General features: G+C 73.5%; 49 protein-coding genes and 1 pseudogene (1 of these 50 running past the window's edge). 30 read left to right on the top strand and 20 right to left on the bottom strand.

The window, feature by feature from the left end:
• A protein-coding gene (locus tag ACY1JF_RS12595) for an alpha/beta hydrolase (RefSeq protein ID WP_462705143.1) crosses the window boundary here: on the top strand, nucleotides 1–210 show its end. It extends 1,374 nt beyond the left edge of the window; only the last 210 of its 1,584 coding nucleotides appear in the window; the start codon falls outside the window, past its left edge; the stop codon is at nucleotides 208–210.
• Between the two features lie 85 nt (nucleotides 211–295).
• Here the strand turns inward: ACY1JF_RS12595 and katG are convergent, their stop codons facing one another.
• Together katG and ACY1JF_RS12585 are read right to left on the bottom strand one after the other, a co-directional pair.
• On the bottom strand, nucleotides 296–2,521 hold the full coding sequence (katG, locus tag ACY1JF_RS12590; RefSeq protein WP_462705142.1) for a catalase/peroxidase HPI: 2,226 nt from the start codon (nucleotides 2,519–2,521) through the stop codon (nucleotides 296–298).
• 37 nt (nucleotides 2,522–2,558) lie between these two features.
• Nucleotides 2,559–2,990 (bottom strand): Fur family transcriptional regulator, encoded by a 432-nt coding sequence (locus tag ACY1JF_RS12585; protein WP_462705141.1) that lies wholly within the window; start codon nucleotides 2,988–2,990, stop codon nucleotides 2,559–2,561.
• Nucleotides 2,991–3,182: 192 nt separating this feature from the next.
• Here ACY1JF_RS12585 and ACY1JF_RS12580 point away from each other — a divergent pair, with 192 nt between their 5' ends.
• Entirely contained in the window at nucleotides 3,183–3,605 is a 423-nt protein-coding gene (locus tag ACY1JF_RS12580) for a DUF350 domain-containing protein (RefSeq protein WP_215166278.1), read from the top strand.
• A 70-nt stretch (nucleotides 3,606–3,675) separates the two neighbouring features.
• Here ACY1JF_RS12580 and ACY1JF_RS12575 read toward each other — a convergent pair whose 3' ends face one another.
• The gene (locus ACY1JF_RS12575) at nucleotides 3,676–5,109 is read right to left on the bottom strand and encodes a WGR domain-containing protein (RefSeq protein WP_462705140.1); all 1,434 of its coding nucleotides are present in this window, start codon (nucleotides 5,107–5,109) and stop codon (nucleotides 3,676–3,678) included.
• A 174-nt stretch (nucleotides 5,110–5,283) separates the two neighbouring features.
• Between ACY1JF_RS12575 and ACY1JF_RS12570 the strand changes: the two genes are divergently transcribed.
• Entirely contained in the window at nucleotides 5,284–5,913 is a 630-nt protein-coding gene (locus ACY1JF_RS12570; protein ID WP_462705139.1) for a hypothetical protein, read from the top strand.
• A 63-nt stretch (nucleotides 5,914–5,976) separates the two neighbouring features.
• Nucleotides 5,977–6,237, top strand: coding sequence for a zinc-ribbon domain-containing protein (locus ACY1JF_RS12565; protein ID WP_462705138.1), 261 nt, complete (start codon nucleotides 5,977–5,979; stop codon nucleotides 6,235–6,237).
• Here the strand turns inward: ACY1JF_RS12565 and ACY1JF_RS12560 are convergent.
• Together ACY1JF_RS12560 and ACY1JF_RS12555 are read right to left on the bottom strand one after the other, a co-directional pair.
• A complete protein-coding gene (locus ACY1JF_RS12560) occupies nucleotides 6,221–7,168 on the bottom strand; it encodes a hypothetical protein (RefSeq protein ID WP_462705137.1) in 948 nt (315 codons plus the stop codon). The genes ACY1JF_RS12565 and ACY1JF_RS12560 overlap by 17 nt on opposite strands.
• A complete protein-coding gene (locus ACY1JF_RS12555) occupies nucleotides 7,165–8,430 on the bottom strand; it encodes a glycosyltransferase family 4 protein (protein ID WP_462705136.1) in 1,266 nt (421 codons plus the stop codon). Before ACY1JF_RS12555 ends, ACY1JF_RS12560 begins: the two co-directional genes overlap by 4 nt.
• Nucleotides 8,431–8,799: 369 nt before the next feature.
• Here ACY1JF_RS12555 and ACY1JF_RS12550 point away from each other — a divergent pair, with 369 nt between their 5' ends.
• The 9 genes from ACY1JF_RS12550 (at nucleotide 8,800) to ACY1JF_RS12510 (ending at nucleotide 19,721) form a co-directional block, all read left to right on the top strand.
• Complete coding sequence (locus tag ACY1JF_RS12550) at nucleotides 8,800–10,008, top strand: S8 family peptidase (RefSeq protein ID WP_462705135.1); 1,209 nt, start codon at nucleotides 8,800–8,802, stop codon at nucleotides 10,006–10,008.
• Nucleotides 10,009–10,533: 525 nt separating this feature from the next.
• Nucleotides 10,534–11,862: an ABC transporter substrate-binding protein gene (locus tag ACY1JF_RS12545; RefSeq protein ID WP_462705134.1), complete on the top strand. Its 1,329-nt coding sequence runs from the start codon at nucleotides 10,534–10,536 to the stop codon at nucleotides 11,860–11,862.
• Between the two features lie 14 nt (nucleotides 11,863–11,876).
• Nucleotides 11,877–12,830: a carbohydrate ABC transporter permease gene (locus ACY1JF_RS12540; RefSeq protein WP_462705133.1), complete on the top strand. Its 954-nt coding sequence runs from the start codon at nucleotides 11,877–11,879 to the stop codon at nucleotides 12,828–12,830.
• Complete coding sequence (locus tag ACY1JF_RS12535) at nucleotides 12,827–13,720, top strand: carbohydrate ABC transporter permease (RefSeq protein WP_462705132.1); 894 nt, start codon at nucleotides 12,827–12,829, stop codon at nucleotides 13,718–13,720. Before ACY1JF_RS12540 ends, ACY1JF_RS12535 begins: the two co-directional genes overlap by 4 nt.
• 19 nt (nucleotides 13,721–13,739) lie before the next feature.
• Nucleotides 13,740–14,729 carry a carbohydrate kinase family protein gene (locus tag ACY1JF_RS12530; protein WP_462705131.1) on the top strand — a complete coding sequence of 330 codons (990 nt, stop codon included), beginning with the start codon at nucleotides 13,740–13,742 and terminating at the stop codon, nucleotides 14,727–14,729.
• Nucleotides 14,726–16,051: an alpha-galactosidase gene (melA, locus tag ACY1JF_RS12525; protein ID WP_462705130.1), complete on the top strand. Its 1,326-nt coding sequence runs from the start codon at nucleotides 14,726–14,728 to the stop codon at nucleotides 16,049–16,051. The genes ACY1JF_RS12530 and melA overlap by 4 nt, the downstream gene beginning before the upstream one ends.
• Before the next feature lie 432 nt (nucleotides 16,052–16,483).
• Complete coding sequence (locus ACY1JF_RS12520) at nucleotides 16,484–17,224, top strand: class I SAM-dependent DNA methyltransferase (protein WP_462705129.1); 741 nt, start codon at nucleotides 16,484–16,486, stop codon at nucleotides 17,222–17,224.
• Nucleotides 17,225–17,741: 517 nt separating this feature from the next.
• Nucleotides 17,742–18,746: a M23 family metallopeptidase gene (locus ACY1JF_RS12515; RefSeq protein ID WP_462705128.1), complete on the top strand. Its 1,005-nt coding sequence runs from the start codon at nucleotides 17,742–17,744 to the stop codon at nucleotides 18,744–18,746.
• Between the two features lie 21 nt (nucleotides 18,747–18,767).
• The gene (locus ACY1JF_RS12510; protein WP_462705127.1) at nucleotides 18,768–19,721 is read left to right on the top strand and encodes a GlxA family transcriptional regulator; all 954 of its coding nucleotides are present in this window, start codon (nucleotides 18,768–18,770) and stop codon (nucleotides 19,719–19,721) included.
• Here ACY1JF_RS12510 and ACY1JF_RS12505 read toward each other — a convergent pair.
• From ACY1JF_RS12505 to ACY1JF_RS12495, 3 genes are all read right to left on the bottom strand, one after another.
• The gene (locus ACY1JF_RS12505) at nucleotides 19,704–20,813 is read right to left on the bottom strand and encodes a GNAT family N-acetyltransferase (protein WP_462705126.1); all 1,110 of its coding nucleotides are present in this window, start codon (nucleotides 20,811–20,813) and stop codon (nucleotides 19,704–19,706) included. The two genes, ACY1JF_RS12510 and ACY1JF_RS12505, sit on opposite strands and share 18 nt — an antisense overlap.
• A 114-nt stretch (nucleotides 20,814–20,927) precedes the next feature.
• On the bottom strand, nucleotides 20,928–21,323 hold the full coding sequence (locus ACY1JF_RS12500) for a hypothetical protein (protein WP_462705125.1): 396 nt from the start codon (nucleotides 21,321–21,323) through the stop codon (nucleotides 20,928–20,930).
• Between the two features lie 228 nt (nucleotides 21,324–21,551).
• On the bottom strand, nucleotides 21,552–22,274 hold the full coding sequence (locus ACY1JF_RS12495) for an FAD binding domain-containing protein (protein WP_462705124.1): 723 nt from the start codon (nucleotides 22,272–22,274) through the stop codon (nucleotides 21,552–21,554).
• Nucleotides 22,275–22,746: 472 nt separating this feature from the next.
• Here ACY1JF_RS12495 and ACY1JF_RS12490 point away from each other — a divergent pair, with 472 nt between their 5' ends.
• A complete protein-coding gene (locus tag ACY1JF_RS12490; protein WP_462705123.1) occupies nucleotides 22,747–23,610 on the top strand; it encodes a DMT family transporter in 864 nt (287 codons plus the stop codon).
• 202 nt (nucleotides 23,611–23,812) lie between these two features.
• Nucleotides 23,813–24,265 carry a hypothetical protein gene (locus ACY1JF_RS12485; RefSeq protein WP_462705122.1) on the top strand — a complete coding sequence of 151 codons (453 nt, stop codon included), beginning with the start codon at nucleotides 23,813–23,815 and terminating at the stop codon, nucleotides 24,263–24,265.
• Here ACY1JF_RS12485 and ACY1JF_RS12480 read toward each other — a convergent pair.
• The gene (locus ACY1JF_RS12480; protein ID WP_462705121.1) at nucleotides 24,247–26,658 is read right to left on the bottom strand and encodes a glycoside hydrolase family 65 protein; all 2,412 of its coding nucleotides are present in this window, start codon (nucleotides 26,656–26,658) and stop codon (nucleotides 24,247–24,249) included. The genes ACY1JF_RS12485 and ACY1JF_RS12480 overlap by 19 nt on opposite strands.
• Nucleotides 26,659–26,969: 311 nt before the next feature.
• Here ACY1JF_RS12480 and ACY1JF_RS12475 point away from each other — a divergent pair, with 311 nt between their 5' ends.
• From ACY1JF_RS12475 to ACY1JF_RS12465, 3 genes are all read left to right on the top strand, one after another.
• Nucleotides 26,970–27,644, top strand: a complete 675-nt coding sequence (locus tag ACY1JF_RS12475; protein WP_462705120.1) for a TetR/AcrR family transcriptional regulator — start codon at nucleotides 26,970–26,972, stop codon at nucleotides 27,642–27,644.
• Between the two features lie 198 nt (nucleotides 27,645–27,842).
• Entirely contained in the window at nucleotides 27,843–29,411 is a 1,569-nt protein-coding gene (locus ACY1JF_RS12470) for an MDR family MFS transporter (protein WP_462705283.1), read from the top strand.
• A 322-nt stretch (nucleotides 29,412–29,733) separates the two neighbouring features.
• Nucleotides 29,734–30,186 (top strand): flavodoxin family protein, encoded by a 453-nt coding sequence (locus ACY1JF_RS12465; RefSeq protein ID WP_462705119.1) that lies wholly within the window; start codon nucleotides 29,734–29,736, stop codon nucleotides 30,184–30,186.
• Here the strand turns inward: ACY1JF_RS12465 and ACY1JF_RS12460 are convergent, their stop codons facing one another.
• The gene (locus ACY1JF_RS12460; protein WP_462705118.1) at nucleotides 30,187–31,113 is read right to left on the bottom strand and encodes a M56 family metallopeptidase; all 927 of its coding nucleotides are present in this window, start codon (nucleotides 31,111–31,113) and stop codon (nucleotides 30,187–30,189) included.
• A gap of 6 nt (nucleotides 31,114–31,119) precedes the next feature.
• Nucleotides 31,120–31,503: a BlaI/MecI/CopY family transcriptional regulator gene (locus tag ACY1JF_RS12455; RefSeq protein WP_462705117.1), complete on the bottom strand. Its 384-nt coding sequence runs from the start codon at nucleotides 31,501–31,503 to the stop codon at nucleotides 31,120–31,122.
• Between the two features lie 185 nt (nucleotides 31,504–31,688).
• Between ACY1JF_RS12455 and ACY1JF_RS12450 the strand changes: the two genes are divergently transcribed.
• The gene (locus tag ACY1JF_RS12450) at nucleotides 31,689–32,990 is read left to right on the top strand and encodes a phytase (protein ID WP_462705116.1); all 1,302 of its coding nucleotides are present in this window, start codon (nucleotides 31,689–31,691) and stop codon (nucleotides 32,988–32,990) included.
• Nucleotides 32,991–33,021: 31 nt separating this feature from the next.
• Here ACY1JF_RS12450 and ACY1JF_RS12445 read toward each other — a convergent pair whose 3' ends face one another.
• Together ACY1JF_RS12445 and ACY1JF_RS12440 are read right to left on the bottom strand one after the other, a co-directional pair.
• Entirely contained in the window at nucleotides 33,022–34,692 is a 1,671-nt protein-coding gene (locus ACY1JF_RS12445; protein WP_462705115.1) for a hypothetical protein, read from the bottom strand.
• A 76-nt stretch (nucleotides 34,693–34,768) separates the two neighbouring features.
• A complete protein-coding gene (locus tag ACY1JF_RS12440; RefSeq protein WP_462705114.1) occupies nucleotides 34,769–35,461 on the bottom strand; it encodes a lytic polysaccharide monooxygenase auxiliary activity family 9 protein in 693 nt (230 codons plus the stop codon).
• A gap of 385 nt (nucleotides 35,462–35,846) precedes the next feature.
• Between ACY1JF_RS12440 and ACY1JF_RS12435 the strand changes: the two genes are divergently transcribed.
• Nucleotides 35,847–36,500 (top strand): class I SAM-dependent methyltransferase, encoded by a 654-nt coding sequence (locus tag ACY1JF_RS12435; protein ID WP_462705113.1) that lies wholly within the window; start codon nucleotides 35,847–35,849, stop codon nucleotides 36,498–36,500.
• 787 nt (nucleotides 36,501–37,287) lie between these two features.
• The gene (locus ACY1JF_RS12430) at nucleotides 37,288–37,683 is read left to right on the top strand and encodes a MarR family winged helix-turn-helix transcriptional regulator (protein WP_462705112.1); all 396 of its coding nucleotides are present in this window, start codon (nucleotides 37,288–37,290) and stop codon (nucleotides 37,681–37,683) included.
• 42 nt (nucleotides 37,684–37,725) lie between these two features.
• Here the strand turns inward: ACY1JF_RS12430 and ACY1JF_RS12425 are convergent, their stop codons facing one another.
• Nucleotides 37,726–38,646 carry a helix-turn-helix transcriptional regulator gene (locus ACY1JF_RS12425; protein WP_462705111.1) on the bottom strand — a complete coding sequence of 307 codons (921 nt, stop codon included), beginning with the start codon at nucleotides 38,644–38,646 and terminating at the stop codon, nucleotides 37,726–37,728.
• 185 nt (nucleotides 38,647–38,831) lie between these two features.
• On the opposite strand from ACY1JF_RS12425, the gene ACY1JF_RS12420 reads away from it, so the two are divergent.
• The 3 genes from ACY1JF_RS12420 to ACY1JF_RS12410 all read left to right on the top strand — a co-directional run bounded on the left by ACY1JF_RS12420 (nucleotide 38,832) and on the right by ACY1JF_RS12410 (nucleotide 41,613).
• Nucleotides 38,832–39,593 carry an SDR family oxidoreductase gene (locus tag ACY1JF_RS12420; RefSeq protein WP_462705110.1) on the top strand — a complete coding sequence of 254 codons (762 nt, stop codon included), beginning with the start codon at nucleotides 38,832–38,834 and terminating at the stop codon, nucleotides 39,591–39,593.
• A 294-nt stretch (nucleotides 39,594–39,887) separates the two neighbouring features.
• Nucleotides 39,888–40,694, top strand: a complete 807-nt coding sequence (locus ACY1JF_RS12415; protein WP_462705109.1) for an SDR family oxidoreductase — start codon at nucleotides 39,888–39,890, stop codon at nucleotides 40,692–40,694.
• A gap of 34 nt (nucleotides 40,695–40,728) precedes the next feature.
• Nucleotides 40,729–41,613 (top strand): helix-turn-helix transcriptional regulator, encoded by an 885-nt coding sequence (locus tag ACY1JF_RS12410; protein ID WP_462705108.1) that lies wholly within the window; start codon nucleotides 40,729–40,731, stop codon nucleotides 41,611–41,613.
• A gap of 48 nt (nucleotides 41,614–41,661) precedes the next feature.
• On the opposite strand, the pseudogene ACY1JF_RS12405 reads toward ACY1JF_RS12410, so the two are convergent.
• A pseudogene (locus ACY1JF_RS12405) lies at nucleotides 41,662–41,799 on the bottom strand (IS701 family transposase); the annotation flags it as partial.
• Between the two features lie 306 nt (nucleotides 41,800–42,105).
• Between ACY1JF_RS12405 and ACY1JF_RS12400 the strand changes: the two are divergent.
• Entirely contained in the window at nucleotides 42,106–44,370 is a 2,265-nt protein-coding gene (locus ACY1JF_RS12400; RefSeq protein WP_462705107.1) for a catalase, read from the top strand.
• 684 nt (nucleotides 44,371–45,054) lie between these two features.
• On the opposite strand, the gene ACY1JF_RS12395 is transcribed toward ACY1JF_RS12400, so the two are convergent.
• A complete protein-coding gene (locus tag ACY1JF_RS12395) occupies nucleotides 45,055–45,348 on the bottom strand; it encodes a hypothetical protein (protein WP_462705106.1) in 294 nt (97 codons plus the stop codon).
• A gap of 159 nt (nucleotides 45,349–45,507) precedes the next feature.
• On the opposite strand from ACY1JF_RS12395, the gene ACY1JF_RS12390 reads away from it, so the two are divergent.
• The gene (locus tag ACY1JF_RS12390; RefSeq protein ID WP_462705105.1) at nucleotides 45,508–45,849 is read left to right on the top strand and encodes an STAS domain-containing protein; all 342 of its coding nucleotides are present in this window, start codon (nucleotides 45,508–45,510) and stop codon (nucleotides 45,847–45,849) included.
• 16 nt (nucleotides 45,850–45,865) lie between these two features.
• Here the strand turns inward: ACY1JF_RS12390 and ACY1JF_RS12385 are convergent, their stop codons facing one another.
• Complete coding sequence (locus tag ACY1JF_RS12385; protein ID WP_462705104.1) at nucleotides 45,866–46,216, bottom strand: ATP-binding protein; 351 nt, start codon at nucleotides 46,214–46,216, stop codon at nucleotides 45,866–45,868.
• A 474-nt stretch (nucleotides 46,217–46,690) separates the two neighbouring features.
• Between ACY1JF_RS12385 and ACY1JF_RS12380 the strand changes: the two genes are divergently transcribed.
• Nucleotides 46,691–47,872: a glycoside hydrolase family 64 protein gene (locus ACY1JF_RS12380; protein WP_462705282.1), complete on the top strand. Its 1,182-nt coding sequence runs from the start codon at nucleotides 46,691–46,693 to the stop codon at nucleotides 47,870–47,872.
• A 58-nt stretch (nucleotides 47,873–47,930) separates the two neighbouring features.
• Here the strand turns inward: ACY1JF_RS12380 and ACY1JF_RS12375 are convergent, their stop codons facing one another.
• A complete protein-coding gene (locus tag ACY1JF_RS12375) occupies nucleotides 47,931–49,265 on the bottom strand; it encodes an endo-1,4-beta-xylanase (protein WP_462705103.1) in 1,335 nt (444 codons plus the stop codon).
• A gap of 323 nt (nucleotides 49,266–49,588) precedes the next feature.
• On the opposite strand from ACY1JF_RS12375, the gene ACY1JF_RS12370 reads away from it, so the two are divergent.
• Nucleotides 49,589–52,288, top strand: a complete 2,700-nt coding sequence (locus tag ACY1JF_RS12370; protein ID WP_462705102.1) for a SpoIIE family protein phosphatase — start codon at nucleotides 49,589–49,591, stop codon at nucleotides 52,286–52,288.
• A gap of 144 nt (nucleotides 52,289–52,432) precedes the next feature.
• Here the strand turns inward: ACY1JF_RS12370 and ACY1JF_RS12365 are convergent, their stop codons facing one another.
• Nucleotides 52,433–52,606 (bottom strand): CsbD family protein, encoded by a 174-nt coding sequence (locus ACY1JF_RS12365; RefSeq protein ID WP_462705101.1) that lies wholly within the window; start codon nucleotides 52,604–52,606, stop codon nucleotides 52,433–52,435.
• A 173-nt stretch (nucleotides 52,607–52,779) separates the two neighbouring features.
• On the opposite strand from ACY1JF_RS12365, the gene ACY1JF_RS12360 reads away from it, so the two are divergent.
• Nucleotides 52,780–52,926: a hypothetical protein gene (locus ACY1JF_RS12360; protein WP_462705100.1), complete on the top strand. Its 147-nt coding sequence runs from the start codon at nucleotides 52,780–52,782 to the stop codon at nucleotides 52,924–52,926.
• Nucleotides 52,927–52,952: 26 nt separating this feature from the next.
• On the opposite strand, the gene ACY1JF_RS12355 is transcribed toward ACY1JF_RS12360, so the two are convergent.
• Nucleotides 52,953–54,353, bottom strand: coding sequence for an MFS transporter (locus tag ACY1JF_RS12355; protein ID WP_462705281.1), 1,401 nt, complete (start codon nucleotides 54,351–54,353; stop codon nucleotides 52,953–52,955).
• 253 nt (nucleotides 54,354–54,606) lie between these two features.
• Here ACY1JF_RS12355 and ACY1JF_RS12350 point away from each other — a divergent pair, with 253 nt between their 5' ends.
• Nucleotides 54,607–55,971, top strand: coding sequence for an FAD-dependent oxidoreductase (locus ACY1JF_RS12350; protein ID WP_462705099.1), 1,365 nt, complete (start codon nucleotides 54,607–54,609; stop codon nucleotides 55,969–55,971).
• Nucleotides 55,972–56,204 lie beyond the last annotated feature (233 nt).

The following is a 56,204-nucleotide window of genomic DNA, read 5'->3' as shown; positions in this document are numbered from 1 at the left end:
GTGGTCCTGACCCGGGCCGGGCTGGAGCTGCCCGAGATCGCCGCCACCGTCGAGGAGTTCCTCACCGCGGCCCGGGCGGACGGGGCCGACGTCGAGGTGATCGACGTACCGCACGGACACCATGGGTTCGAGACCCTCGACCCGACCGAGGAGTCACGCGCGGCGGTGCGGCGCGCGATGCGGGCGGTGCTCGGGCATCTGACCGGGTGACGGGCGCCCCGCCGCGGCGGGGCGCCCCCGGTCTTTCTCCGGAACCAGGCCGGTCCAACCGGGATCAGACCAGGTCCAACCGGGATCAGACCAGGTCGAACCGGTCCAGGTTCATGACCTTGACCCACGCGGCGACGAAGTCGCGCACGAACTTCTCCTTGGCGTCGTCGCTCGCGTACACCTCGGCGAGCGCGCGCAGTTCGGAGTTGGAGCCGAAGACGAGGTCGGCGCGGCTGCCCGCCCACCTGACCTCGCCGGTGGCGGCGTCCCGGCCCTCGAAGGTGGTCTGGTCCTCGGACGTCGCCCTCCACGTCGTGCCCAGGTCGAGCAGGTTGACGAAGAAGTCGTTGGTCAGGGCCCCGGGGGTCGTGGTGAGGACGCCGAGCTGGGACTGCCGGTGGCTGACGCCGAGCACGCGCAGACCGCCGACGAGGACCGTCATCTCCGGGGCGCTGAGCGTCAGCAGGTTGGCCCGGTCGAGCAGCAGGTACTCGGCGGGCAGCCGGTTGCCCTTGCCCAGGTAGTTGCGGAACCCGTCGGCGGCCGGCTCCAGCGCGGCGAACGACTCCGCGTCCGTCTCCTCCTGCGAGGCGTCCACCCGGCCCGGGGCGAAGGGGACCTCGACCTGGAAGCCGGCCTCCTTGGCGGCCCGTTCGACGGCGGCCGAGCCGCCGAGGACGATCAGGTCGGCCAGCGACACCTGCCGGGTGCCGCCCGCGTTGAAGTCCCGCCGGACGCTCTCCAGGGTGCTCAGCACGGTGGCGAGCCGGTCGGGCTCGTTGACCTCCCAGGTGCGCTGCGGCTCCAGGCGGATGCGGGCGCCGTTGGCGCCGCCGCGCTTGTCGCTGCCGCGGAAGGTGGACGCCGACGCCCACGCGGTGAAGACCAGGTCGGAGACGGTCAGGCCGCAGTCGAGGAGCTTCGTCTTGAGGACCTCGACGTCGGCGGCGCCGATCGGCTCGCCCTCGGCCTCGGGCAGCGGGTCCTGCCACAGCAGCGTCTCCTGGGGGACCTCGGGGCCGAGGAAGAGCGACTTGGGGCCCATGTCGCGGTGGGTCAGCTTGTACCAGGCGCGGGCGAAGGCGGCCTGGAACTCCTCGGGGTTCTCGTAAAACCGGCGGGAGATGGGCCCGTAGACCGGGTCGAAGCGGAGCGCCAGGTCGGTGGTGAGCATGTTCGGCGCGATCCTCTTGGCGGCGTCGTGGGCGTGCGGGACCGTGCCCTCGCCCGCACCGTCCTTCGGCTTCCACTGGTGGGCGCCGGCCGGGCTGCGGGTCAGCTCCCACTCGTAGCCGAAGAGGTTGTCGAAGAAGCCGTTGCTCCACCGGGTGGGCGTCGAGGTCCAGGTCACTTCGAGGCCGGAGGTGATGGTGTCCGCGCCCTTGCCGGTGCCGTGGGTGCTGCGCCAGCCCAGGCCCTGCTCCTCCATGGAGGCGGCCTCGGGGTCGGCGCCGACGGCGTCCGCGGGCCCGGCGCCGTGGGTCTTGCCGAAGGTGTGGCCGCCGGCGATCAACGCGACGGTCTCCTCGTCGTTCATCGCCATCCGGCCGAACGTCTCACGGATGTCGCGGGCCGCGGCCAGTGGGTCCGGGGTGCCGTTGGGCCCCTCGGGGTTGACGTATATCAGGCCCATCTGGACGGCGCCCAGCGGGTTCTCCAGCTCGCGGTCGCCGGTGTAGCGCCGGTCGTCGAGCCAGGTGGTCTCGGGGCCCCAGTACACGTCCTCCTCGGGCTCCCAGACGTCCTCGCGTCCGCCGCCGAAGCCGAAGGTCTTGACGCCCATCGACTCCAGGGCGACGTTGCCCGCCAGGATCAGCAGGTCGGCCCAGGACAGGCTCTGGCCGTACTTCTTCTTCACCGGCCACAGCAGACGGCGGGCCTTGTCCAGGTTGGCGTTGTCCGGCCAGCTGTTGAGCGGGGCGAAGCGCTGCTGGCCGGCTCCGGCGCCGCCGCGGCCGTCGCTGATCCGGTAGGTGCCCGCGCTGTGCCACGCCATCCGGACGATGAACGGACCGTAGTGGCCGAAGTCGGCGGGCCACCAGTCCTGCGAGGTGGTCAGCACCTCGGCGATGTCCCGTTTGACGGCCGGCAGGTCCAGGCTCTGGAACGCCTCGGCGTAGTCGAAGTCCGGGTCGAGCGGGTTGGACACCTGGGGGTTCTTCGCGAGGATCTTCACATTGAGCCGCTCCGGCCACCACTGGCGGTTCCCGCCGCCCTGCGTCGGGTGGGCGGCACGCCCGTGCGCGACCGGGCAGCCCCCTGGTTCCTCGGCTTTCGGGTCGGTGACGATCGCGTCGTGGTTCTCGGTCATGGGAGTCCTTCCGGGCATGGAACTCGGGGCTCAGGAATCACTGGCGGGAGGAACAGGCGGGGCACAGGCCCCAGTAGGTGACCTCGGCCTCGTCGACCGTGAAGCCGTGGCTGTCGGAGGCGGTCAGACAGGGCGCGTGGCCGACCGCGCAGTCCACGTCGGCGAGCGCGCCGCACACACGGCACACGACGTGGTGGTGGTTGTCGCCGACCCGCCCCTCGAAACGGGCCGGGCTGCCGGCCGGTTCGACGCGGCGGATCAGTCCGGTCCTGGTGAGCGCGTGGAGCGCTTCGTACACGGCGGGTACGGAGATGTGGCCCACGCGGTCGCGCACTCCGGCGGTGATGGCCTCGACGTCGAGGTGGTCGCCGCGGCGGACCGTTTCGAGCAGCGCGACGCGAGCGGCCGTCACCCGCAGACCGGCGCCGCGCAGTTCCTCGGCGGTGGTCGGGGGCCGGGACTCGGTCATGGCGGTGAACCTACGCCCTGAACCTGAACTGTTGAAGAGAACGAACGGTTCAAGTTCGATTGCGCGCAGGGGGGTTGCCGGTGCCCGTCGTTTCCCTGTCCGCTCTCACCTGGCCTCGGCACGCCCGAACAGGTGCGCTACATTTTGCATCTCTTTGCATGGACATCTCTCACCTATGGAGCCGGCACACCCATGAGCGACATCGTCAACGGACTCGGCCGGGCCACCGCCTACGGCGCCCTCGGTCTGGTCCTGCTGGTCCTCGGCATCGTCCTGGTCGACGTGCTGACACCCGGGAAGCTCGGCCGGCAGATCTGGGAGCAGCGCAACCGCAACGCCGCCACGGTGCTCAGCTCGGCGCTGCTGGGCATCGGCGCGATCGTGTTCACGTCGATCTGGACGACGTACGAGGACTTCGGCAAGGGACTGGTGTCCACCGCGCTGTTCGGGCTGCTGGGGCTGGTGATGATGGCCGTGGCGTTCCTGGTGGTGGACCTGATCACGCCCGGGCGGCTGGGCGCGACGCTGGTCGAGCCGGAGCCGCACCCGGCGGTCTGGGTCACGGCCTCCTGCAACCTCGCGGTGTCCGCCGTCATCTCGGCGTCCATCGCCTGACGGAGCCGGTCCCACGGGCCGGGCCGGGCGAGCACCGGCCCGGCCGGATCCGTGCTCGCCCGGCCGCCGGTCACAGCAGCCTCCTGATGTCACCGCGGACCCGGTAGAACCCTCCTGCCGCGGCGTGCACCGCGTCGACGACGTACCGGGCGCCCGGCTGCCTGATCGCCCTCGGGAACTGCACGTTCCACGAGGGGTCGTAGCCTTCCGACACCACGTGGATCCGCGTCCGGCCGCCGTCGCGCACACACTCCACGACCACCGAGCCGGCCGGGGCCGCGGCGACCGTGGTCACCGACTCGGCCGCCGTCGCCGCCGCGTACGTCGGCAGCGCCGCGGCGAGCTTGACGTCCCGGGCGACCGGCACCGACCCCTGCTGGGCGGCCGTCACCGCCGCCTCGCTCGCGTCCACGCACACCAGGGACCCGTCCGTGGTCACCAGGTAGAGCCGCTCGTCGTGGTACTGCATCGACAGCGCCGAGCCGCCGCCCGTACCCAGCTTCCACAGCCGGGTGCCGTCCCGGTCGAAGCAGTACACCGAGGAGGCCGCGTCCCCGGCGAACACGAACCGCCCGCCGGGCGAGGTGGCGCACGAGTACACGGAAGCGTCGCAGCGGTACGTCGCCTCGACGCCGCCGGTCTCCTTCGACAGCCGGTGGACGACGCGGTCGGCCGTGCCGGCGTACACCGCGTCGTCCTCCTGCCAGCCGAAGAGCACCGCGCCCCGGGTCCGCGTGTGCCACAGCTCGGCGCCGCCGTCCGGGGTGTGGGCGGTCACGCCGCTGCTGTCACCGTGGTACACGGCGCGGTCGTCGGCGCGGACCATCCAGGCGTGCTCGCCGTGGCCGCCGCGTGCCCACTGGTGCTCGTCCTCGTGGTCGATGACGGTGAGCCGGCCCGCGCCGTCCGCGACGTTGAGCACGCCCTCGTGGATGTCGAGCCAGAAGATGTCGACGTCGGCCGCGATGTCGTAGGCCGCGAAGGGCAGTTTGGACGACAGGTCGTAGACCCGGCCGTCGTCGCAGCCGGCGTAGATCCAGAAGTCGTCGGCGACCAGGCACTTGACGCCGTCGGGCAGCCGGTAGTGGGAGAGGACCTCGCCGCCGTGCGCCAGGGTGTAGACGTCACCTGCCTGGTTGCCCACCCAGCAGTGCTCGTCGTCGATGTGGATGCCGAACGCCGCGGAGCCCGTCCGGAACCGCCACAGCACCGGGGCGACCGAACGCACCGTGGACGGCGCCGAGGTGATCTGCCGTCGGGTGACCGGCCGGGGGGCGCGCTGCCCCCGCACCGCCGGGGCGTACCCCTTGCGCACCTTCTCGCCTATCTTCTTGGCGGCCGCCGCCTGTGCCTTCTCGGCCGTGGGGAACGTCGACGTCTGGGTCTGCCCGCCGGCGCCGATCCGCCCGTAGGACACGGTGACGACCGTCCCCTCGACCGTCACCTCGTAGAACTTGTGCGCTCCCCCGCCGTCCTGTGACAGTTCCAGGTACGTCTTCGACATGGCAGACCTCTCCCCAGGCCAGGGCCCGAGGCGTGTCCGCGGACCCCACTGACCGAACCGTAGATCCAGGCACTGACATCGGCCCTGGCGGACGGGTCACGGGACGCTCGGCCCGGTGATGGCCCGGCCCTCGGCGTCGTAGGGCCAGAGTTGGTCTCGCATCCGTGCGGTCCCTTGATCTTCCGCCGCGCGCTGCGCCTTCTGGTCGTCCTGCTCGGTGCCGCCTGTCCGCTCACCGCCTGCGGCATCCCCGCGACCTGGGTGATCGAGGCGGGGGCGCCCGCGAGCGGGGCCCGGGAGCCGGTGGCCGCCGCGACCCGGCCGACGGCCCCGGTGCCGGACACCGCCACCGTCGCGGTGCCGCTGTACTTCGTGGCGAAGGGTGCCCTGGTGCCCGTCCTGCGTACGGCGGCCGTCCCCGCCGAGCCCGCGAGCGCCGTGTCGCTGCTGTTCCAGGGCCCGGACGGCGAGGAACGCGCACTGGGCCTCACGACCGAACTGCCGCGCGCGGCCGCGGTGCCGGTCATCCGGACCGAGGGGGCGACGGTCGCCATCGGGCTGCCGGCCCGGGCCGCGGCGCTGAGCGACACGGCCGTCGCCCAGCTGGCCCGCACGGCCGCCGCCGCACGGCTGCGCCAGGACCCGGAGCTGGGGACGGCCCTGGTGACCGTGGAGCGGCCCGACGGTCTGCCGGCGGGCCGCTCCAGTGACGACTGCCCGGGCCTGCCCCGGCTCGCAAAAGTGGCCAAACCCACCGGACCGCCGGTGTGGAGCTCCGCCCCCGCTCCGGCCCAGCCCCGCTGACGGGGGCACGCCCCGGCGTCGTCTGGCACCCTGGCGACAGGAACCGCACCAGGAAGGACCGTCATGATCATTTTTGGCACCAAGGGGTACCTCTACCAGTTGGCGGTACTGACGCTGGTGTGCGGCCACTGCGGCAACCCCGCCGCCCACACGCTCCGCAAGCGGGTCACCAAGTTCACCCTGTTCTTCGTGCCGCTGTTCCCGGTGTCGACGAAGTACACGACCCAGTGCACGTTCTGCGGCGCGGAGCGGAAGCTGACCGGCGGGGAGGCGGAGCGGCTGCGGGCGCAGGGCGCGAGCGGCACCGTCAGCCCGCCGGTGTGACCGCCACGGCGAGGTCGTTGTCGACGGTGTAGTAGGGGCGTACGACCGTTTCACCGACGGGGACGGCGGGCTGGACGTGGATGTCCTTGCGGTCCGCGATGTCGTCCAGGAGACGGGCCACGCGGACCTGCGGTGCGGACCGGGCGGGCCGGACGAAGACGTCCCAGACGCGCTGCCCTGAGCCGGCCGCGGTGTCCGTCACCGTGCCGGTCGCGGTGTCCGTCGCCGTGCCGGTCGCGGTATCGGCGACCAGGTCCGCGAGGCCGACCGTGAAGGAGAAGCTGCGGCGGTCGTCGGCGAGCCGGGGTTCGACGGACCGTTCGGTGCGGGTGCCGCGCAGCCGCAGCCGTACGGCGGCCCCCTCCCCGAACACCGCGCCGTGCAGCCGGGCCCCGACCGTGAGCGCCCCCTCGGCGGCCGTGACGGCGCCGGTCTCGGCGTGGGCGTCGCGCAGCCAGGCCCGCACCGCCAGGAACCCGTCCTTGGTGACGTACGGGATCCGGACCGCCACCGGTGCGCGGCGGTCGCGGGTGTGGCCGTCCACGAGGGCGCGCAGGTCGCGCAGGCCGGGGCGCAGTCGGCGCCGCTGGCCGTCCGGTCCGTCGAGCAGGTACACGTCCCACCGGCCCTCCGCCAGCGCCGTCCCGGCCGGCAGTACGGCGGTGTGGTGGCCGTCCTCCGTCGCGTCGAGGGCGAGGCAGTGGTGCACCTCCGCGGGCTTTCCCTTCTGCGGCTTCCCCTTCCTGGGCCGCAGCCGGATCAGCAGCCGTGCGTCCGAAGCGGCCGGGGGAAGGCGCAGGCCGAAGGTGATCCGGCCGTCCGCCTCCACCGTGCAGCCGACGCGCGGTTCCACGCCGTGCCCCGTGCCGTGTCCTGTGGCGCGCTCCGCGCCGTGCCCCGTGCCTCGCTCCGCGAGGCGCTCCGTGGTCATCGCCGTCCCCTTCGTATCGTGTGCAGCGCTCTGCTGCCCGTGGCGTGCACCGCGTCCCGTGCCGCGTGGCCCTGGCCGATCAGCACCTGGCGCACCGGGTCGCGGCCCTGGGTGACGGGCCGTCCGGAACGCCGGGCCGCGCACGCCTCCTCGAACAGGCGCTCGGCGTGGCGCACCACGGGGTCCGGGGCGAACCGCCGCGCGTTCTCCAGCGCCGCCCGGCCCATCCGGCGGCGGCGTTCGTCGTCCCGGACCAGTTCCAGGAGTGCCTCCCCGAAGGCCGCGGGGTCGCCGACGGGGACCAGCCGGCCGTCGACGCCGTCCTGGATGATCTCGCCGGGGCCGTAGGGGCAGTCGGTGCTGACCACCGGCAGTCCGCACCGCATGGCCTCCACGATGGTCATGCCGAACGGCTCGAAGTTGGAGGCGGCGGCCCCGATCGAGCCCTTGACCCACTCGGCCTCCATGGGGGCGGCGGCGCCCATCAGGAAGACGTTGTCCGTCAGGCCGAGCCGTTCGATCAGCGCGCGCAGCCGGTCGTGTTCCTCGCCCTTGCCGTAGATGCGCAGGGACCAGTCGGGGTGTTCGGCGGCGACCCGGGCGAACGCCTCGATCAGCAGGTCGTACCGCTTGACCGGGACCAGCCGGCCGGCCGCGACCACCAGCTTGGCGCCGCCGTCCGCGGGCGGCAGCACGGGGTCGGGGACGCTGTTGGGCAGGGCCTCGACCCGGACGCCGGGCAGCCGCATCTTGCGCCGGTAGGCGGTGGCGTCCGCCTCCGTGACCGTGGTGAGCACGTCGAGCCGGCGGTAGGCGCGGCGCAGCGCGGTGCGCAGCCGGGAGGGGTGGTTGTCCAGGGTGAGGTGTTCCTGCCCGACGCGGGCGACGCGCTCGGGCGCCTGGAGCGCGAGGTGGACGTTGAGTCCGGGGCGGGTGCCGACGACGACGTCGGCGTCGATCTCCGCCAGGCACGCGCCGATCCGCTCGTCGGTGAGCTCGCTGTACTGGTGGTGGCGGTACTCGGCGGCCGGGAAGACCTTCGCCGGCCGCAGGTGCAGCGGGTGCTCCTTCTCCTGCCGCAGGTCCACCAGGGGTCTCAGCGACACCCGGGGATCCAGGGTGAAGTTGGGGCGCTCCCGGTGCCGCAGTACGGAGACGATCTCCACGGTGTGCCGCTCGGCCAGGGCCTGGGCCAGGTTGAACGTCGTGGTGATCGTGCCTCCGATCCCGTAGGCGTTGTGCAGGAGGAAAGAGATCTTCATGAGGGACTAGACCGGATGCGCGTACGAACGGTTGTCTGCCGTTATCACTTCGTGGCTCCCCGGTTCACCAGGTGTTTCCCGAGCGGCACGGCGCGGCGCGCCGGCCGCCGCCACCGGGCGCGACCGCACCCGCCCCGCCTCCGCCGATTCCTCCCGGCCCTCCGGCGACCTTGACATATTGCGCGTCCATGACAGTTTTGTTGACAGCTGCTCAATTCCTTTGTCCAGCAACGGTGGTTGGTCAAGGCTGTATCCCGGTCCGGAGCGGAACGCGACGCTCCCCGGGCCGTGTGCGCGATCCCGCGCACACCCCCCACGGACGCGCGCCCCACCCCGGGCGCGCGCCGCCCAGAGGAGGACTCCCTCGTTATGGCACAACCGCGGAGCAAGAGACTCAGGTTCGCCGCGACCGTCGGCGTCGTGGCCGCCGCCCTGACCGGCGGCCTCACCTCGGTACCCGCCCAGGCCGCCCCGGCCGAGGGTACCGTCCTCGCCGCCGGCTCCCCCACGGCGGTCGAGGACAGCTACATCGTCACGCTCAAGAAGGACAGCGGGCTCAAGGCGTCCTCGGCGGCCGGCAAGGACGTCGTCGAGGAGTACGGCGGCACCGTGCGGAAGACGTTCAAGAGCGCGCTGAACGGCTACACCGCGACTCTCTCCGCCACCGAGGCCAGGCGCCTGGCCGCCGACCCGGCCATCGCCTCCGTCGAGCAGGACCAGCGCGTCACGCTCGCCGACACCACGCAGTCCAACGCCCCGTGGGGCCTGGACCGCGTCGACCAGACCTCCCTGCCGCTCTCCGGCACGTACACCTACCCGGACACCGCGGGCAGCGGCGTGACGGCGTACGTCATCGACACCGGCGTCCGCATCACCCACAGCGACATCAGCGGCCGCGCCTCCTACGGTTACGACGCCGTCGACGGCGACACCACCGCCTCCGACGGCAACGGCCACGGCACGCACGTGGCCACCACCATCGCGGGCAGCACCTACGGCGTGGCCAAGAAGGCGAAGGTCGTCGCGGTCCGCGTGCTCGACAACAACGGTTCGGGCACCACGGCCGGTGTCATCGCGGGCATCGACTGGGTGACCGCCAACCACTCGGGCCCCTCGGTCGCCAACCTGTCCCTCGGCGGCGGCGCCTCCACCACTCTGGACACGGCCGTGCGCAACTCCATCGCCAGCGGTGTCACCTACGCGATCGCCGCGGGCAACAGCGCCGCCAACGCCTCCTCGTACTCCCCCGCCCGGGTCACCGAGGCCATCACCGTAGGCGCCACCACCAGCACGGACGCCCGGGCCAGCTACTCCAACTACGGTTCCGTGCTGGACGTCTTCGCGCCCGGCTCCTCCATCACGGCCGGCTGGTACACCAGCGACACGGCGACCAACACCATCTCCGGTACGTCCATGGCCACGCCGCACGTGGCGGGCGCCGCCGCGGTCTACCTGGCGGGCCACACCTCCGCCACCCCCGCGCAGGTGTCCTCGGCCCTGACGGGCGGCGCGACGACCGGCAAGGTCACCAGCGCGGGCACCGGCTCGCCGAACCTGCTGCTGAAGATCGTTCCCTGATGACGCGGTGATCCCGCGAGCCCCTCGGCGTCCCGCAGAACCCACTGACGTCCCGTGACGTCCCGCGGTGATCCCACGACGTGACCCGTCCGGCACGAAATGCCCCCGGAGGCCACCCGCCTCCGGGGGCATTTCGTATGCCCCGAGCCCGACTGTGTGCTCGAAACTGCTTACAACTCCGCCCTTTCGATCAGCCCCGATCACCAACTCAGGCGTTTCGGACCCTTGACACGGCCGGGATCCGGTCGATTTACTCCCGGTCAGCGCCGACGTCGTCACACCGGCCGGCGCCAGAGGTACGCCCAGCCGGTAGCTGGCCCCGCGCCAGGAGTCCGGCCCCAGTCGCCAGGAGCGCCCACGGTGTCCGAGGCGGGGTCGTGCCCACCAGATCGGGAGCTCGTGCCATGAGCCGTCAGCGGGTCCCTCCTCCCTGACACCCCCGCCCCCACCCCACCGCCTGACACCGGGCCGCGGCCGCCGGCCGTCGCGTCCCGCCGAGCGACAAGCACCTGCCTGGAGGTACAGATGGACGCGGTCCGACGCGGCGTTGGGCCCTCGCGCCGCGGAGTGCTGCGGGCCGGCGGGGGCGCCCTGCTCGCCGGGGCCGCGGGAGCGGCCGTCTCCGGGTGCGGGGCCGGGACGGACGACGGGGTCGCCGCCGACGGCACGGTCACCATCGAGGTGTGGCACGGCCAGACCGACACGGCCAAGCAGGTCCTGCGGAAGCTCGTCGCCGACTTCGAGCGCGAACACCCGAAGATCCGGGTCGACCTGGGCGGCGGGGTGCTGTCGGACGTGATGCTGCAGAAGGTGACCGCCGCCCTCGCCGCCGGCTCCTACCCCGACATCGCCTACGTCTTCGGCTCCGACCTGGCCCGGATCGCCCGCGGCCCGCAGGTCGTCGACCTCACCGACACGGTGGACTCCGGTCCCCTGCCGTGGAAGAACTACTGGGCCGCCGCCCGGGACGCCGTCACCGTCAACGGCCGGGTCCGGGCCGCCCCCGCCGTGCTCGACGCGCTCGCCGTCGTCTGCAACAAGCGGCTGTTCCGCGAGGCCGGCGTGGAGCTGCCCGAGGCCGGCTGGACCTGGGCGGACTTCACCGAGACCGCGCGGCGGCTCACCGACAAGGCCGCCGGCCGGTTCGGCACCGGCTGGCCCGGCACCGGCGACGAGGACACCGTCTGGCGGCTGTGGCCGATGGTCTGGGACCTCGGCGGCGACGTCGTCGACGACAGCGGCAAGGGCATCGGCTTCGCCGACAGCGGGGTCCGCGCCCTGGAGGTGGTGGCCGGCCTGGCCCGCGACCAGAGCGTGTACGTCGACCCCAAGCCCGGCAGCGAGCAGATGTACCAGGTCTTCCAGTCCGGCCGGATGGGCATGGTGGTCACCGGTCCCTGGCAACTGCCCGACATCCGGCAGGCGGGGATCGACCACCACGTCGTCCCGCTGCCCAGCTTCAGCGGCAGGCCGGTCACCGTCTGCGGCCCCGACACCTGGACCCTGTTCGACAACGGCGCCGCCCGCTCCCGGGCCGCCCGCACCTTCGTCACCTGGCTCACCCAGCCCGCCCAGGACGTCCGCTGGGCCGTCGGCGCCGGCAGTCTCCCGCTCAGCCGCCGCACCGAGGCCCAGCCGGTCTGGCGGCGCGAGGTCGAGCAGACCGCGGGCCTGTCGGTGTTCACCGAGGCGCTGGACAGCGCGCGCGTCCGTCCCGTCCACCCGGCCTACCCGGAGGTCTCGCAGGCGCTCGGCCGGGCCGTCGTCTCCGTGCTGCTCGGCCGCAGCGGTCCCGACGCCGCCCTGCGGTCCTGCGCCGACGAGGCCGACGCCGCCCTGCTCATACCGCGTTGAGGAGCCACCACGCCATGGAGCGACTGCCCCGAGCCATCACCCTCGCAGACCCACCGGACGACCGGCGCCGGGCCCCGGTCCGCGAACGCCGCGCCGAGACGGCCACCGCCTGGGCCTACGTCTCGCCCGCGGTCCTGATCGTCCTGGGCCTCAGCGTCGTCCCGGTCGTCTGGTCGCTGCTGCTGTCCTTCCAGGCCAGTGACCTGGTCACGCCCAGCCGCTGGGTCGGCGCGGACAACTACCGCGCCCTCGCCCAGGACCCGCACTTCGGCCAGGCGGTGCGCAACACCCTGCTCTACACGGTGCTGTACGTGCCGCTGAGCCTGCTCGGCGGCCTGTTGCTCGCGCTGGTGCTGAACCGCCGCATCCGGCTCGTCGGCCTCTACCGCACCCTGGTCTTCGTACCGTTCGTGCTGTCGGCGACCGCGCAGGGCGTGCTGTTCTCCTTCATCCTGGACCCGGAGTTCGGCGCCGCCAATTCCGTCCTGCACCGACTCGGCGTCTCCCCGCAGGGGTTCCTCACCGACCCCGGGCAGGCCCTGGGGGTGCTGGTGGCGATCACCCTGTGGAGCGGCACCGGTTTCTGCGTCGTGGTCTACCTCGCCGCCCTCCAGGACGTCCCGCGGTCCCTGGTCGAGGCCGCCCGCCTGGACGGCGCCGGCCGGCTGCACCTGCTGCGCCACGTCACCCTGCCCACGCTCACCCCGGTCACCGTCTTCCTGGTGCTGTGGCAGACCGTCCAGTCCCTCCAGGTGTTCGACCTGGTGTACGTCACCACCAAGGGCGGACCGCTGGGTTCCACCACCGTGATCGTCTACTTCGTCTGGGAGCAGGCGTTCAAGAACGCCACCGCCGGCTACGGCGCGTCGGCCGCCTACGTCCTCGCCGTCGCCCTGGGCCTGGCCGCCGGGGCCGTCCGCCTCACCCGGCGCCATGAGCGCCAGCGTCCGGAAGGGGCCCGCCCATGACGGCGGCCACCTCGGCCCGGCCCGGCACCGTCCCCGCCCGCCCGGCCCGGTCCGCCGGCTCCGCACACCGCCGCCGGCGGCTGCCGTTCAGCCCCTGGCACCTGCTGCTGGCGCCGCTCGCGCTGACCTTCGCGGTGCCGCTGGTGTGGCTGCTGCTCAGCTCCGTGATGAGCGACGCGGAGATCGACCGCTTCCCGCCCGCGCTGTGGCCCTCCGGCGTCGACCTCGGCGGCTACCGCTACGTACTGGGCAACGCGATGTTCCCGCGCTGGTTCGCCAACTCGCTGATCGTCTCCGCCGTCACCGTCGCCGCCAACCTGCTGTTCGGCGCGCTCGCCGGATACGCCTTCGCCCGGATGCGGTTCGCGGGGTCGCGGGTGCTGCTGGGGCTGATGCTGGCCACGATGGCCGTGCCGTTCCAGCTGACCATGATCCCGACGTTCCTGGTGATGAGGGAGCTGGGCCTGATCGACACCCTCGGCGCGCTCATCGTGCCGTCGCTGGTCACCCCGTTCGCGGTGTTCCTGCTGCGGCAGTTCTTCCTCTCGCTGCCCCGGGAACTGGAGGAGGCCGCCTGGATCGACGGGTGTTCGCGGCTGCGGGTGCTGTTCCGCATCGTGCTGCCGCTGTCCCGCCCGGCGCTGAGCACGGTCGCCGTCCTGACCTTCCTGACCACCTGGAACGACCTGACCTGGCCGCTGATCGCCATCAACCACGACACGCAGTACACGCTGCAACTGGGGCTGACCACCTTCCAGGGGCAGCACCACACCAGGTGGTCCGCGGTGATGGCCGGCAACGTGCTCACCGTGCTGCCCGTGCTGCTCGCCTTCCTCGGCGCGCAGAAGACCTTCGTCCAGTCCATCACCTCCAGCGGCCTCAAAGGCTAGCGACTCCCAGGAAAGGCCCATGCCGCACACCTTCGACCTGCTCGTCGTCGGGGACGCCAACCCCGACGTCGTCCTCGGTCCCCTCGACGCCCCGCTCGCCTTCGGCCAGCACGAACAGCTCGTGCCCGGCGGCGCCCTCACCCTCGGCGGCTCGGCCGCGATCATGGCCTGCGGGGCGGCCCGCCTCGGTCTGCGGGTCGCGTTCGCCGGCCGGGTCGGTGACGACGACGCCGGGCGCTACGTACGCGACACCCTCACCGCGCGAGGGGTGGACACCCAGGGGCTGCGCACCGACCCGGAGCTGCCGACACCGCTCACCGTCGTCCTGACCCGGGACGGGGCCCAGAGCGACCGGGCCATCGTCACCGCGCCGGGCACCCTGCGCGCCACCACCCCGGCCGACGTCCCGGCCGGGCTGCTGTCCGCCGCCCGGCACGTCCACTTCGCCTCCTACTTCCTGCTGCCGCGCCTCGCCGCCGGACTGCCCGGCCTGATGCGCACGGCGCGCGCCCACGGCGCGACGACCTCCCTCGACACCAACGACGACCCGGCCGGCCACTGGGACCCGCCGGGCCTCGCCGCCGTCCTCCCGCACACCGACCACCTGCTGCCCAACGCCGCCGAGGCCCGGAAGCTGGGCAGCGCCGAGGACCTGGTGGCAGCCGCCGCCGCGCTCGCCGGGCGCGGCCCCGTGACCGTCGTCAAGGACGGCGCCGAGGGAGCGCTCTGCCACGACGGGCACACCGTCACCCGCACCCCCGCCCTGCCGGTCCGGCCGGTGGACACGGTGGGCGCCGGCGACAGCTTCGACGCCGGCTTCGTGGCCGGGCTGCTCGCCGGGCTGCCGCTGCCCGAGGCGCTCCGGCTGGCCGCCGTCTGCGGGGCACTGTCCACCCGCGCGCCCGGCGGCACCACCGCACAGCCCACCTGGGACGAGGCCCTCGCCCACGTCACCCGCGACCTCACCCCCATCCGCACCCCCGCCCGCGAACGGAAGAACTCCGCATGAGCACCGCCCGCCCGGCCGCCCCCAAGATCACCTTCATCGGGGCCGGCAGTGTCGTCTTCACCCAGGGACTCCTCGCCGACCTGTTCGCGTTCGACGAGCTGAAGACCGCGCACATCTCGCTGCACGACATCGACGCCGAGCGCCTGGCCACGGCCGAGGCGGCGGCCCGGTACATCGCCGCCGAGCGCGGCGCCCGGCCGGTGGTCACCGCGCACGCCGACCGCCGCGAGGCACTGGTGGACGCCGACTTCGTCATCAACATCGTGCAGGTCGGCATGGGCGAGGCCACCCGCACCGACTTCGAGGTGCCGGCCCGCTACGGGCTGCGCCAGACCATCGGCGACACCCTCGGCATCGGCGGCGTCTTCCGCGCGCTGCGCACCTTCCCGCTGCTGAAGGCGCTCGGCCGGGACATCGCCGAGGTGTGCCCCGACGCCTGGCTGCTCAACTACACCAACCCGATGGCGATGAACGTCCAGTACCTGGCCGAGGCGACCGGCCTGACCCGGGTGGTCGGCCTGTGCCACTCGGTGTACTGGACGATGCGGGGCCTGTGCGACCTCGTCGGCGTCCCCTACGAGGAGGTCACCTACCACGCGGCGGGCGTCAACCACCAGGCGTGGGTGCTGCGCTGGGAGCACGAGGGCCGCGACCTGTACCCCCGTCTGGACGCGCTCGTCGCCGGGGACGAGCAGTTGCGCCGCCGGGTCCGGGTCGACATGTACCGGCGCCTGGGCCACTACCCGACCGAGACCAGCGAGCACTCCTCCGAGTACGTGCCGTGGTTCCTGCACCACGCCAGTGAGGTCGACCGGCTGCGGCTGCCCATCGGGGCCTACCTCGGCATCGTGGACGACAACGTGGCCGAGTACGAGCGGACCCGGGACGCGCTGGCCTGCGGGGCACCGCTCACCGTCGAGGGCACCATGGAGTACGCGCCGCAGATCGTCCACAGCATCGTGACCGGGACCCCGCGCACGGTGTACGGCAACGTGCCCAACCACGGCCTGATCGACAACCTCCCCGCCCGCGGCGCGGTCGAGGTCCCCTGCCTGGTCGACTCCGCGGGTGTGCAGCCCACCCGGATCGGTTCGCTGCCGCCCCAGCTGGCGGCCCTGAACCGGACCTACCTCAGCACCACCGACCTGGTGGTGCGAGCGGCGACGGAGGACGACCCGAAGCACATCCGGCACGCGGCGATGACCGACCCGGCGACGGCGGCGGCGCTGCCCGTCGAGGAGATCTGGCGGCTGTGCGACGACATGGTCCGCGCGCACGAGGACCGGCTCCAGCCGTCGCTGCGGGCGGTGCTGGGCGTCTGAGGGAGGCCGCTCAGCCCGTGCACGGCAAGGTCACCGCACGGGCCGCCGCGGGCCGGGTGAGGACCTCGGTGCCGCCGGCGAACCGGCCGGCGGCACCGGACGCCGGCAGGGCCGGACGGCCTGGTCGGTGATCCGGGCGGTGAGCGCGCCGGCGGACCGTTCGGCGCGCGGCGCCCCAAAGGGCCTGCGGCGGGGGCGGGTGGCCGGGTCCACCGGGCCGGCGGGGCCGAGCCGGCTGTGCCCGGCCGCGACGGTCCCGTCCCCGGGGCCGGGTGCCGTTCCCGGGCGCCGGGGCCGGTGGCGGCGAGGACCGCGCGCGGGTCAGGCTCCCGGGGCCGACGCGGCGCGGCAGGCGGCTGCGCGACCGTACCCACGACGACCGCGCCGGAAAACCGGAGGCGCCCACCGTACGAGCGGCGGTACCGTCCCCGGATGGTCGATGACGACGGATACTTCTCGGAACACATCGCGGCCACCTACGACGAGTCGACGGCGGACCTGTTCCGGCCCGAAGCCGTGGACCCGGTGATCGACGTACTGGCCGGACTCGCGGGCGACGGGCGGGCGTTGGAGTTCGGCGTGGGCACCGGGCGGCTGGCGCTGCCGCTGGCCGCGCGCGGCGTCGCGGTGCACGGCATCGACATGTCCCGGGCGATGCTGGACCGGCTGCGCGCCAAGCCCGGCGGGAACACCGTCGACGTGACGGTCGGCGACTTCGCGACGACCCGGGTGGCGGGCACCTTCTCCCTCGTCTACCTGGCGTTCAACACCATCAACAACCTGACCACGCAGGACGCCCAGGTGGACTGCTTCCGCAACGCCGCGCGGCACCTGCGGCCCGGCGGCCACTTCGTGGTCGAGGTGGGGGTGCCCGCCCTGCGCCTCCTGCCGCCCGGGCAGAACGCCGTACCGTTCCACATCTCCGACACCCGCTGGGCGTTCGACACCTACGACGTGGCGACCCAGGCCATGAGCTCCCACTACGTCACCGTCGTCGACGGCCGCGCCGAGCACTGGTCCATTCCGTTCCGGTACGTGTGGCCGGCCGAACTCGACCTGATGGCACGGCTCGCCGGACTGCGGCTGCGCGACCGCTGGGACGGGTGGTCGCGGGCGCCGTTCACCAGTGAGAGCACCGGGCACGTGTCGGTGTGGGAGAAGCCGGCGGAGTGAGGGCGGGCGCCGGCCTGCCCCGGTGCCCCGGCGCGGGGCCGGCCGCGCTGCCCTTCCGGGCAGCCGGTCCTGCCTCGGTGTCTCCTGACGCCGCCGGGGCGGGGCGGTACCGTCCGTGCGTGAGCATCGCGTCTTCCCGGCCGTCGTACCCGGCGTGCCGTTCCACACCCCTCGCGGCGACGGTCCGGCCACCGCGCGAGGGCGCCGGCACCCCCGTGGCGGGCGGCCGGTGAACGACGAGCGTACGACGGGGGCACCGGCCGTGCCCGGCCCCCGGACCCCCGCCGAGGAGGGGCACCTCGCTCCTCCCCCTCCGGCACACCCGCGGCCTCCCGGCCCGTCGGCCCCTCTCGACCCGCGGGCCCCTTCCGGTGCGCCGGCCCCCCTCGCCCCGCCGGCGCCCCTCGCCGCGACGGAACCCGGACCCGGCGGGCAGCCGTCCGGGCGGCCGTCCGGACAGGAGGAGCAGAAGGAACAGAAGGAACGGCGCAGGCGCCGGGGGCCCGGCCCGGTCGTCGTGCTGGTCCTGCCGGGCCTGCTGACCCTGTCCGCGGTGGCGGGCTTCTTCGCGCTGAACGGTGGCTTCCCCGTCGACTCGGAGCAGGAGGCCGGCCCGGAGCAGACCGCGTCGGCCGATGTCGACGCCTCCTACATCCCGTGGCTGCGCAAGGCCGCCGACGGCTGCGAGGTCGTCACCCCCTCCGTGCTCGCCGCGCAGATCGACCAGCTCTCCGGCTGGAGCGACGACACCGGTGAGCTCTCCGGCCAGAAGGGCATCGCCGCCTTCACCGACGACCAGTGGAAGCGCTGGGGCGAGGACGCCGACGGCAACGAGCGCTCCTCGCCCCGCGACCCGGCGGACGCCATCATGGCCCTCGGCCGGCAGGACTGCTCCCTGGCCGCCGAGGTGACCGACCTGCGCACCGAGGGCCTCGTCAACGGCGACCTCGTCGACCTCACGCTCGCCGCCTACGCCGCCGGTGTGGACCAGGTGGCGGGGGCCGGCAAGGTGCCCGACGACGCGCGGACCTACCTGACCGAGATCAAGGCGCTGCTGCCCCGGTACGAGGCACTGGACCAGGAGAGCTCGGGCGGTGCCCCCGCCGCGGCGGGCGCGATCCTGGCCGCGCCCGTGAGCACCCTCACCGTCACCTCGCCCTACGGTTCCCGCCAGCACCCGCTGACCGGGGTGACCAAGCTGCACACCGGGATCGACTTCGCCGCCCCGCAGGGCGCCCAGGTGTTCGCCGCGCGCGGCGGCCAGGTCGTGTTCGCCGCGTCGACCAGCGCGTACGGCAACCGCGTCGTGATCGACCACGGCACCATCGAGGGCAAGCGGCTGCAGACGACGTACAGTCACCTGTCGGCGATCGACGTGGCCGTGGGCCAGACGGTGGAGACGGGGACGCAGATCGGGCGGGCCGGTTCCACGGGCCTGTCCACCGGCCCGCACCTGCACTTCGAGGTCATCTACGACGGCTACTACTCCAATCCCCAGCCCTGGCTCGCCCCCTCGGGCTGACGACCCTCCGGTGATCCCGCCATGCACACCATCGCCGTGCTCGCCCTGGACCGGGTGATCCCGTTCGACCTGTCCACGCCGGTCGAGGTCTTCACCCGTACCCGGCTGCCGGACGGGCGTCCCGGTTACCGGATCCGGGTGTGCGCCCAGCAGCCGGAGGTGGACGCGGGGGTGTTCACCCTGCGCGCCCCCTGGGGGCTGGAGGGGCTCCAGGGGGCCGACACGATCATCGTGCCCGGCACGGCCGACGTCTCGGCCCCGCTGCCCGCGGCCGTCCGGGACGCGCTGCGGGCGGCGGCCGAGGGCGGCACGCGGATCGCCTCGATCTGCTCGGGCACCTTCCCGCTGGCCGCCACCGGTCTCCTCGACGGCATGCGGGCCACCACGCACTGGGCCGCGGCCGGCGCCCTGGCCGCCCGGTATCCCGAGGTCGAGGTGGACCCGGACGTGCTGTACGTGGACAACGGGCAGATCCTCACCTCGGCCGGTGCCGCCGCGGGCCTCGACCTGTGCCTGCACCTGATCCGGCGCGACTACGGCTCGGCCGTCGCCGCCGACGCCGCCCGGCTGTCCGTCATGCCGCTGGAACGGGAGGGCGGGCAGGCGCAGTTCGTCGTCCACGAGTACGCGCCCCGGCCCCAGGGCTCCGTGCTGGAACCGCTGCTCACCTGGCTCCAGGAGAACCTGGGCCGCGCCCTCACCCTGGACGACATCGCCGCCCAGGCCGGGACCAGCACCCGCACCCTGATCCGGCGTTTCCGCGAACAGACCGGCACCACGCCGCTCCAGTGGCTGCACCGGGCCCGCGTCCGGCAGGCCCAGCACCTGCTGGAGACCACGCGCCACCCCGTCGAACGCATCGCCGCGCAGGTCGGCTTCGGCTCCCCCACCGCCTTCCGGGAGCGGTTCAAGCGCACCACGGGCGTCAGCCCGCACGCCTACCGCCGTGCCTTCGCCTCATCCCCCGCCGGCTGATCCCCGCACCCGGTCGCGCAGACCGCCCGCCTCCGCCAGGGTCCGCGCGGCGGCGGCCGCCAGCCGGGGCCGGCCGCGCACGAACCGCCGGGCGGCCCGGGCCGGCTCCCGCGCCAGCAGGTGGGCGGCGCCGCCCGGCACCGGGCGTACCACCGCGCCCTCGTACACCCGCAGGTCGCGGGTCTTGAGCGACTCCTTGTAGCGGGCCGGTCCGGCCCCGAGGTCGACCATCCGCACCCCGTCGGCCGCGGCGGCCTCCAGCATCCGCAGGTGCAGCAGGAGACCGGGCGAGTACTTGGCGTAGGCGCGGTCGTAGGCCGGGAACCACCAGGAGAGCACCGTGGCCGAGCGCAGCCCGAAGTGGGCGGCGACGGGGCGGCCGGCGGCGTAGAGGACGGAGAGCAGTCCGCGGCACTCCGGTTCGCCGCTCTGCGCGAGCAGGCCCACCAGTGTGTTGATCCACTCCTGCGCGAAGCGGTCCCGCCGGCCCGTGCGGCGGTACTGGGCCGACTTCCACCGCATGAGTTCCCGCAGCACCGCCGGGTCCCGGCAGTCGAGGACGAACCGGACCTCGCCGACCTGCCGGGTGAGCTTGCGTTCCTTGGCGAGGGTCTGTCTGAGGAAGCCGGGGGCGTCCCGGCGCAGTCGCTCCAGGTAGCGGTCGTAGCCGGCGTCGATGTCGACGACCGGGGAGGCGAGTTCCTCGACGGCGTGCGCGGTGAAGGCGTCCTGGCCGTCCTCCAGGTTGTCGAACTCCCAGGACGCCAGGGAGCAGGCCCGCAGCAGCCGGCGCGGTTCGATCCTGACGCCGGGGCGCAGCACGGCCCCCTGGCAGTCCGAGACGCCGAGCCCGATGGCCCGTCCCCGGCCCAGGAGGCCCTTCTCGTAGGGGAAGTAGCCGACCGGCGTGCCGTCCTCCTGGAGCACCGCGACGCGGGCGCCGGGCCGGACCCGGCCGACGGCCGCGGTGAACACCGGGTCGAGGAAGGGGTTGGCCGGTGCCCCGGTCAGGGCGCGGATCTCCCGCCACAGTTTGATGTCGTCCGGTCCCAGTTCGTCGGGCCGCAGAACCCGAATGCGCTTTCCCGGCATGGTGATGCCTCCCGTGTGGTCGGTTCGAGGACACACGCGGGCCTGTTCGTCACCGCGTCCCGGCTCAGGAGTCGGCGGGCCGCACGGCGCAGGCCCCGTCACCGCTCGCGCCGCTCAGCAGCGATACGTCCGCAGGAGATCGGCGCCCGGGGACGGGCCGAGGGGGGCCGGCCGTACGGCGGTGACCGCGCCCCTGGGTTCCGTGACGTCGCGGTCCGCCGCGGACGCCCGCACGGCGGCGCCGTCGGCCGCGCCTCCGGCACCGGCCGCGCCCGCCGTCCTCGCGGGGCGCAGCGCGGCACGGCGGACGGCCGTGCCGTCCTCGCACGGGCCCGGTTGGGTGAGGCTCTCGTCCTGGGCGTCCGGCGCCCCGTCACCCGGCGGGGCGGTCATGCCCGCCGCGGCCACGGCGGGGGCGGCCCCGGCCGGTGACGGCTCGGGCGCGCAGAGGTTCAGCAGCACCGAGGCGAGCAGCAGCACCAAGGCCACTGCCCATCGACGCCGCACCATCGGACTCCTGCCCCTGCGTCTCGGCGGGGGTCGGCCACGGCTGGGAACGGACGGCTCCCCCGGACGCGCCCGACCGCGCCTTCCAGTAGGCCGAGCGCGTCCCGGCCCGTCAAGTCCCGCGCGCCGAATCGGCGGACTCGTGACGGACGTTGACGCCACCACGCCCGTCCGGGACCGCTGGGGGTCGTTTCCCGTGCGCCGTGCCGCCTTCCGGGGAGGCGGGAGGGCTCAGTGCCCGGCGGCGCGGTCCAGGATCTCGGTGACCTGCTCGCGGAGCACGGTCCGGGCCCCGGCGGGGAGGGAGCCGAGGGCGGAGGCGTCCAGCGCGTCGGCGGTCCCCACGGCGTCGGGGCCGCAGTCGACGCTCTCGCTGAAGACCTCGTAGCCGTCGCGGACGGCGACCCGCAGCCGCCGGCGCCCGTCCTCGCCGGCGTGCACGGCGGTGGCGACGACCAGGGGCGGCGGGCCGCCGGCCTCGGCGGGCATCTTGCGGTACCCGCTGACCAGGGGCGACCGCCAGTGCAGGGAGAGCAGCAGCGGGCGCTTGGCGACGAGTTCGGTGAGATCGGTCTCGTGGACGCGGTCCTGGGACAGCACCGTGGCCCGGGCATCCAGCACCAGCGCGGCGGGCAACAGACAGCGCAGGCTGCTGCCCACTATGTTGCCGCCGACCGTGGCCGCGCGCCGCACGGCTCCGGTGCCCACCGTGCCGGCCGCGCGCCGCAGGACCTCGGGCACCCGTTCGTCGACCCGGTGCAGCGGCACGGCCGCGCCCAGCGTCTCGCGGCCCGTCTCGTTCGCCTCCGGCAGGTTCCGCAGCGACATGGCCAGTTCGGGGAAGCCGTCCCGTTGCCAGCCCGCCCAGACGAGCGTCGCCCCTCCTATGGGAACCGCTCCCTGGGCGAGGCATTCCTGGGCTTCGGACACGGACGTGGGCAGACGCAACAGCACGGCGGCCGACCTGCCTTCCTCGGAACTCGGTGGCCGGGGTTCGGCACCTTCAGCCACATGATCGATGGCATGGCGCATTGTGCCCATCCCCGTGGGGGCGCGTACAGGGCTCATGCCGGAGGTTCGTGCGCCGCTTCTGCGCCGGGCGCACGACCTGACCGGCGGGGAAACGGTACGGCCGCGACGCCCGGCGGCGCTACGACCGGTGCGCCGCCGCGTCCTTCGCCGACTGGACGGCCGAGGCCGGCCCGAGGCCCGGTGTCGACGCCCGCAGCGTCCTGATCGCCCCTACCGAGCCGGCGGGACCCTGGTGGCCGGCGGCGGAGCCCGGTTCGGCGGGGCGGCGGCCGACGTGGAGGCGTTCACCGCGACCCAGTGGGTCACGGTCCGCCCGGGCCTCGCCGACTACCCCTTCTGACCTCGCGGGCGGCCCCGGCGCGCGCCCGGCGCCGAGCGCGGCGAGGATCGGTGGATGGGTCTCCTCCTGCCGGTCCTCTTCGCGCTCCTCGCCGCGCTCAGCAACGCCACGGCCACCGTGCTGCAACGGCGGGCCGCGCTGACCGTGCCGCAGTCCCAGGGGTTCCGCCTCTCGCTCGTCCTCGACCTGCTGCGGCGGCCCGTCTGGCTCGCCGGGATGCTCGCCGTGGTGGTCGCCGGGGCGGGCCAGGCGGCGGCGCTGGCGACCGGTCCGCTCTCGCTCGTCCAGCCCCTGTTCGTACTGGAGCTGCCGCTGGCGCTGCTGCTGGCCTCGCTGTCGACCGGGCGCCGGATGCCGCCGGTGATGTGGGCCGGGGTGGCCGCCGTGGTGACCGGACTCGGCGTCGCCCTGGGGGCGGCGTCGCCGTACGGCGGCCAGGGCGGGGTGTCCGCCCCGCGCTGGGCGTTCGGGCTGGCGGCCTGCGCGGCGGCGGCCGTGCTGCTGGCCGGCGCGGGGCTGCGGCGGCCGGTCGGCAAGGCCCGGGCCGGCTGCCTGGGCGCGGCCACCGCGGTGTGCTACGCGCTGACGGCGGCGCTGATGAAGGACTCCATGCGGGTGCTGGACACGGCCGGCGTGACCGGCTTCCTGACCGCGTGGCAGACGTACGCGTTCGCCGCGGCCGGGGTGGGCGCCGTCCTCCTGCTGGAGCACTCCATGCAGGGCGGTCCGCTGGTCGCCTCGCAGCCCGCCCTCACCCTCGGGGACGCGACGGTCAGCCTGCTGCTCGGCGTGTTCCTCTACCTCGAACACCTGCGGACCGGCTGGTGGCTGCTGCCGCAGGCGCTCGGCGTCGCCCTGGTCGTGCTGGGCGTGCTGTCCCTGGCCCGGCACGGGATCGACCTGCGCACCGGACGCTGACCTCCCCGCCGCCGGGCGGGTCGGACCCTCGCGTGCCCGGCCGGCGGACCGGCCACGGTCCGCCGGCACCGGTGCGCGCCGCGCCGTACTCCGTCCGAGTGGTGCGTCGGCGGGCCCCGCCGTAGCGTCGTATCGGACGACGGACCGTGCCCCGCAGCACGGCGGTCCTCGGTCGAACGGCGGTCGAACGGCAGGAGCGGACATGCGCGGACACGTGATGAGGGCAGCCGTCGCGTTCGGTGCCGCCGCGGTGCTCGCGGCGCCCCTGGGAGCGGCTTCGGCCACCTCGCCCCCGCGGCCGGACCCGTACCGGACGGGCGGCCCCGTCCTGGCCGACTGCCAGGGCCGCGGCGAGGTGCGCCCCACGACCCACCTGCTCGCCTGCGGCGACGGCAACAGCAGGCTGGACTCCCTGCGCTGGGCGCGCTGGGACACCGGCGCGGCGGTGGGCCGGGGCGTCAACCTGGTCAACGACTGCGAGCCGTACTGCGCGGCGGGCACCTTCCGCCCGTATCCGGTGACCGTGCGGCTGGAGGCGCCCGTGGCGGACGGGGAGGATCCGGGTGAGCTCCGCTACACCCGGATCAGCGTGACGTACACCGACGGCCGGCCGGACGGCGCCCCGCGCGTGGTCAGCTATCCGCTGCCCGGCTGAGCCCCGCCCCGGGGGTGGTCCGCCAGGACCAGGCGGCAGGTGTCGCCGGGCTGGACCTGGACCGCCCGGCCGGGCAGCCGGACGTCGATCGGCAGCCGGCCGGAGGCCGGTACGGCGATCTCCAGCAGCTCGTGCTCCAGCCGCAGCCGTACGCCCCAGTGGCCCTGGTAGCGCAGCGAGAACCCGTACGACGACAGTTCCGGCAGCGGCACCGGGTCCAGCCACAGCGCGCCGGCGCGGGTCTCCAGCCCGGTCAGTCCGCGCTGGACGAGGTCGAGGGTGCCGGCCATGGCGCCGAGGTGGACGCCCTCGCCGGTGGTGCCGCCCTGGAGGTCGGCGACGTCGCCCTCGAGGGCGTCCTGGACGTGGGCCCAGGCCCCGGCGCGCCGGGCGCGGGCCAGGACCCAGCCGTGGACCAGGCCGCTGAGGGTGGAGCCGTGGCTGGTGCGGGCCAGGTAGTAGTCGACCGTGCGGTGCCAGGTGTCGTCGTCCAGGCGGTGGCCGAGCCGGGCGAACAGGGAGCGGAGTTCGGCCGGGGAGAAGAGGTAGCCGAGCATGAGGACATCGGCCTGTTTGGACGCCTGGTAGCGGTTGACGGTGTCGCCCTCGGCCTCCAGGACCCGGTCCAGGCGGCGGATGTCGCCGTGCCGCTCGCGCAGTCCTTGCCAGTCGAGTTCGGCGAGGTCGCCGTAGCCCTCGAACTGGCTGATCACGCCCCGGTGGAAGGGGATGTGGAGGGTGCGGGAGACGTCCTCCCAGTGCTGGAGTTCGCCGTCGTCCAGCTCGGTGCGTTCGACGAGTTCGCGGCGGCGCGGCTCGGGCAGGGCGCGCAGCAGCTCCAGGGTGCGGGCCAGGACCCAGGCGGCGGTGACGTTGGTGTAGGCGTTGTCGTCCAGGCCGGGCCGCTCCGCGTCCGGATACGCCTCGTGGTACTCGTCCGGGCCGACCACGCCGCGGATGCGGTGCCGGCCCAGGCCGTCGTCCCAGGCCGCCGAGCCGGCCCAGAAACGGGCGATCTGGAGGAGCATCTCGGCTCCCTTGGTGTGCAGGAACTCGGCGTCGCCGCTGGCCTCGCAGTACTGCCACACGTTGTACGCGATCGCCGAGCCGACGTGGTGCTGGAGGCGGGAGTGGTCCGGCAGCCAGCGGCCCGAGCGGGGGTTGAGGTGGAGCTGCTGGGTCTCCTCCCGTCCGTCGCTGCCGCTCTGCCACGGGTACAGCGCGCCGCGCCTGCCGATCGCGCGGGCCGCCGCCCGGGCCCGGTCCAGCCGGCGGTGCCGGTAGTGCAGCAGGGCCCGGGAGACCTCGGGGAAGTGCAGGTTGAGGTAGGGCAGCACGAACAGCTCGTCCCAGAAGACGTGGCCCCGGTACGCCTCCCCGTGCAGGCCCCGGGCCGGTACGCCGGCGTCGAGGTCGGCGGTGTGCGGGGAGAGGGTCTGCAGGACGTGGAAGAGGTGCAGGCGCAGGATGCTGCCCGCCTCCCCCGGTACGTCCAGTTCGGCGCGGCGCCACAGCTGTGCCCAGGCGGTGCCGTGGCTGCGCAGCAGCGCGTCGAAGCGGGGCGCGGACGCCACCCGGTCGACGGCGGCCTGGAGCGGGTCGCTGATCGCCGGGTCGCGCGAGGTGTGCAGGGCGACCGTCTTGTCGACGACGGCGCCACGGCCGGGGCGCAGCGGCAGCCGAAGCCGCTGGACGGTCCGCAGGGGTGCCGCTTCCGGTGCGGCCGGCACGTCGGCCGTCACCCGGGAGGCCAGGGCGATCCGGATGTCCGAGGAACGGGTGCGGCAGCGCAGCCACACCGTGTCCGGGCCGGCGTCGCCGGTGTGCACGTGGGTGAGGTGACGGCCTGCCAGTTCCCGGTAGCGCGGCACCCCGGAGTTGGTGACGCCGCCGTCGAGTGCCGCCTCCACGTCGAGGTCGACGGCGGCGGTCTCGGCCGTGAACTCGGTGCGCAGGCAGGCCAGATGGGGGTCGGCCATGTGGACGATGCGCAGTTGGCGCACGGCCAGCACGCCCGAGTCGCCGGTCCGGAACCGGGTGTGCCGCTCCAGCAGCCCGGTGTCCAGGTGCACCGCCTGCCGATGGGTGAGCACCTCGGCGGTGTCGGGCGTGAGCCACTGGCCGCCCACCGTCCGGAAGCGCAGCGGCAACCAGTCGGGCAGGTTGACCATGTCCTCGTTCTCGACCTCGCGCCCGGCGACGGACGAGGTGAGGCGGTTGTAGCACCCGGCCGCGTAGGTGCCCGGGTAGTGGACGTCGTCCGCGGCGCACTCGGGCAGTGCGCCGCGGGTGGCGAAGTAGCCGTTGCCGAGCGTGCACAGCGACTCCCGCAGCCGCTCCCCGGCGGGGTCGTAGCCGTGGTACTCCCAGGTCGAGGTGGCGGTCGCGGTCACGGCGGTGCTCCCTTCTGACGGACGGAGCGGCCGGCTGCCCGGCCCTCCCACGGCCGGTCGGCGGCCTCGGGCGGGCCGCCGGCCGTGCTCGCGGATGCGGCGGGGCGGCCGGGCGTCCGCATCCGCCGGCGGACGGGCGGCGGCCGGCCCGAGGCGGTCGGAGGCGGTCGGAGCCGGTCGGAGACGGCCCCGCCGGGGCCCGCCACCTCGCGCCGACCGGCCGGGTACCCGACAGGGCCGTCGGGGTCACTCCCCGGCGGCCGGTCCGACCGTACAGGGCGAATTTTGCATGTCGTGCATCTTTGCATACCATGCAAGTTATGTCGGAGGGGAGTGCCGCGGGGGGCGGACTGCGCGAGCGGAAGAAGCGGGCCACACGGGCCGCTCTCACCGAGGCCGCAGTGCGTCTGGCGGCGGAGCACGGGGCGGAGAAGGTCACCGTCGAGGCGATCAGCGCCGCGGCCGGGGTGTCCGTGCGGACGTTCTTCAACTACTTCGACACCCGTGACGACGTGTTCGTCCTGGTCGGCGCCGAGAGCGGCGCCCGCGTACGCCAGGCGCTGCTGGCCGCGCCCGCCTCGCTCTCCCCCCTGCGGGCGCTGCACGACGCCCTGGCCGCCGAGCTGGCCGAGGCCGAGCAGCAGCACGAGCTGTGGCGGCTGCACGGCGAGGTGCTGCGCGCGGCGCCGCACCTCCTCGTCCGCAGTCTCGGTGCGCATCTGGCCGACGAGACCGAACTGGCCGAGGCCCTCGCCGAGCGGATCCGCTCCGGCCCCGGCGGCGCCCCTTCGGGGCCGGCCGCCTCCCACGAGGAACGCCGCAAGGCGCTGGACCTGTACCCGCGGCTGCTGGCCGCGGTGGCGGTCACCGCGGTCCGGGTCAGCGTCGACCACTGGTGCGCCCGCCAGGAGGAGCGCGCCTTCCGTGAGGTGTTCCAGGAGGTCTTCGCGCTCCTGGCCGCCGGACTGCCGGCGCCGCCCGCGTAGTCCTCCCCCGCCCGTCCGGCCTTCCGCCGCGGCGCCGCCCACCGGCCGCCGCGCGCCCGGACACCGACGCCGGCCTGCGCCCCGGCCCGCCCGGGACCACCGCTCCACACCATTCCACACCGTTCACCACCGTTCACCACCGTCGAAAGAGATGTCGTGACCGCATCGCAGGCGCCCGCCGACGCGCCTCCCAGTTCCATGACGCACAAACAGATACTCCAGGCCATGTCCGGTCTGATGGCCGGCATGTTCGTCGCGATCCTGGCGGGCACCGTGGTGTCCAACGCGCTGCCGACGATCATCGCCGACCTGGGCGCCAGCCAGTCCTCCTACACCTGGGTGGTCACCGCCGAACTGCTGGCGATGACCGCGACGGTCCCGCTGTGGGGCAAGCTGGCCGACCTGTTCAACAAGAAGCTGCTGCTCCAGCTCTCGCTGTGCATGTTCGTGATCGGCTCGCTGCTCGCGGGCTTCTCCCACGACGCCGTGCTGCTGATCTTCAGCCGGGTCGTGCAGGGCATCGGCGCCGGCGGTCTGACCGCCCTCGCCCAGGTCGTCATGGCCTCCATCATCCCGCCCCGTGAACTGGGCAAGTACTCCGGCGTCTTCGGCGCCGTCTTCGCCGTCGGCACCGTGGCCGGTCCGCTCATCGGCGGTGTGCTGGTGGACACCGACTGGCTGGGCTGGCGCTGGTGCTTCTTCATCGGCGTGCCGTTCGCGCTGCTCGCCATCCTCCTGCTGCAGCACACGCTGAAGCTGCCCACCGTCAGGCGTCAGGTGAGGATCGACTGGCTCGGCGCCTTCCTCATCGTGGCCGGTGTCTGCGCGCTGCTCATCTGGGTCTCGCTGGCCGGCAACCAGTTCGACTGGGCCTCCTGGCAGACCGCCGCGCTGGTGATCGGCGGTGTGGTGCTGCTGGCCCTGGCGGTCCTGGTGGAGACGCGCGCCGCCGAACCGGTCGTCCCGCTGGGCATCTTCAGGAACCGCACGGTCACGCTGACCACGGTCGCCAGCCTCCTGGTCGGTGTCGCCATGTTCGGCGGAACCGTCTTCCTCTCCCAGTACTTCCAGGTCTCCCTCGGCAAGTCGCCGACCGTCGCGGGCCTGATGAGCCTGCCGATGATCCTCGGTCTGCTGGTGTCGTCCACCGTCGCCGGCCAGATCATCAGCCGGACCGGCAAGTGGAAGCGGTACCTGGTGGCGGGCGCCGTCGTCATGTCCGCCGGCCTCGCGCTGCTCTCCCTGATCGGCGCGGACACCCACTTCGGGCTGCTCAGCCTCTACATGGCGGTCCTCGGCATCGGCGTCGGCCTGCTGATGCAGAACCTGGTGCTGGCCGCCCAGAACGACGTCCCCGCCACCGAGCTGGGCGCCGCCACCTCCGTGCTGTCCTTCTTCCGCAGCATGGGCGGCACCATCGGCACCTCGGTGCTCGGCGCGATCCTCGCCAACCGGGTCACCGACGAGATGGCCGAGGGCCTCCGGGCGGCCGGCATCGGCGGGGCGGCCGGTGGCGGCTCCGGCGGTGAGGGCGTGCCGGACATGTCCGCACTGCCCGCCCCGATGCGGGAGATCGTGGAGCACGCGTACGGTGTCGCCACCGCCGACCTGTTCCTCGTCGCCACGCCGTTCGCCCTGCTGGCGCTGGTCGCCGTCGTCTTCATCAAGGAGAAGCCGCTGAAGACCACCAGCGGTATGGAGCGGCTCGCCGAGGAGGCGGGCGACGCCGCCCCGGCCGACAAGGGCCCGGCGGCTCCGGTCCACTGAGCCGCCGGCGGCCCCGCACGCTCGTGTCCCGGGGTGCCGGGGTTGCGCCGGCGCCGGACGCCGAACGGCGCGGCGTGGCGGGCGGCCCCCGCGGGCAGCGGCCGGCCGGGGGCCTAACACGCCTGGTCCGGTGCCGGGGCACGAGGGGGGCGGTCCGCTCCCCCGGGCCGCGGGCGCGGCGCGCGGCGGTCCACGGGGCGGCGGGCCGCGAACGGCCGGGCGTACGGACCCGGTCCCGGACGCAAACAGCCGTGACGCCCGGCGCCCCGACGCGGTGCGCCCGTTCCTTGCCGGTGCCGGGTGTGCGCGGCAGGCTGCGGGGATGGCCACTTTGCTGATCGTTCATCACACCCCGTCGCCGAACTGCCAGGCCCTGCTCGAAGCGGTGGTGGCCGGGGCGACCGCGCCGGAGATCGAGGGCGTCCGCGTGGTGCGGCGGGCGGCGCTGGCGGCCACGGCGTCCGACGTGCTGGCGGCCGACGGCTACCTGCTGGGCACCCCGGCCAACCTGGGCTACATGTCCGGCGCTCTCAAGCACTTCTTCGACCAGGTCTACTACCCGTGTCTGGACGAGACGCGCGGCCGGCCGTTCGGCGCGTACGTGCACGGCGGCGGCGACACCACGGGCGCGGTGCGCGCCCTGGACATGGTCACCACCGGGCTCGGCTGGCGGCGCGCGGCACCGCCGGTGACCGTGACCGGCGAGCCCGGCAAGACCGGCCTGGAGGCGTGCTGGGAGCTGGGGGCGACGCTCGCGGCCGGACTGATGGAATGATCAGAAGGCCGCCCGGAAGATCAGGAACATCGTCACCGTGGCGTTCGCGGACGACATCACGGACGCGGCGGTGCCCGCCGCCGCGGTCCACGCCGCCAGGCCCACCGAGGTGAAGACCGACGGACGGCGGCGTGCCACCGGGGCCGGCCCGAGCAGGGCCGCCACCCGGCGCGGCACCGGGCCCGGCGCGGCGAGACCGGCCAGGGTGGCGACCGGGGTGCCGCGGGAGACGAGGGCCGCCTTGCCGATGGCCGTCGCCACCGCCCGGCGGCTGCCGGTGACCCGCGCGGCCTCCTCGTCGGCCCAGCGTTCGGCGGTGTAGGACACCGCCGTGCGCAGCGGCCTGAGGAACGGGTTGGCCAGCGCGGCGAGCCGCACCGCGAGCAGGAAGCGGTGGTGCCGGCCGGCCAGATGGGCCCGTTCGTGGGCGAACAGGGCCCGCCGCTCGGCGGGTTCGAGGCACTCCAGCAGGGCCGTGGTGACGACGACCCGGTCGCGCCGGCCGCCGGGCAGCGCGTAGGCGTAGGGCACGTCGTCCGGCAGGACGGCCACCGAGGTGCCGGGGAGTTTGGCCAGTGCCGCGTGGGCCCGGCGGCGTACCCGGCCGTGCCGCCACAGCGCCCGGACGCAGGTCACGACGACGGCGCACAGCGCGGGGATCGCGGCCTTGCCGGCCACCTCGTCGAAGGGGACGGCGGCCCGCACCTGCGGGTCGGACCAGCCGTCGGGCAGCGGGTTGCCGGGGAGCTGGGCGGTGCCGACCACCATCACCAGCGCCAGGCACACCGTGCTGCACAGCGCCATCACCGCGGCCACGGCGGTGAGCAGCCGGGTGGCGGTCCGGGGGTGCAGATGCTGTTCGGCCAGGCGGGCGACCGGCCATGCCGTCAGCGGCAGGACCAGCGGGAGGAAGACGAAGAGCCCCATGAGGCGTCAGTCTTCCCCTTCGCCCGGGGACTGCCCCAGCAGGTCGCGCAGCAGCCGCTCGTCGTCGGGGTCGAGGCCGGTGACGAAGCTGGCCAGGACGGCCTCGCGGTCGCTCTCCCCGTCCAGGACCTTGCGCATCTTGCGGGCGGCCAGGCCCGCCTGGTCCGCGGCGGGGGTCCAGGCGAAGGAGCGGCCGGCCCGTTCCCGGGTGACCACGCCCTTGTCCAGCAGCCGGGTCAGGATCGTGATGACGGTCGTGTAGGCGAGGCCGCCGCCCAGGCGCTCCTGTACCCAGCCGGCCGTCGCCGGGCCGTCCGCCTCGCGCAGCGCCGACAGCACCAGCGCCTCCAGTTCGCCCTGCCCCCTGCGGGGACGCGGGTGATCCGCCACGGTCCGTCTCCCTTCCGCCGCCGTCCGTTTCCCGAGGCGCCATCGTATAGACGCCGGGGCGGAGCGGGTTCCGTTCCCCCTGCGGACATCGTCCCGTCACCGGGAGAACGCCCGGCCGCCGCCCCGTGCCACCAAGATCACCCAACGTACCGTGTTGTCATGTCTCCGACCTACGAGGAGTACCGGTGAGGCACCCCTTCGGACGGCTGGCCGTCTCCGTCCTGACCGCGGCCGCCGTCGTCCTTCCGGCCGGTCCGGCCGTCGCGCGGCACGACCAGGTCACGGCCCTGCCGACCGTACACCCCCGCGCCGAGACGGCCCCGCTGAGCGACGACGAGGCCGGCGGCAACGCCGACGCGGACGACCCCGCCATCTGGCGCGACGAGGCCGACCCGGACCGCAGTCTGGTCGTCGCCACGGCCAAGGAGGGCGGACTGCGCGTCTACGACCTCGACGCGCGGCTGGTGCAGTCGATCGCGGCGCCGGCCGGTCCGACGCCCGACGACGCGCCCGGCCGCTTCAACAACGTGGACCTCGTGCACGGCGTGCGGCTGGGCACCGGCCGCGCCGACCTCGCGGTCACCACCGACCGCGGCAACGACCGCCTGCGGATCTACCGCATCGACCCGTCCTCCCCCGCCGGCCCGCTGACGGACGTCACCGACCCGGCCGCCGCGCCGGTGTTCTCCGCCGACCAGGCCGAGATCAACGAGGAGCGCACGGCGTACGGCCTGGCCACCTGGACCGACCGCTCGACCGGCCGCTCCTACGCCCTGGTCAGCCGCCGCGAGCGCACCACCCTCGCCCTGCTGGAGCTGACCCCCACCGCCTCCGGCACCGTCGGCTACCGCGAGGTCCGCACGCTCGACCTCCCGTCCTCCTTCCGCCTGCCCGACGGCACCTCCTGGTCCCCGTGCGCGGAACCGGACGAACTCCCCCAGGTCGAGGGCATGGTCGTCGACCCGGCCGACGGCGTCCTGTACGCCGGTCAGGAGGACGTGGGCATCTGGCGGCTGCGCGCCGACCTCACCGGCACGCCCCGGCTGCTGGACAGGGTGCGGGAGTACGGGGTGCCGGGCACCTACGACGAGAGCACCGAGGAGTGCGTCGCGGGCGCCGACCCCGGCTACGGCGGCACCCGGATCTCCGCCGACGTCGAGGGGCTGACGCTGCTCCAGGAGGACGACGGCGACGGCTACCTGCTCGCCTCCAGCCAGGGCGACGACTCCTTCGCCGCCTACGACCGCGAGACCGGTGAGGGCAACGAGTACGAGGGCGGCTTCCGGGTCACCGCCGCCTCGGCCGCGCTGGACGGCTCCGAGGAGTGCGACGGGGCGGCGGTGCTCGACCAGCCGCTCGGGTCGCGCTACCCGGACGGGCTGCTCGTCGTGCAGGACGGCCATGACGCCCCCGGGGACGGCGAGACGGCCGTCACCAACTTCAAGTTCGTCGACCTCGGGGACGTGAAGGACGCCCTCGACGACTGACGGACGCCGTCGGGCGCCGGAGCGGGTGCCCTCAGGCGCAGCAGGAGCGCCGGTCGAGGCGGCAGAAGCAGGACGCCTCGACCGGCACGTCCGTCAGCGCGGCCGCCGTCCGCAGCTGCTGGGCCACGATCCGGGCCTCGCCGTCCTTGCCGAGCCGCACCAGGCACTCGTGCAGCCCGTGCAGCGCCCAGACGTTGCCGGGGTGCTGGAGGGCGCGCGGCAGGGTGTCGTCCAGCCCCAGGTCGGCCCGGTACACCGCCTCCGCCTCCGCCACCCGTCCCTGTTCCAGGAGCAGGGCGCCGTACGCGTGCCGGGTGGGCTGCATCCAGCCCCAGGGTTCGTCGTACGGCAGGCCGTCGTCCAGTTCGACCGAGCGCCGCAGGGCCGCGAAGGCGGCCTCGTGGTCGCCCTTGCGGTACTCCAGTTCGCCGTCGAGCATCGCGGAGGCGATGGCGAGGAGGTCGGCGCAGGTGTTGTTGAACAGGGTGCGGGAGGCGGGCACGCGCGCCGCGGCCTGACGGAACAGTCCGCGTTCGCGCTCCGCCTCGGCGACGCGGCCGGTGGCCGAGAGCGCCACCGCGCGCGCGTAGCGCAGCATCGCGGTCGTCACGCAGTACAGCCGCGGGTCGGCGGGCAGCGGCAGGGCGAGGATGTCCGCCCAGCGGCCGAACCGGATCAGTACGTGCACCCGCAGGGCGAGGAAGCCCTCCAGCCAGTCGGCCATCGGCGGGCTCTCCACCCGCAGCAGCTCCTCCGGGACGGACGCCTCCAGGCGGTCCACGGTCTCCAGCGCCTCCCGGCAGCGGCCGAGGAACATCGCGCCGTAGATCTTGAAGTGGTGGTCGTGCGCCCGGTAGAGGGTGTAGAAGTTCATCGATCCGGCCCGCGCCCGGTACTTCTCGTCGGCGGCGATCGCCGCGGTGTTGTCCGAGACCACGCGCCGGTAGTCGCCGCACAGGACCTCCAGGTGCGAGGGCATGTGCAGCAGGTGTCCGGCGTCGGGGACCAGGTGGCGCAGCCGGTCGGCGACGGTCAGGGCCGCCTCCGGGGTGGGGGACATCTCCATCAGGTGGACGTAGAAGTGCACCACGCCCGGGTGGTCGCGGCCGGCCTCGGTGGCGAGGGCCCGGTCGAGCACCGCCTTGGCCTCCAGGGTGCGGGCGCCCTCGGCCGGGCGGCCGGTGCGCAGGTCCCACAGCTGCCACGGCGTCAGGTTCATCAGCGCGTCGGCACACAGGGCGGCGACGTCCAGGTCGTCGGGGGCGAGTTCGTGGACGGCGCGCATGGCGTCGGCGTACGGCGGGTTCCACACCGCGCAGTCCTCGACGGCCTCGGCCCTCGGGTAGCGGACGCGCAGGGCGCCGATCAGGGCACGCTCGACGGGGGTCGCCGCACCGGCCTTCGCGTGGGCGCGCTCCACGGCGGCGTGGGTCCGCCCGACCGTCTGCGCCAGTTCCCGGTCGTCGAACGCCTCCCAGGGCTTGTTGTAGTTCGGCCCGAGTGCGTAGGCGATGCCCCAGTGCGCCATGGCGCAGTCCGGGTCGGCCGCCGCGGCGGCCTCGAAGCAGGCGACGGCCTCCTCGTGGTGGAAGGCGTACGTCCACACCAGGCCCCGGTCGAACCAGGTCTGGGCCTCGCGTGACGCCGTCGTCACGGGCCGGCCGTGGGCTCCCAGGTCGTAGTAGTCGTCCATGCTGGACATATAGCGCACCGCACGGGCGGGGCCGTGGTCTTCCGGCACAAGTGCGCCGCATCGTGTACGGCCCCGCCCGCCGGGATCAGGTGAAGTTCACGTCACTGCACAGGAAGTACGTCTGGTCCATGTGCGACGCCTGCCAGATCGTGTACACGACATGCCGGCCGCTCAGGCCCGAGGTGCTGACCGGGATGTCGTAGTTGTTGGCGGGGGCGTACTTTCCGGTCTGGGCGACGAGTTGGAGGCTGCTCCAGGTCAGGGGCTGGGTGGCGGGGTCGAAGCCCTGCTTGGTGACGTAGACGAGGAAGTAGTCCGCGCCGTGGCTGGCCTGGTCGTACAGGTGGACGGTGAAGTCGTCGGTCGCGATGTCCGTGGTCTTCCAGGCGCCCACCGCGTCCAGGGCGTTGTACCGGCCGCCCTCGGTCCGGCCGCCGCTGCACAGCTGCCCGTCGGGGACGACCGCCTGGAAGTTCCCGGCGGATCCGTTGCGGTACAGGCCGTTCCAGTTCCACATGGCGTTGGGGTCGGCCTGCCACGCCTGCCAGCACATGGGGTCCTGCTGGGCCATGGCGGGGTTCTGGAAGTCGCTGCCCCAGCGCAGCCAGCAGCCGTAGTTGCGGGAAGCGGGGTCGACGACGGAGCCGTGCGCGACGGCGGTGCCGCTCCAGGGGACCAGGGCGAGCAGGGCGGCGGCGAGCGCGCTGAGGGCGAGCGTCAGGACGCCGCGCCGCCCGGTCCGCGACACGGTCTTCATGTCGGGCTCATGACAAGTCATGATCTCCTTCTTCCGGGTGGGGGGAACCGATGGAGGAGGGGCGCGGGAGCGCCGCTGTGGGAGCGCTCCCAGCGCGCTCCTGACGCACAGGTTGCGCCCTGCGAAACACGGCCGCAACATTCGTTTGCGCCAGTTGTGCCGAAAGGTTGGCGTGTTCGACGCGCGTTTCGACAGTGCGCGGCCCGCCGGCCGGTGACCATCCGGTCGGGTGACCGACGGACGGCGTCCGACCGGCGCCGGGAGCCCTCGGCCTCACCCGTCGGCTCCGGCGCCGAGGGACCCCGGCCTCACCCGTCGGCTCCGGCGCCGAGGGACCCCGGCCGCACTTGTCGGCTCCGCACCCAGGTGGAACGATTGCCGGGGCCGGCCACCGAGGGAGACGATCGTGACCGACGAGCAGCAGCGGACGCGGGCCGCCGCCGTGTTCGACACGCTGGGCGCCGCCTACGAGCAGGCGTTCGCCGGTTCCGAAGCGCACCGGCGGTCACTGGAGTGGTTGCTCGGCCGGCTCGCGCCCGGCAGCCGGGTGCTGGACGTGGGCAGCGGGACCGGGCGGCCGACGGCGCAGACGCTGGTGCGGGCGGGCCACGAGGTGCTGGGGGTGGACGTCTCCCCCGTCATGGTCGAACTGGCGGCCCGGCAGGTGCCCGCCGCCGCCTTCCGGTGCGCCGACATCCGCGAGCTGCCGCTCGACGAGGGTTTTCTCGACGCGGTCTGCGTGTACTTCGCGCTGCTCCAGATGGACCGGGCCGAGCAGGCGGACGTGGTCCGGCGGCTGACACGGGCGCTGAAGCCGGGCGGGCACCTGGTCCTGGCCACCGTGCCGCTCGACGTGGAGGCCGCCGAGGGCGTCTTCATGGGGCAGCCCGTACGGGTGACCAGCTTCGCCGCGGCGGATCTGACCGCCGTGGCGGAGGAGGCCGGTCTGGAGGTCCTGGGCCGGGAGGAAGTGCTGTTCACTCCCGCGCACCCGGACGCCGTCCCGGAACCGCAGCTCTTCCTGCACTGCCGGCGCGCGGACGCCCTCCCGGCCGGCTGAGACACGGCACGGGGGTTCCGGCGACCTCCGGTGTGCTGGAGAGCGCCTATGCCCTGCCTCGGGCCGGGCTGGCGGCAGGCACGCCTTCGATCGTGTGCGGACCGACACGGCGCGAGCCTCCCGGGGGAACCGTGCCCGCCGGCGCCGCCGGGATCGTGCCAGGCAGCCTTGGCAAGGCCATGGGCGTCGAGGGCGGAGAAGTCCGCGCCAGGCTCGCCTTCCACCACCGCGCCGACCCCGTCGATGTCGACCACGCCCCGATCGGGCCCGCGTACCGCTCGTCGCGGGTGGTCCGCACTGCCATTTCGAGGGCGATCCATCCGCCGATCGAGGACCCGATCAGCACGACGTCCTGTTCCCCGTGCTCGCGCAGACGCGTGAGGCAGCCGGCCGCGAGCCGCGCGACCGAGGTGGTGGGGGCGGGCCGCGCGGTGCCCTCCCAGCCGGGATGCGTCGGCGCGAACACGTGCGGGGTGGTCGCGGGGTGCCCGACGAGGGGGGCGCGACGGTCCGGGGCCCGCCGCCGTGCGGCACGAGTGCCGTACGCGGCTTGGGGGAACCGGCCTGGGGAACGGGGATGCCTTCGGGCAGGGAGACGGACACGACGCCCCTGTTGAATCAACATGCTCATATCAGGGCGTTGATGAATCGTTGAATTTTCCAACGTCGGCCGTCCCCACGTGACGCATGACCGTCGGGGAGACCGACGGTCGAGGTCACGGGATGGCGACCACGGAACCTCCCGCGCGCCCCCTCGGAACGCCTGCGTACGCTCGCCAGCCGGCAGGTGAACAAGGTCTTCACGCTCGGTGCCCAGTTGACCGTCCGGCGCATGCGATTGAGTGCCCGTGCCGACTTCGCCGTCCTGGCGGCGCCGGAGGAGTACGGGGCGCTCAGCCAAGCGGACATCGGACGCTGTCTCGGCCTCGACCGCAACGATGTCAACGGGATCGTCAGCCGTCTCGAAGGCTCCCGTCACGTCGACCGCGAGGCAGACCCGGCGGACCGGCGCCGCAACGCGATCAGCCTTACCCCCGCGGGCGGTACCTGTCTCCAGGAACTACGAGTGCGCACCGACGCGGTGCAGGCCGCGCTCCTCGCCGGTCTCGACCCGGCGGAGCAACGGCAGCTGCACCGGCTGCTCGGCGAACTCCTGGACGCCCACCCGCTTCGGTCGGCGTGACGACGGCCCCGACCGCAACGCGACACGTAATGGCTCATCCGATCAGTCGTTGTCGGGACGACCAGCGTCTTCGTGGAGGCGGGCTGCGGGGTCGTCGGACGGGTGCGGGGCGCCGGTGGCCCTGCCTCGTGCTGTGCCGCCGACGGAGTCAGTCCCTGAGAGCGTGGCGAGGAGCCGCAGTTTCTCGTCACTGTCGTCGCCCTTGTCAGGGTAGTAGACGACGAGGATGACGTCGTCGATGGGGAGCTTGTCCCGGTGGAGGCGCAGCTCACCCACGACGGGGTGGTGGACCGTGATGGTGCCTCCGCCGAGGCCGCGGACGTCGTGACGGGCCCACAGCGTACGGAACCGCTGGCTGGACAAGGCGAGTTCTCCGACGAGCTCGACGAACCGGGGGTCGTCACTGTCGTCTCCGACGGTGGTGCGCAAGGCGGCGACAAAATCGGCGGTGGCTTTCGTCCAGTCCTGGTGGAAGGCCTGTTCCTCGGGATCGAGGAGCAGGGAACGAAGTCGGTTGTGGCCGGGGCTCAGGCGGGGAGAGAGAGCGACGGCCATGGGATTGGAGGCCAGGACATCGAACGCGCGTCCTTCGACGAACGCGGGGATCTGGAGGTGGGCGAGCAGTTCGCGCACGCGCTCCGGCACCCGCTCGGGCCGCGTGCGACGCGGCGTCTTGACCCTGGGCGCCGTGAGACCGAGCAGATACGCCCGCTCGATGTCGTCGAGTTGCAGGACGCGCGCCAGTGACTCGAGCACCTGCGGCGAGGGGTTCGTGTCACGGCCCCGTTCCAGGCGCAGGTAGTAGTCGGGACTGATTCCGGCGAGCAGGGCGACTTCCTCACGCCGCAGACCGGGCACCCGACGGTTGCCGCCCGGCGGGATACCCGCCTGCGCCGGGGAGACCAGCTCACGCCGGGCACGGAGGTAGCTGCCGAGCCGATTGCCGGATTCCGAATCCTTCATACCGCCACGCTAACGCGGTGCGCGTGTGAGGAAGGGGGCCCTGGCAGGGCCAGGGAAGACGGGGGCTCTGCCACCGCCCGGCGCCGGCGCAAAAACTTGAGGAGCGCTGTTCCACACGGGACGACGACACCACCTGCGCCGCGGACCTGAACGCCCTCGGCGCCCTGGACTGAAGGGGAAATCTTGTGGACCTCTCCCACCGCACCGTGTTCATCGTCGGCGGCACCTCGGGTATCGGGCGAGAGCTGGCCCGGCGGTTCGCCGCGGCGGGCAGCACCGTGGCCGTCGGCGGCCGCAACCCGCGGGCACTTGCCGAACTCGCCCGAGAAGGGTTCGGCACGATCAGCATCGACGTCACCGACAGCACCTCTGTCGCAGCTGCCCGTGACACCGCGCTCGACCGGTACCCCGAGCTGGACACCGTGGTGACGATGCCGGGCGTCATGCTCCTGGAGGACCTGCGCGACCCCGCTCACTTCGAGGCGGCAGCGTTGACGATCGACACCAACCTGCTCGGCACCATCCGGGTCGTCGACGCCTTCACCCCGCACCTGCTGCGACGTGGCGCCGGCAGCTTCATCACCGTCACCTCCGGCATCGCCTTCCTGCCGTTCCCTCCCATGCCCACCTACGCCGCCTCGAAGGCCGCGGTGCACGCCTACTCGGAGGCGCTGCGCGCCCAGCTCGACGGCACCGGCGTCGACGTCGTCGAACTCGTCCCGCCCGCTGTGGCCACAGCGGGACAAGAAGAGGTGAACCCGCACGCTCTGCCGCTCGACGACTTCGCCACCGAGGTCATGGACCTGCTCTCCCAGGACCCCACTCCCCGCGAGATCCTTGTGAAAGGCGTCCTCATGCACCGCTGGGCCGAGCGCGACGGCACCTACGACGACCTCGTCGCACAGCGCTCCCGGGCCCTGGCCATGCTCCCCGGCCGCCACAGCTGACACCCCGCACACGAACCCCGCCGTCCGAGTGCCCACCCGGGCGGGGTTCTGTCTGCGACCCGCTCACCGTACAGACCCGATCCGGGCTCGGCGTGTCAGGCAGGGGATTCTGACAGTACCTGTATCACCAGGGTCTCCCCGACGCCCAAAACGCCTGTCAACCTGGTCGAGCCGAAAGCGCCGAGAACACTCCATGGAAACGCACCGCAGCTTTACCTTCGTCAGTTCAATTCAACTGGCCAGAACGCGCGACCGCGTAGACGCGTTATTTCACGACAGAAGGAACGGAAACCAATGGCGGACAACCAGTTCACCACTCACACGGAACTTTTCGACCTGAGGGGAAAGTACGCCCTCGTCACTGGCGGTACCAGAGGCATCGGGATGATGATAGCGCGCGGCCTTCTCCAGGCGGGCGCCCGCGTCGTCATCAGCTCACGCAACGCAGACACGTGCGCGCAGGCCCAGCGTCTGCTGTCCGAATTCGGCGACGTCCGGGCGATCCCCGCCGACCTGTCCAGGCACGACGAGTGCCGACGCCTCGCCGATCTCGTCCAGGCCGACTCGGAACGCCTGGACATCCTCGTCAACAACGCGGGAGCGATGTGGCGCGAGCCGCTGGAGACATTCCCGGACGAGGCCTGGGACGCAGTGCTCGACCTCAACCTCAAGTCGCCGTTCTGGCTGGTGCAGGCACTGCTCCCGGCACTTCGTGAGGCGGGCACCGCCGATGACCCTGCACGGGTCATCAACATCGGCAGCATCGCCGCCATCCACGTCGCCCCGTCGCCCAACTACTCGTACGCCGGCAGCAAAGCGGCACTCCATCAACTCACCAGGGTGCTTGCCAGGGAACTGGGCCCCCAGCACGTCACGGTGAACGCGGTGGCACCGGGCGTGTTCCCGTCGCAGATGACGGCGACCACCCTCGGTGCCATCGGCGACACGATCGCGGCGGCGGCCCCTCTGCGCCGGCTCGGCCGCGACGACGACATGGCGGGTGCCGCCGTGTTTCTCGCCAGCCGGGCCGGGTCCTACCTCACGGGCGCCGTCATCCCGGTGGACGGCGGCACCGCGACGACCGCGACGGGTATCCATTAGAGTGCGGAACGGGCTTACGGCGAGGGGATGACCGATGGATCTACGCACCGAGATCCGGGAGTTTCTCAGCTCACGTCGCGCCCGCGTCGCACCCGAGCAGGCGGGCCTGCCCGCCTACGGCGGCAACCGCCGGGTCAAAGGTCTGCGCCGCGAGGAGGTAGCGCTCCTGGCGGGGGTATCCGTCGACTACTACGTACGCATGGAACGCGGCAACCTCGCCGGTGCCTCCGACGGCGTGCTCGACGCGTTGGCCTCCGCCTTGCAGCTCGACGAGGCCGAGCGCGACCACCTGTTCCACCTCGCGCGCCAGACCAGGGCGCCCGGCCGCCCGCGCCGGCGTGGGCCTGCCGTGACGGTGCGCTCGACGCTGCGGCAGGTGCTCGACGCGATCTCCGATGCGCCGGCCTGGATCGGTAACGGCCGTTATGACGTGCTCGCCATGAATCAACTCGCTCGTGCGCTGTACTCACCGGTGCTGGCCGACCTGCGGCGACCCGCGAACACAGCGCGGTTCGTGTATCTGAACCCCGAGGCGGCCAGGGATTTCTTTGTCGACTACGACCAGGTTGCCGGTGACGCGGCCGCGAAGCTGCGCATGGCAGCCGGCCGCAATCCGCACGACGAGGAACTGATCGCCCTGGTCGGCGAACTGTCAACGCGCAGTGAACTGTTCCGGCAGCGGTGGGCGTCTCGGGACGTGCGGCTGCACCGGTCCGGCCGCAAGCGAGTGCACCACCCGATCGTGGGCCAACTCGACCTGGATGTCGAGTCCATGGAACTGCCCGCCGAACCCGGTCTGCACCTCAACGTCTACACCGCGCCCGCGGGCACACCGACAGCCGACAATGTGGCACTCCTCGCGTCGTGGGCGGCCACCCAACAGGCACTGGCGACCGAGTTCGAATCACACAACGGATAGTCCAACCCCTTCAGCCGTACCAGTAACTCCAGCCGTAAGCAGTGACCTTCATGTCTGGGATGCGGCTTGTCGCCGGTAATGGCTGGTGCGGGACCGGGCTTGGTGGTGACGTCGCCAGTCGGACCGACGGAGCCGGCGGGCTGTGTCGTGGGCCGGCCGAATGACGAGTGTCACGAACAGGCGCTGGAACCCGTTGCGGGACGAGGTTCTCCCCGTTCCAGCGACGGACGCCACCGCGATGGGCGTGCCCGGTGACGTCGCCGCCGTCGAGCGCCTCGAAGGCGGCGGGCCGCTCCTCGTGGAGCGCGACCGGAGGGGGCTCACCCGGCTGCGCCGAGACGCCCGTCCCCGCTCCCGTCGGCACGCTCGCCGACGGACCGGTGCGCTGATCCCGGTATTCGAGGGTACCCGCCGTGCGACCGGGACGCGTGGCCCCGGCCGTGACGACAAGCGACCGGTCGGCCGTCGGCCGACATCGGAGGAATGAGACGTATGAGCGAGGCGAACCCCATCAAGCGGGTGGCCGGCAAGGTCAGTGACGCCCTGCGGGGTGACGGGCCGGAGGACGGCGTTCCCGGCAAGCCGGGGCCCCAGTCGCCGACCGTCGCCGAACCCGCCGAGCCCCGTGAGCCGTTGCCGCCCAAGCCCGACCAGAGCGGCCCGGACACCGTGTCGCCCACCGGGCAGCCGACCGGCGCCGACCGGGCGCGCGACGCGCAGTCCGGGGCGTACCTGACGGACGCCCAGGGAACGCGGCTGTACGACACGGACCACTCGCTCAAGGCCGGTCCGCGCGGCCCGGTGCTGCTCCAGGACCACCATCTGCGCGAGAAGATCATGCACTTCGACCACGAGCGCATCCCGGAGCGCGTGGTCCACGCCCGGGGCGCGGGCGCGCACGGCACCTTCCGGAGCTACGGCACCGCCGCGAACGTCACCAAGGCGGCGTTCCTCGCGCCGGAGGTGGAGACGCCGGTGTTCACGCGGTTCTCCACGGTGGTGGGTTCACGGGGGTCCTCCGACACCGTGCGGGACACCCGGGGCTTCGCGACGAAGTTCTACACCAGCGAGGGCGTCTTCGACCTGGTCGGCAACAACATCCCGGTCTTCTTCATCCAGGACGCCATCAAGTTCCCGGACGTCGTGCACGCCGCGAAACCCCACCCGGACCGGGAGATCCCGCAGGCGCAGAGCGCGCACGACACGTTCTGGGACTTCGTCTCACTGCACACCGAGGCGACCCACCACACCATCTTCTTCATGGGCGACCGGGGCATCCCGCGGTCCTACCGGATGATGGAGGGCTTCGGTGTCCACACCTTCCGGCTCGTGAACGCCGCGGGCGAGACGACTCTGGTGAAGTTCCACTGGAAGCCCAAGCTGGGCGTGCACTCCCTGGTGTGGGACGAGGCTCAGCTCATCAACGGCGTCGACCCGGACTTCCACCGCCGGGACCTGGCCGACGCCATCGAGGCGGGCGCGTACCCGCAGTGGGAGCTGGGCATCCAGACCTTCCCCGACACCCCGGAGCAGACCTTCGAGGGCATCGACCTGCTGGACCCGACCAACCTCGTGCCCGAGGAGCTGGCGCCGGTGCAGCCGGTCGGGCTGCTGACCTTGAACCGCAACCCGTCGAACTTCTTCGCCGAGACCGAGCAGGTCGCCTTCCACGTCGGCCACCTCGTCCCCGGCATCGACATCACCGACGACCCGCTGCTCGCGGGCCGGCTCTTCTCGTACCTGGACACGCAGATCACCCGGCTCGGCGGACCCAACTTCCCGCAGCTGCCCATCAACCGGCCGCACGCACCGGTCAACGACATGCTGCGGGACGGCATGCACCAGACGGCGGTCCACCGGGGTGTGGCGCCCTACCGGCCCAACTCCCTGGACGGCGGCTGCCCCTTCACGGCCGGCGCGGACGCGGGGGCCTTCGTCGAGACGCCGGTGCGGGTGCCGGAGGGCCGGAAGGTGCGCGAGGCGCCCGAGTCGTTCGCGGACCACTTCAGCCAGCCCCGCCGGTTCTGGCTGAGCATGAGCCCGGTGGAGAAGGAGCACATCGTCGGCGCCTACGTCTTCGAACTGGGCAAGTGCTACGAGCAGGCGGTCCGGGAGCGCACGCTCCAGGTGCTGGCCAACATCGACCCCGAGCTGTGCGAGCAGGTCGCCGAGGGGCTCGGTCTGCCCGCGCCGGAGCCGACCGTGCCACTGGCCGACGTCGAGCCCAGCCCGGCGCTGTCCCAGATCGGGGGGACCTGGCCCACCGAGGGACGGATGATCGGCATCGTGACCGGCGGGGACGACCTGGAGGGGATCGCGGCCGTACGGGAGGCGGTGCTCGAGGCGGGCATGGTCCCGCTGGTCGTCGCCCCCACCGGCGGCACGCTCGGCGGCGGCGCGCTGACCGTCCAGCGCACCTTCGTGACCGCGCGGTCCGTGGAGTTCGACGCCGTACTGCTGGCCGGGGTGCCCGGCGTGGGCAGCGACGCGTACACCGCGCGGGACGCGAAGTCCGACCCGGCGCCGGCCGGTCCGGCGATCACCGACCCGAGGGTGGCGCTGCTGCTGTCGGAGGCGTTCCGGCACGGCAAGGCGATCGGTGTCTGGGCGGGCGGTGAGGCGGCGCTGGAGGCTGCCGGGGTGCCCACCGACGCGCCGGGCGTGGTCCTGGCCACCTCCGGGACCTCGGCCCTGGAGCAGGTGACCGGGCTGCTGGCCGGCCACCGGGTGTGGGAACGCTTCACCACGCGGGTGTGAGCACCGCCCGCCGGACAGTGCCCGGCGGGCACTGTCCGGCGGGCGGATCCGGTCGGCGGGCGCGTCGACGCCCGGAGGGAATCCGCCCGGCGCCACGGCGCGGTCGTGGACGGCGGGGGCCGGCTCGGCGGTGCCGACGGGGCGCGGCCCCGCCGTGCGGGAACGGACGGGTGAGTGCGCCGGGACCGGCGGGGATCCGGAGGGCGCGCGCGAAGCCGTTGCCGCCCGAGGGACACGGCCGGGCCGGACGCCGGTCCCGCTGAGGGCGCCGCCGACGGTTCCGGCGGTCCCGTCCCGCCGACGGCGGTCCTGCCTTCACCCCGTCCCCATCCCCGTCCCCGCCGCCCGGCCCGACCCGCCGGCTCCCCGGCGTACGCGAGGTCCCGGCCGTACCGCGTCCCCGGCCCGGCTCCGCCGCACGCAGCGGCGGAGCCGCGTGGCGCGAAAACGCATGGCGCGGGGACGCATGGCGCGGGGACGCGACGCCGCCCGCGGCGGGGCTGACGACGGCGGTGGACTGGCGCGTCGACGCGCCTCCAGGCCCGACACGCCTGCCGGGCCCGACGCGCATCCGGACCCGACCGCCCCGGGAGCCCCGAGGTGCGCCGCGGGGCCTGAGGGCGGTGCCGCACTGTCCGCTCGTGGGGGCGCGTGCCGGAAGGCGGGCGGGGCGGCGGGCACGTGCTAGCCGGGCGGAGCCGCCCCGTCGCCGGCGTCCGGCCGCAGGGCCCGGCCCACCTCCGCCTCGACCTCGCGGGGCGTTCGCCCGTGCCGCCTGACGTACTCGGCGAGCGCGGTGCGCCAGTCCCGGTCGAGGTCGCGCCAGGCCCGGACGGCGGTCTCGTAGGTACTGGACTGCCGCGGGGTCCACTGCTGCTGGGTGGGCGGCCCGTACGCGTCACGCAACTGTTCGACCCGGCTCTGCGCCAGGTCCGCCGCGCGCCGCTTGTGCACGAGTTCGTCGAATGTGTACGCCACGGGAGAAGACCCTAGTCACGGCACGACTCCCGCGCGCGCCGAACCGGTCCTCCACAAGTTGCCCACCAAGGGCCCCCGGACCCTTAACATCATGGTCACCACCCATGGCCGGACCTGTGCGAGAAGTGAGGAAGTGTGTCGGACACCGAGGGAACGGCGGTGCCTGAGCGGCTGCTGATCACCCGTACCACCACGGACGACGGCGTCTGCGTCGTCACCCTTGCGGGCGAAGTGGATCTCGACGTCAGCGCTCAGCTCCGCGACGTGCTGCTGTCGGGCCTGGAGGGCTCCCGGGGCACGGTGGTCGATCTGGCGGACGTGGCCTTCATGGACTCCAGCGGCATCAACGTGTTCATAGCGGCCCACCAGGCGGCCGAGGCCGGCGGCGGCTGGCTGCGGCTGGCCGCCCCGCAGCAGGCCGTCCGGCGCGTGCTCCAGCTCGTCGGAGTGGACGTCCTGATCGCCTGCTATCCGACGGTCGAGCAGGCGCTCGCCGGCTGACGGCCACGGGGGGCCCTCAGGACAGGGGGAGGCGCGCGTACACGGTCTTCCCCTGGGCGTGCGGCTTGGTGATCACCTCGTCGCACAGCCGCGTCACGATCTCCAGCCCGTGCCGCCCGACCCGCAGCGGATCGCGGGGCAGGAACGTGGGGAAGCCCTCCCCGGTGTCCGACACCGCGATCTCCACCTGGTCCTCCACCAGGGTCAGCACCAGCCGGCAGGGCCCCGGCGCGTGCCGCAGGGCGTTGGTGACCAGCTCGCTGGCGACCAGGCGCGCGGCGTCCAGGAACTCGGCGGACGTCGTCACGCCCGCCTCGCCGAGCCGTCCGACGAACCCCTGGACGATGTCCCGGGAGGCGGGGATCATCGCCGATCCACCCCTGAAGTCCACCGTCGTGGACAGGACGGACGAACCCGCGGCATCGGGTCTGCGCGCCGGAGTCATACAGAGCCTCACTGTCCGGTCCGGGGCCGAGTAGCGGAAGCCGAAGCCCGCGGCACCTCACGATACGCATGGAACGGGCACTTGCGATTCGCTTGCCGTCAACTCGTGCCCGTCGTGCGGTTTTCCGGACACCGCCGAGGTGTGCCGCCGCGGTCCGCGGGCAGAAGACCGGCGCGGGCTGCTCCGCGTTCCTGTCCCGGTACGTATCAGGAGCAGCCCGCGCACGAGGAGCACCCCCACTGTTGACATGCGCACACCCTATCGGCACTCTGAGAGCGCTCTCAGCAAAACCGGACCCATACGTTCCTCCCTCCCCCCACGTCTCCGCGGCCTGTCCCAGGGCCCGTACGGAGGTTGCGCGTGTTCACAGGACTCCACAGACGACTCCGGCACCGGATCGCCGCGACGGCGACCGCCCTGGCCACCACCGTGGCGGGCGCCCTCCTCGCGACCGGTGCCGCCGCCCCCGCCGGCGCCGCGGTCCCCGCGACGCTCCCCCTCCAGATCACCAACGACTCCGGCCGCTCCGGGCCGCTCTACGTCTACAACCTCGGCACCGAGCTGTCGACGGGACGGCAGGGCTGGGCTGACGCGAGCGGCGCCTTCCACGCCTGGCCCGCGGGCGGCGCCCCGCCCGTCCCGGCCCCCGACGCCTCGATCGCCGGACCGGGTCCCGGGCAGTCCACGACCATCCGGATCCCCAGGTTCTCCGGGCGGATCTACTTCTCGTACGGCCAGAAGCTGGTGTTCCAGCTGGCCACCGGCGGTCTGGTGCAGCCCGCCGTGCAGAACCCGAGCGATCCGAACCGCGACATCCTCTTCAACTGGTCGGAGTACACGCTCGACGACTCCGGGCTGTGGATCAACAGCACCCAGGTCGACATGTTCTCGGCGCCGTACACGGTCGGCGTGCAGCGCGCCGACGGCACGACGGTGACCACCGGGCACCTCGAGCCCGGCGGCTACAAGGGGTTCTTCGACGCGCTGCGGGCGCAGCCCGGCGGCTGGTCCGGCCTGATCCAGACGCGGGCCGACGGCACCGTGCTGCGGGCGCTCTCCCCGCTGTACGGCGTGGAGACCGGCGCCCTGCCCGCCTCCGTGATGGACGACTACATCAACCGCGTCTGGCAGAAGTACGCCACCTCGACGCTGACGGTCACCCCGTTCACGGACCAGCCGGCCGTGAAGTACTACGGGCGGGTCACGGGCGGCGTCATGCACTTCACCAACAGTTCGGGCGCCGTCGTCACCAGCTTCCAGAAGCCGGACGCGAGCAGTGTCTTCGGCTGCCACCGGCTGCTGGACGCCCCCAACGACCAGGTGCGCGGCCCGATCTCCCGCACCCTGTGCGCGGGCTTCAACCGCTCCACGCTGCTGACCAACCCGAACCAGCCGGACGCCTCCGCGGCCGGCTTCTACCAGGACGCGGTGACCAACCACTACGCCCGCGCGGTCCACGACCGGATGGCCGACGGCAAGGCGTACGCGTTCGCCTTCGACGACGTCGGCAACCACGAGTCGCTCGTCCACGACGGCAGCCCGGCCAAGGCGTTCCTGACCCTGGACCCGTTCGGCTGATCCGTCGCCCCGGGGCGTACCGGACGGTACGCCCCGGGGGTCCGCGGTCGCCGGGGTCTCAGGAGGCCGTGCAGGTGCCGACCGCCGGCACCGCGCCGCTGCCGTTCTTCGCGACGGTGAACCCGAAGCTGGTCGACGCGCCGGCCGCCAGGCTCCCGTTCCAGCTGGGCCTGGCGGTCATCACGTTGCCGCTGCTGTCCCAGGTCGCCGTGGCGTTCCAGACGGCGGTGACCTTCTGCGGCGCCGTCAGGGTGACGGTCGTCGTCCAGCCGCTGATCGCCGAGTCGCCGGCGGTGATGGTGACCTTGCCGTTGTAGCCGTCGTTCCACTGCGCGTCCGTGGTGTACGTGGCCGTGCAGGCGGCGTCGCCACCGCCGCCCCCTCCGCCGCCGGTGCCGCCCAGCGCGGCCAGGACGGCGTCGTAGGCGGGCTTCGCCGCGTAGTTCGCGTCGAACAGCAGCGGGGTGCCGCCGCTGCGCCAGGAGTACTTGTCGGTGACGCCCCAGACGGTGATGCCCGTGCAGCGGCTCACCGCGAGACACGCCTTGACCACGTTGCCGTAGCTGGTCGCCTGGGCGGTGCCGGAGCCCTCGATGTCCAGTTCCGTGATCTGCACGTCGACGCCGAGGTCGGCGAAGCGCTGGAGGTTGGCCTGGTAGTCGGCCGGGACCGGGGAGGCGCTGTTGAAGTGGGACTGGAAGCCGACGCAGTCGATGGGCACGCCGCGGGACTTGAAGTCCTTGACCATGGCGTAGACGGCGTTGCTCTTCGCGTTGACGCCGTCGGTGTTGTAGTCGTTGTAGCAGAGCCTGGCGGCCGGGTCGGCGGCGCGGGCGGTGCGGAACGCCTCCTCGATGAAGCCGTCGCCCAGCTTGTCCTGGAACGGGGAGCTGCGGCGGGCACCGCTGGAACCGTCCTGGAACGCCTCGTTGACCACGTCCCAGGAGTGGATCTCCCCCTTCCAGTGGGTCATGAGCTGGGTGATGTGGTTGTTCATCGCCGTGCGCAGGTCGGCGGCGGCGAGGGTGCTCACCCAGGACGGGAGCTGGGAGTGCCACACGAGGGTGTGGCCGCGGACGTCCATGCCCCGGCCCTGGGCGTGGTTCACGATCTGGTCGGCGGACGTGAAGGTGAAGCCGCCCCGAGTGGGCTCGGTGGCGTCCCACTTCATCTCGTTCTCGGGCGTCACGGAGGTGAACTCGCGGTCCAGGGTGGCGGCGTAGTCGGACTCGCCGAGGTGGTTCGCCGCCACGGCGGTGCCGAAGTAGCGGCCCTGGCCGGCCGCCGCCGAACCGAGCGTGTCGGCGGCCTCGGCGGTGTGCGCGGCGGCCGACAGGGCCGTGGCGGCGACCAGCCCGGCCGTCGCGGCTCTCAGTAATCGTGTCAGATACATGACATCCCTTTCGGTGGGGGCACGGTCGGATCGAAACTTTCGCCACGATTTCCGAATGTCGCGGTGGAGGTTACGGATTCGCGGTGCCCGGGTCAACGGCCGCCGCCGCACGGATCCGCGGGCGCCGGTGACGCGCCGCGGCCCCGTCACGAGCGGGAGCCGGAACGTCCGGGACGGCGCCGCCGTCCGGGCACCCCACCCGGACGGACGCACCCGCGCACGGACGCGGGCGCGTCCGGCACGCCCGTCCCCGCGGGCACCGTCGGCCGCCGCCCGGGGGACGCCTGTCGCCGCACCCGGCGCGGCAGGGTAGACATGGACACATGGTCCGACTCCCGGGCGGATCGGAAGCCCGGCCCACCCGCGGTCCCGGCCGGCTCCGGCACGCACCGGCCCCGGGGCTGCGGTCCGCACTGTCGCGGCGCAGCCTGGCCGGGCAGGTGTTCGTGCTGCAAGTGGCCGTGGTGCTGCTGCTCGTGATGGCCTCGGTGGTCGCCCTGGTGCTCCAGGCCCGCAACGACAACAGCGCGGAAGCCCGCGACCGCTCGGTCGCCGTGGCAGGGGCCTTCGCCAACTCCCCCGGCATCGTCCAGGCACTGCGCGCCCCCGACCCCACGGCGGTGCTGCAGCCCAGGGCCGAGGCCGCCCGCGAGGCGGCGGGCATGGACTTCGTCGTCGTGATGGACACCGACGGAGTCCGCTACACCCATCCGGACCCGGACCGCATCGGCCGCGAGTTCGTCGGCACCCTCGGCCCCGCCCTGGCCGGGCGGACCGTGACCGAGGAGATCGAGGGCACCCTCGGCCCGCTGGTGCAGGCCGTGGTCCCCGTGGAGACCTCCGACGGCACCGTCGTGGGCCTGGTGTCGGCCGGCGTCACCGCCGACCGCCTGGGCGGTGCCGTCCACCGCCAGCTGCCGCTGCTGCTGGGCACCGCCGCGGCGGCTCTGGTGCTGGCCACGGCCGGCACAGCGCTGGTCAGCGGGCGGCTGCTGCGCCAGACCCACGGCCTGGGACCGGACGAGCTGGCCCGGATGTACGAACACCACGACGCGGTGCTGCACTCCGTCCGGGAAGGGGTGCTGATCGTCGACGGCGAGGGCACGCTGCTGCTCGCCAACGACGAGGCGCACCGCCTGCTCGGCCTGCCGGACGACGCCGAGGGACGGCGGGTGAGCGACCTCGGTCTCGATCCCGGCACGGCACGGCTGCTGGCCTCCGGACGGGTGGCCACGGACGAGGTGCACCGGGCCGGGGAGCTGCTGCTGGCGGTCAGCCAGCGCCCCACGGACATCCGCGGCGGGCCGCCCGGCAGCGTGGCCACGCTGCGCGACTCGACCGAGCTGCGCGCCCTGTCCGGCCGGGCCGAGACCACCCGGGAGCGCCTGGACCTGCTCTACGACGCCGGTGTGGGCGTCGGCACCAGCCTGGACGTCACCCGCACCGCCGAGGAACTGGCCCGGCTGGCGGTGCCCCGGTTCGCGGACCTCGCCACCGTGGACCTGTCCGACGCCGTACTCGCCGGGGATCCGCCGGAGCCGGAGCGTCCGCTGCGGCGGGCCGCGGTCGGCGGGCTCCCGGCGGACACCACGCTCTTCCCGCCGGGCCCGCGGATCGACTTCGTCGGCTCCACACCGCAGGCGGCGGCCCTGCGCACCGGCCGCGCCGTCCTCGAAACCGACCTGGCCCGGGCCCACGGCTGGCAGGCGCAGGACCGGGAGCGCGCGGCGCGGCTGCTGGAGCACGGCGTCCACTCGCTGGTCGCCGTGCCGCTGCGGGCGGGCGCCCTGACGCTCGGGGTGGTCACCTTCTGGCGGGCCGGGAGGCCGGAGCCGTTCGACGCGGACGACCTCGCGCTCGCCGAGGAGCTGGTGGCGCGGGCCGCGGTCGCCATCGACAACGCCCGCCGCTACACCCGCGAGCACAGCATGGCGGTGACCCTGCAGCGCAGCCTGCTGCCCCGCACGCTGCCCGAGCAGAACGCCCTGGAGATCGCCTACCGGTACCTGCCCGCGCAGGCCGGCGTGGGCGGCGACTGGTTCGACGTCCTGCCGCTGTCCGGGGCGCGGGTCGCCCTGGTGGTGGGGGACGTCGTCGGCCACGGACTGCACGCCGCGGCGACGATGGGGCGGCTGCGGACCGCGGTGCACAACTTCTCCGCGCTGGACCTGGCGCCCGACGAGCTGCTCGCCCTGCTGGACGAACTGGTCGCCCGCATCGACCAGGACGAGGAGGCGGTGGGAGACAGCGCCCCGGTCACCGGCGCGACCTGCCTGTACGCGATCTACGACCCGGTCTCGCGCGGCTGTACGGTCGCCCGGGCCGGCCATCCGCCGCCGGCCCTGGTCGGCCCCGACGGACGGGTCGAGATCGTGGACGTACCGGCGGGTCCGCCGCTCGGGCTGGGCGGGCTGCCCTTCGAGGCGACGGAGCTGCGGCCGGCCGAGGGCAGCCGGCTGGTTCTCTACACCGACGGGCTCATCGAGGACCGGGAGCAGGACATCGACGCCGGGCTGGACGAGCTGCGGGGCGCCCTGGCGGCGGCCGGGCCGTCGCCCGAGGAGACCTGCCGGGCCGTGCTCGACGCCCGGCTGCCGGAGCGGCCGGGCGACGACATCGCCCTGCTCGTCGCCCGCACCCGGGTGCTCGGCGCCGACCGGGTCGCCGAGTGGCCGGTGCCGGCCGACCCGGCCGCCGTCGGCGAGCTGCGCGCCCGGGTGACACGGCGGCTGTCCGAGTGGGGGCTGCAGGAGCTGGTGTTCACCACCGAGCTGATCCTCAGCGAACTGGTGACCAACGCGATCCGGCACGGGGCGGAGCCGATCCACGTCCGGGTGCTGTACGACCGCGGCCTGATCTGCGAGGTGTCCGACGGCACCAGCACCGCACCGCACCTGCGGTACGCGGCCATGACCGACGAGGGCGGACGCGGACTGTTCCTCGTCGCCCAGCTCGCCGAACGCTGGGGCACCCGCTACACCCCCTCCGGCAAGGTCATCTGGGCGGAACAGCCGGCGCCCTGACCTCCGGGGAACGCGGGGAACGGGCCGGGGACGGGAGGACCCCGGTGCCCGTGCGGGCCCCGGGGTCCGGTCGCCGTCGCGCCGGGCGCACCCGTATGGAGCGAATGCGCGGCCCCGCGCGCGGTGCGGGGCGCGTGCGGCGCGTCAGTGGCGGAAGGCGTCCTTCGCCTTCTCCTTGGCCTGGCGGGCGTCGCCCTTCTTCCGGTCGGCACGGCCCTCGGCCGCCAGCCTCTCGTCGCCGACGGCGCGGCCGGCCGCCTCCTTGACCTTGCCCTTGGTCTGCTCCGTCTTGGCCTTGGACTTCTCGGTACCTGCCACGGTCTGCCTCACCTCTGCGGTCTCTGCGGTCGTGGATCGTCCGGGGACCCTCCGGGTTTCCCGCTTGCCGGCCGGGAAACCCCGGCGGGCCGCCGGGTGAGAGCGGGGCCGGTACGGGTAGGCGGTGTCTGCGCGGGCATCCCGCCCGCCAGGACGACCACAGGAGGAACGTGATGGCCGCACTGCTGGAGAGGATCAAGCGCTACGCGCGCAGTCCGCAGGGACAGCGGACCGCGGAACAGCTGCGCCGGGCCGCCGCTGACCCGCGCCGCCGGGCGCAGGCCCAGGGGCTGCTGCGCCGGCTCGGGAAGCGCCACTGAGCCCGGGTCCGGCCGGGCCGGCCGGATCAGCCCCGGGTCGCGTGGGTGTGGCCCTGGGACACCTTTGCCGGACCGCGCCGGTCCCGGCCGGCCCGGTCGCGGCGCCAGTCGGCGACCGCGACGGCCAGCGCGCACAGCATGAAGGCGACGCCGCTGCCGACGGACAGCGCCACGGCGTCGCGGTAGTCGTCGTGGGTGCTGGTCAGCACCAGGTAGAACAGGCCCGGCAGCGCGGCGGTGCCCACGGCTCCGCCGAGCCGCTGCCCGGTCTGCAGGGCGCCGCCGGCGGCGCCGGCCATGCGGACCGGGACGTCGCGCAGCGTCATGGTGACGTTCGGGGAGATGACGCAGCCGCTGCCGAGGCCGCCGAGGAACAGCAGCGGAGCGGCGACGAAGGCGGCGAGGTCCGCGGGCGCCCGCCACAGCACCAGCGCCGTGCCGCCCAGCCCGGCCATGACGGCGACCAGCCCGCAGACGGTCAGCAGCCGTCCGAACCGGCCCACCAGGCGGCCCGCCACGGCCGCGGCCCCCGCGGAGCCGGCGGCGAACGGCGTCACCGCCAGCCCCGAGCCGAGCGGTGAGTAGCCCAGCCCGTTCTGGAAGAACAGCGCGAAGACCAGCCAGACGCCGCTGAAGCCGACGAAGTACAGGGCGGCCAGGCTCGCGCCGGTGGCGTAGCCGCGGGTCGCCGTGAACAGCCGGGGGTCCAGCAGCGGGTCGCCGTCCCGGGCCGCGACCCGGCGCTCCCACCCCACGAAGCCCACGAGGATCCCCAGCCCCACCGGGAACAGCCACCACAGGCTGCTCAGCCCGCCGGCCTCCGCCAGCACCAGCGGCAGCATCACCGCGAGGATGCCGACGCCCAGCAGCGCCACCCCCACCGGGTCGAGGCGGCCCCGGCGCCCGGGGGCCACCCGGGGCAGCAGCCGCCGGCCGAGCAGCAGGGCGACCAGCCCGACCGGCACGTTGACGTAGAAGATCCAGCGCCAGCCGTCGGGGCCGTCGGCGAGGGCGAGGATCAGGCCCCCCACCACCGGTCCGACGGCGCTGGAGACGCCCACGGTGGCGCCGAAGAGCCCGAAGGCCCGGCCGCGCTCGGCACCCCGGAACATCTGCTGGATCAGGGCGGTGTTCTGCGGGGCCAGGCTGCCGGCGGCCACGCCCTGGGCGAGCCGGGCGACGACGAGCAGGGTGACCGTGGGCGCCGCGCCGGCCGCGGCGCTGCACACCACGAAGGCGGCCAGGGCGATCAGGAAGACCCGCCGCCGGCCGAAGGCGTCGCCCAGCCGTCCGGCGGTCACCAGGGTCAGGGCGAACGCCAGCGCGTACCCGGAGACCACCCACTGCACGGACGCGGCGGAGGCGTCCAGCTCCCGCTGCATGGACGGCAGGGCCACGGCGACGATCGTGACGTCCAGCAGGGTCATGAACCCGGCGGCCAGGGTGGCCCACAACGCCCGCCAGCGGTTCGGATCGTTCACGGGGGCTCCCTCCACCGGTCCGGTGTCCGCCTTGGTGTCTGCGTCACCGGTCACCGAACCGGGACGGTCCAAACAACCCGTAGGGGACTCATAAGCGGGCCTTATGGGCCCATAGACCGGACCCGTGTACCGACTTAGGGTCCCCTTAGCTTAGGCTTCCCGTCGAGTCGATCTGTCACCGCTCGAAGGGAAACCGCACATGCCCCGCCCTCTGCGGGTAGCCATCGTCGGATCCGGTCCCGCCGGAATCTACGCCGCCGACGCCCTGCTCAAGTCCGAAGTGGCCGCCGAGCCCGGCGTGTCCATCGACATCTTCGAGCGCATGCCCGCCCCGTTCGGGCTCATCCGCTACGGCGTCGCTCCCGACCACCCGCGGATCAAGGGCATCATCACGGCCCTGCACCAGGTGCTGGACAAGCCGCAGATCCGCCTCTTCGGAAACGTGGACTACCCGACCGACATCAGCCTGGACGACCTGCGCACCTTCTACGACGGTGTGATCTTCGCCACGGGCGCGACGGCCGACCGCGACCTGGCGATCCCCGGCGTCGAGCTGGACGGTTCCTACGGCGCCGCCGAGTTCGTCGCCTGGTACGACGGCAACCCGGACTTCCCGCGCACCTGGCCGCTTCAGGCCGAGAAGGTCGCCGTCCTCGGCGTCGGCAACGTCGCCCTGGACATCGCGCGCGTCCTCGCCAAGACCGCGGACGAGCTGCTGCCCACCGAGATACCGCCCAACGTCTACGAGGGCCTGAAGGCCAACAAGGCGCTGGAGGTCCACGTCTTCGGCCGCCGCGGCCCGGCGCAGGCGAAGTTCAGCCCGATGGAGCTGCGGGAGCTGGACCACTCCCCCAACATCGAGGTCATCGTCGACCCCGAGGACATCGACTACGACGACGGCTCGATCGCCACCCGGCGCGGCAACAAGCAGGCCGACATGGTCGCCAAGACCCTGGAGAACTGGGCGATCCGCGACGTCGGCGACCGGCCGCACAAGCTGTTCCTGCACTTCTTCGAGTCGCCCGCCGAGATCCTCGGTGAGGACGGCAAGGTCGTCGGCCTGCGCACCGAGCGCACCGAGCTGGACGGCACCGGCAACGTCAAGGGCACCGGCAAGTTCACCGACTGGGACGTCCAGGCCGTCTACCGCGCGGTGGGCTACCTGTCCGACAGGCTGCCCAAGCTGCCCTGGGACCTCGAATCCGGCACGGTGCCGGACAAGGCCGGGCGGGTCATCGAGGAGTCCGGCGAGCACCTGAAGTCGACGTACGTCACCGGCTGGATCCGGCGCGGCCCGATCGGTCTGATCGGCCACACCAAGGGCGACGCCAACGAGACGGTGGCCAGCCTGCTGGACGACTTCGCCAACGAGCGGCTGCACACGCCCTCCGCGCCCGCTCCGGAGGCCGTCGACGCCTTCCTGGCCGAGCGCGACGTCCGGTTCACCACCTGGGAGGGCTGGTACAAGCTGGACGCGGCGGAGAAGGCGCAGGGCGAGCCGCAGGGCCGCGAGCGCGTCAAGTACGTCGAGCGCGAGGACATGCTCCGCTGGAGCGGTGCCTGAGCGACCCGCGTGACCGCGCTCCCGCGGTCCGTGTGACCGGCCCCCGGAAGGCCCGCCTTCCGGGGGCCGGTCGCGTACGGCGGGGCTCGCGGCTCCTCGGCGCCGGCGGTCGCCGCCCGCCGTGGCCCGCCGTCCCGGCACGTCGCGGCCGGCTGTTGCGGGCCGCCCGCGGGGGCCGCCGCGGGGCTGCCGGGGCCCGGTCTGCCGGGAGGGATGCGCGGGCCGCCGGCGGT

The sequence above is a fragment of the Streptomyces sp. SYSU D01066-1 genome (assembly GCF_054956795.1).
The sequence above is the reverse complement of the archived record's forward strand: the minus strand, read 5'-3'. Positions and strand labels throughout refer to the sequence as shown.

Bases quoted from the DNA above. Each gene is read 5' to 3' on its own strand.
- ACY1JF_RS12510 (WP_462705127.1), top strand. From the start codon at position 18,768: ATGCACACCATCGCCGTGCTCGCCCTGGACCGGGTGATCCCGTTCGAC.
- ACY1JF_RS12535 (WP_462705132.1), top strand. From the start codon at position 12,827: ATGACGGCGGCCACCTCGGCCCGGCCCGGCACCGTCCCCGCCCGCCCG.
- melA (WP_462705130.1), top strand. From the start codon at position 14,726: ATGAGCACCGCCCGCCCGGCCGCCCCCAAGATCACCTTCATCGGGGCC.
- ACY1JF_RS12370 (WP_462705102.1), top strand. From the start codon at position 49,589: ATGGTCCGACTCCCGGGCGGATCGGAAGCCCGGCCCACCCGCGGTCCC.
- ACY1JF_RS12530 (WP_462705131.1), top strand. From the start codon at position 13,740: ATGCCGCACACCTTCGACCTGCTCGTCGTCGGGGACGCCAACCCCGAC.
- ACY1JF_RS12360 (WP_462705100.1), top strand. From the start codon at position 52,780: ATGGCCGCACTGCTGGAGAGGATCAAGCGCTACGCGCGCAGTCCGCAG.
- ACY1JF_RS12385 (WP_462705104.1), bottom strand. From the start codon at position 46,216: ATGATCCCCGCCTCCCGGGACATCGTCCAGGGGTTCGTCGGACGGCTC.
- ACY1JF_RS12555 (WP_462705136.1), bottom strand. From the start codon at position 8,430: ATGAAGATCTCTTTCCTCCTGCACAACGCCTACGGGATCGGAGGCACG.
- ACY1JF_RS12445 (WP_462705115.1), bottom strand. From the start codon at position 34,692: ATGTCCAGCATGGACGACTACTACGACCTGGGAGCCCACGGCCGGCCC.
- ACY1JF_RS12425 (WP_462705111.1), bottom strand. From the start codon at position 38,646: ATGAAGGATTCGGAATCCGGCAATCGGCTCGGCAGCTACCTCCGTGCC.
- ACY1JF_RS12585 (WP_462705141.1), bottom strand. From the start codon at position 2,990: ATGACCGAGTCCCGGCCCCCGACCACCGCCGAGGAACTGCGCGGCGCC.
- ACY1JF_RS12465 (WP_462705119.1), top strand. From the start codon at position 29,734: ATGGCCACTTTGCTGATCGTTCATCACACCCCGTCGCCGAACTGCCAG.
- ACY1JF_RS12520 (WP_462705129.1), top strand. From the start codon at position 16,484: ATGGTCGATGACGACGGATACTTCTCGGAACACATCGCGGCCACCTAC.
- ACY1JF_RS12350 (WP_462705099.1), top strand. From the start codon at position 54,607: ATGCCCCGCCCTCTGCGGGTAGCCATCGTCGGATCCGGTCCCGCCGGA.
- ACY1JF_RS12415 (WP_462705109.1), top strand. From the start codon at position 39,888: ATGGCGGACAACCAGTTCACCACTCACACGGAACTTTTCGACCTGAGG.
- ACY1JF_RS12475 (WP_462705120.1), top strand. From the start codon at position 26,970: ATGCAAGTTATGTCGGAGGGGAGTGCCGCGGGGGGCGGACTGCGCGAG.
- ACY1JF_RS12565 (WP_462705138.1), top strand. From the start codon at position 5,977: ATGATCATTTTTGGCACCAAGGGGTACCTCTACCAGTTGGCGGTACTG.
- ACY1JF_RS12400 (WP_462705107.1), top strand. From the start codon at position 42,106: ATGAGCGAGGCGAACCCCATCAAGCGGGTGGCCGGCAAGGTCAGTGAC.
- ACY1JF_RS12540 (WP_462705133.1), top strand. From the start codon at position 11,877: ATGGAGCGACTGCCCCGAGCCATCACCCTCGCAGACCCACCGGACGAC.
- katG (WP_462705142.1), bottom strand. From the start codon at position 2,521: ATGACCGAGAACCACGACGCGATCGTCACCGACCCGAAAGCCGAGGAA.
- ACY1JF_RS12485 (WP_462705122.1), top strand. From the start codon at position 23,813: ATGCGCGGACACGTGATGAGGGCAGCCGTCGCGTTCGGTGCCGCCGCG.
- ACY1JF_RS12375 (WP_462705103.1), bottom strand. From the start codon at position 49,265: ATGTATCTGACACGATTACTGAGAGCCGCGACGGCCGGGCTGGTCGCC.
- ACY1JF_RS12500 (WP_462705125.1), bottom strand. From the start codon at position 21,323: ATGGTGCGGCGTCGATGGGCAGTGGCCTTGGTGCTGCTGCTCGCCTCG.
- ACY1JF_RS12440 (WP_462705114.1), bottom strand. From the start codon at position 35,461: ATGACTTGTCATGAGCCCGACATGAAGACCGTGTCGCGGACCGGGCGG.
- ACY1JF_RS12355 (WP_462705281.1), bottom strand. From the start codon at position 54,353: ATGACCCTGCTGGACGTCACGATCGTCGCCGTGGCCCTGCCGTCCATG.
- ACY1JF_RS12550 (WP_462705135.1), top strand. From the start codon at position 8,800: ATGGCACAACCGCGGAGCAAGAGACTCAGGTTCGCCGCGACCGTCGGC.
- ACY1JF_RS12545 (WP_462705134.1), top strand. From the start codon at position 10,534: ATGGACGCGGTCCGACGCGGCGTTGGGCCCTCGCGCCGCGGAGTGCTG.
- ACY1JF_RS12580 (WP_215166278.1), top strand. From the start codon at position 3,183: ATGAGCGACATCGTCAACGGACTCGGCCGGGCCACCGCCTACGGCGCC.
- ACY1JF_RS12410 (WP_462705108.1), top strand. From the start codon at position 40,729: ATGGATCTACGCACCGAGATCCGGGAGTTTCTCAGCTCACGTCGCGCC.
- ACY1JF_RS12505 (WP_462705126.1), bottom strand. From the start codon at position 20,813: ATGCCGGGAAAGCGCATTCGGGTTCTGCGGCCCGACGAACTGGGACCG.
- ACY1JF_RS12490 (WP_462705123.1), top strand. From the start codon at position 22,747: ATGGGTCTCCTCCTGCCGGTCCTCTTCGCGCTCCTCGCCGCGCTCAGC.
- ACY1JF_RS12460 (WP_462705118.1), bottom strand. From the start codon at position 31,113: ATGGGGCTCTTCGTCTTCCTCCCGCTGGTCCTGCCGCTGACGGCATGG.
- ACY1JF_RS12560 (WP_462705137.1), bottom strand. From the start codon at position 7,168: ATGACCACGGAGCGCCTCGCGGAGCGAGGCACGGGGCACGGCGCGGAG.
- ACY1JF_RS12470 (WP_462705283.1), top strand. From the start codon at position 27,843: ATGACGCACAAACAGATACTCCAGGCCATGTCCGGTCTGATGGCCGGC.
- ACY1JF_RS12575 (WP_462705140.1), bottom strand. From the start codon at position 5,109: ATGTCGAAGACGTACCTGGAACTGTCACAGGACGGCGGGGGAGCGCAC.